58 protein-coding genes (2 of these 58 running past the window's edge) are annotated in these 56,632 nt (G+C 62.7%); 22 read left to right on the forward strand and 36 right to left on the reverse strand.

Going from position 1 to position 56,632, the window contains the following annotated elements; all coding sequences use genetic code 11:
- Together RID42_14055 and RID42_14060 are read left to right on the forward strand one after the other, a co-directional pair.
- Window positions 1-684: the 3' end of a dicarboxylate/amino acid:cation symporter gene (locus RID42_14055; protein MEQ8248795.1), read on the forward strand. It extends 687 nt beyond the left edge of the window; only the last 684 of its 1,371 coding nucleotides appear in the window; its start codon lies beyond the left edge, outside the window; its stop codon occupies window positions 682-684.
- Window positions 685-768: 84 nt separating this feature from the next.
- The gene (locus tag RID42_14060) at window positions 769-1,149 is read left to right on the forward strand and encodes a RidA family protein (GenBank protein MEQ8248796.1); all 381 of its coding nucleotides are present in this window, start codon (window positions 769-771) and stop codon (window positions 1,147-1,149) included.
- Between the two features lie 33 nt (window positions 1,150-1,182).
- Here RID42_14060 and RID42_14065 read toward each other — a convergent pair whose 3' ends face one another.
- On the reverse strand, window positions 1,183-1,503 hold the full coding sequence (locus RID42_14065) for a hypothetical protein (GenBank protein ID MEQ8248797.1): 321 nt from the start codon (window positions 1,501-1,503) through the stop codon (window positions 1,183-1,185).
- 90 nt (window positions 1,504-1,593) lie between these two features.
- Here RID42_14065 and RID42_14070 point away from each other — a divergent pair, with 90 nt between their 5' ends.
- Window positions 1,594-2,214: an RraA family protein gene (locus tag RID42_14070; protein ID MEQ8248798.1), complete on the forward strand. Its 621-nt coding sequence runs from the start codon at window positions 1,594-1,596 to the stop codon at window positions 2,212-2,214.
- 9 nt (window positions 2,215-2,223) lie between these two features.
- On the opposite strand, the gene RID42_14075 is transcribed toward RID42_14070, so the two are convergent.
- On the reverse strand, window positions 2,224-2,889 hold the full coding sequence (locus tag RID42_14075) for a thermonuclease family protein (protein ID MEQ8248799.1): 666 nt from the start codon (window positions 2,887-2,889) through the stop codon (window positions 2,224-2,226).
- Window positions 2,890-3,112: 223 nt separating this feature from the next.
- On the opposite strand from RID42_14075, the gene RID42_14080 reads away from it, so the two are divergent.
- Entirely contained in the window at window positions 3,113-3,337 is a 225-nt protein-coding gene (locus RID42_14080; GenBank protein MEQ8248800.1) for a hypothetical protein, read from the forward strand.
- A 12-nt stretch (window positions 3,338-3,349) separates the two neighbouring features.
- Here the strand turns inward: RID42_14080 and RID42_14085 are convergent, their stop codons facing one another.
- Window positions 3,350-4,192: a squalene/phytoene synthase family protein gene (locus RID42_14085; protein MEQ8248801.1), complete on the reverse strand. Its 843-nt coding sequence runs from the start codon at window positions 4,190-4,192 to the stop codon at window positions 3,350-3,352.
- A 138-nt stretch (window positions 4,193-4,330) separates the two neighbouring features.
- On the opposite strand from RID42_14085, the gene RID42_14090 reads away from it, so the two are divergent.
- Window positions 4,331-4,936 (forward strand): urate hydroxylase PuuD, encoded by a 606-nt coding sequence (locus RID42_14090; GenBank protein ID MEQ8248802.1) that lies wholly within the window; start codon window positions 4,331-4,333, stop codon window positions 4,934-4,936.
- Between the two features lie 81 nt (window positions 4,937-5,017).
- On the opposite strand, the gene RID42_14095 is transcribed toward RID42_14090, so the two are convergent.
- From RID42_14095 to yajC, 6 genes are all read right to left on the reverse strand, one after another.
- A complete protein-coding gene (locus tag RID42_14095) occupies window positions 5,018-5,437 on the reverse strand; it encodes a hypothetical protein (GenBank protein ID MEQ8248803.1) in 420 nt (139 codons plus the stop codon).
- 39 nt (window positions 5,438-5,476) lie between these two features.
- On the reverse strand, window positions 5,477-5,752 hold the full coding sequence (locus RID42_14100) for a hypothetical protein (protein MEQ8248804.1): 276 nt from the start codon (window positions 5,750-5,752) through the stop codon (window positions 5,477-5,479).
- 31 nt (window positions 5,753-5,783) lie between these two features.
- The gene (locus RID42_14105) at window positions 5,784-6,161 is read right to left on the reverse strand and encodes an Mth938-like domain-containing protein (GenBank protein MEQ8248805.1); all 378 of its coding nucleotides are present in this window, start codon (window positions 6,159-6,161) and stop codon (window positions 5,784-5,786) included.
- A 7-nt stretch (window positions 6,162-6,168) separates the two neighbouring features.
- Window positions 6,169-7,125: a protein translocase subunit SecF gene (gene secF, locus RID42_14110; GenBank protein ID MEQ8248806.1), complete on the reverse strand. Its 957-nt coding sequence runs from the start codon at window positions 7,123-7,125 to the stop codon at window positions 6,169-6,171.
- A gap of 10 nt (window positions 7,126-7,135) precedes the next feature.
- On the reverse strand, window positions 7,136-8,740 hold the full coding sequence (secD, locus tag RID42_14115; GenBank protein MEQ8248807.1) for a protein translocase subunit SecD: 1,605 nt from the start codon (window positions 8,738-8,740) through the stop codon (window positions 7,136-7,138).
- A gap of 81 nt (window positions 8,741-8,821) precedes the next feature.
- Window positions 8,822-9,163: a preprotein translocase subunit YajC gene (yajC, locus tag RID42_14120; GenBank protein MEQ8248808.1), complete on the reverse strand. Its 342-nt coding sequence runs from the start codon at window positions 9,161-9,163 to the stop codon at window positions 8,822-8,824.
- Between the two features lie 180 nt (window positions 9,164-9,343).
- On the opposite strand from yajC, the gene RID42_14125 reads away from it, so the two are divergent.
- From RID42_14125 to RID42_14135, 3 genes are read left to right on the forward strand one after another with little or no spacing between them, the layout of a single operon-like run.
- The gene (locus tag RID42_14125; GenBank protein ID MEQ8248809.1) at window positions 9,344-10,198 is read left to right on the forward strand and encodes an ATP-binding protein; all 855 of its coding nucleotides are present in this window, start codon (window positions 9,344-9,346) and stop codon (window positions 10,196-10,198) included.
- Window positions 10,199-10,202: 4 nt separating this feature from the next.
- Window positions 10,203-11,720 (forward strand): acyl--CoA ligase, encoded by a 1,518-nt coding sequence (locus RID42_14130; protein MEQ8248810.1) that lies wholly within the window; start codon window positions 10,203-10,205, stop codon window positions 11,718-11,720.
- A complete protein-coding gene (locus RID42_14135; GenBank protein ID MEQ8248811.1) occupies window positions 11,717-12,724 on the forward strand; it encodes a 2-dehydropantoate 2-reductase in 1,008 nt (335 codons plus the stop codon). Before RID42_14130 ends, RID42_14135 begins: the two co-directional genes overlap by 4 nt.
- On the opposite strand, the gene RID42_14140 is transcribed toward RID42_14135, so the two are convergent.
- The 18 genes from RID42_14140 to RID42_14225 all read right to left on the reverse strand — a co-directional run bounded on the left by RID42_14140 (window position 12,721) and on the right by RID42_14225 (window position 29,296).
- Window positions 12,721-13,608, reverse strand: a complete 888-nt coding sequence (locus RID42_14140; protein MEQ8248812.1) for a M23 family metallopeptidase — start codon at window positions 13,606-13,608, stop codon at window positions 12,721-12,723. The genes RID42_14135 and RID42_14140 overlap by 4 nt on opposite strands.
- 147 nt (window positions 13,609-13,755) lie before the next feature.
- On the reverse strand, window positions 13,756-13,896 hold the full coding sequence (locus RID42_14145) for a hypothetical protein (GenBank protein ID MEQ8248813.1): 141 nt from the start codon (window positions 13,894-13,896) through the stop codon (window positions 13,756-13,758).
- A gap of 74 nt (window positions 13,897-13,970) precedes the next feature.
- Window positions 13,971-14,633, reverse strand: a complete 663-nt coding sequence (locus RID42_14150; GenBank protein MEQ8248814.1) for a protein-L-isoaspartate(D-aspartate) O-methyltransferase — start codon at window positions 14,631-14,633, stop codon at window positions 13,971-13,973.
- Window positions 14,630-15,397 carry a 5'/3'-nucleotidase SurE gene (surE, locus tag RID42_14155; GenBank protein MEQ8248815.1) on the reverse strand — a complete coding sequence of 256 codons (768 nt, stop codon included), beginning with the start codon at window positions 15,395-15,397 and terminating at the stop codon, window positions 14,630-14,632. The genes RID42_14150 and surE overlap by 4 nt, the downstream gene beginning before the upstream one ends.
- The gene (gene serS / locus RID42_14160) at window positions 15,394-16,671 is read right to left on the reverse strand and encodes a serine--tRNA ligase (GenBank protein ID MEQ8248816.1); all 1,278 of its coding nucleotides are present in this window, start codon (window positions 16,669-16,671) and stop codon (window positions 15,394-15,396) included. The genes surE and serS overlap by 4 nt, the downstream gene beginning before the upstream one ends.
- Before the next feature lie 46 nt (window positions 16,672-16,717).
- A complete protein-coding gene (gene tatC, locus RID42_14165; GenBank protein ID MEQ8248817.1) occupies window positions 16,718-17,536 on the reverse strand; it encodes a twin-arginine translocase subunit TatC in 819 nt (272 codons plus the stop codon).
- 10 nt (window positions 17,537-17,546) lie between these two features.
- Window positions 17,547-18,071, reverse strand: coding sequence for a Sec-independent protein translocase protein TatB (gene tatB / locus RID42_14170; protein ID MEQ8248818.1), 525 nt, complete (start codon window positions 18,069-18,071; stop codon window positions 17,547-17,549).
- Between the two features lie 59 nt (window positions 18,072-18,130).
- The gene (locus tag RID42_14175; GenBank protein ID MEQ8248819.1) at window positions 18,131-18,352 is read right to left on the reverse strand and encodes a twin-arginine translocase TatA/TatE family subunit; all 222 of its coding nucleotides are present in this window, start codon (window positions 18,350-18,352) and stop codon (window positions 18,131-18,133) included.
- Window positions 18,353-18,468: 116 nt separating this feature from the next.
- Window positions 18,469-19,524, reverse strand: a complete 1,056-nt coding sequence (locus tag RID42_14180; protein MEQ8248820.1) for an ABC transporter ATP-binding protein — start codon at window positions 19,522-19,524, stop codon at window positions 18,469-18,471.
- Window positions 19,525-19,592: 68 nt separating this feature from the next.
- Window positions 19,593-21,272: an iron ABC transporter permease gene (locus RID42_14185; protein MEQ8248821.1), complete on the reverse strand. Its 1,680-nt coding sequence runs from the start codon at window positions 21,270-21,272 to the stop codon at window positions 19,593-19,595.
- 87 nt (window positions 21,273-21,359) lie between these two features.
- Entirely contained in the window at window positions 21,360-22,415 is a 1,056-nt protein-coding gene (locus RID42_14190) for a Fe(3+) ABC transporter substrate-binding protein (GenBank protein ID MEQ8248822.1), read from the reverse strand.
- A gap of 253 nt (window positions 22,416-22,668) precedes the next feature.
- A complete protein-coding gene (locus RID42_14195; GenBank protein ID MEQ8248823.1) occupies window positions 22,669-23,601 on the reverse strand; it encodes a transketolase C-terminal domain-containing protein in 933 nt (310 codons plus the stop codon).
- 2 nt (window positions 23,602-23,603) lie between these two features.
- Window positions 23,604-24,440 (reverse strand): transketolase, encoded by an 837-nt coding sequence (locus RID42_14200; GenBank protein MEQ8248824.1) that lies wholly within the window; start codon window positions 24,438-24,440, stop codon window positions 23,604-23,606.
- Window positions 24,437-25,453 (reverse strand): aminoglycoside phosphotransferase family protein, encoded by a 1,017-nt coding sequence (locus RID42_14205; GenBank protein ID MEQ8248825.1) that lies wholly within the window; start codon window positions 25,451-25,453, stop codon window positions 24,437-24,439. The genes RID42_14200 and RID42_14205 overlap by 4 nt, the downstream gene beginning before the upstream one ends.
- Window positions 25,450-26,079, reverse strand: a complete 630-nt coding sequence (locus RID42_14210; GenBank protein MEQ8248826.1) for a hypothetical protein — start codon at window positions 26,077-26,079, stop codon at window positions 25,450-25,452. The genes RID42_14205 and RID42_14210 overlap by 4 nt, the downstream gene beginning before the upstream one ends.
- Window positions 26,080-26,081: 2 nt before the next feature.
- The gene (locus RID42_14215; GenBank protein MEQ8248827.1) at window positions 26,082-27,080 is read right to left on the reverse strand and encodes an NAD-dependent epimerase/dehydratase family protein; all 999 of its coding nucleotides are present in this window, start codon (window positions 27,078-27,080) and stop codon (window positions 26,082-26,084) included.
- Complete coding sequence (locus tag RID42_14220; protein MEQ8248828.1) at window positions 27,077-27,709, reverse strand: SIS domain-containing protein; 633 nt, start codon at window positions 27,707-27,709, stop codon at window positions 27,077-27,079. Before RID42_14220 ends, RID42_14215 begins: the two co-directional genes overlap by 4 nt.
- 6 nt (window positions 27,710-27,715) lie before the next feature.
- Window positions 27,716-29,296 (reverse strand): PfkB family carbohydrate kinase, encoded by a 1,581-nt coding sequence (locus RID42_14225; protein MEQ8248829.1) that lies wholly within the window; start codon window positions 29,294-29,296, stop codon window positions 27,716-27,718.
- 271 nt (window positions 29,297-29,567) lie between these two features.
- On the opposite strand from RID42_14225, the gene RID42_14230 reads away from it, so the two are divergent.
- Window positions 29,568-32,267, forward strand: coding sequence for an SBBP repeat-containing protein (locus RID42_14230; protein ID MEQ8248830.1), 2,700 nt, complete (start codon window positions 29,568-29,570; stop codon window positions 32,265-32,267).
- Here the strand turns inward: RID42_14230 and RID42_14235 are convergent.
- Genes RID42_14235 through RID42_14255 form a run of 5 tightly spaced genes read right to left on the reverse strand, consistent with a single transcriptional unit; the run spans window position 32,251 to window position 38,105 of the window.
- Complete coding sequence (locus RID42_14235) at window positions 32,251-33,420, reverse strand: multidrug effflux MFS transporter (GenBank protein MEQ8248831.1); 1,170 nt, start codon at window positions 33,418-33,420, stop codon at window positions 32,251-32,253. The two genes, RID42_14230 and RID42_14235, sit on opposite strands and share 17 nt — an antisense overlap.
- A gap of 58 nt (window positions 33,421-33,478) precedes the next feature.
- Window positions 33,479-34,420 carry an NAD(P)-dependent oxidoreductase gene (locus RID42_14240; GenBank protein MEQ8248832.1) on the reverse strand — a complete coding sequence of 314 codons (942 nt, stop codon included), beginning with the start codon at window positions 34,418-34,420 and terminating at the stop codon, window positions 33,479-33,481.
- A 21-nt stretch (window positions 34,421-34,441) separates the two neighbouring features.
- On the reverse strand, window positions 34,442-35,647 hold the full coding sequence (locus tag RID42_14245) for a multidrug effflux MFS transporter (GenBank protein MEQ8248833.1): 1,206 nt from the start codon (window positions 35,645-35,647) through the stop codon (window positions 34,442-34,444).
- A gap of 53 nt (window positions 35,648-35,700) precedes the next feature.
- The gene (locus tag RID42_14250; protein ID MEQ8248834.1) at window positions 35,701-36,903 is read right to left on the reverse strand and encodes a multidrug effflux MFS transporter; all 1,203 of its coding nucleotides are present in this window, start codon (window positions 36,901-36,903) and stop codon (window positions 35,701-35,703) included.
- Window positions 36,900-38,105, reverse strand: a complete 1,206-nt coding sequence (locus RID42_14255) for a multidrug effflux MFS transporter (protein MEQ8248835.1) — start codon at window positions 38,103-38,105, stop codon at window positions 36,900-36,902. Before RID42_14255 ends, RID42_14250 begins: the two co-directional genes overlap by 4 nt.
- Window positions 38,106-38,251: 146 nt before the next feature.
- Between RID42_14255 and typA the strand changes: the two genes are divergently transcribed.
- Window positions 38,252-40,069 carry a translational GTPase TypA gene (gene typA / locus RID42_14260; protein ID MEQ8248836.1) on the forward strand — a complete coding sequence of 606 codons (1,818 nt, stop codon included), beginning with the start codon at window positions 38,252-38,254 and terminating at the stop codon, window positions 40,067-40,069.
- A gap of 22 nt (window positions 40,070-40,091) precedes the next feature.
- Here typA and RID42_14265 read toward each other — a convergent pair whose 3' ends face one another.
- Genes RID42_14265 through RID42_14275 form a run of 3 tightly spaced genes read right to left on the reverse strand, consistent with a single transcriptional unit; the run spans window position 40,092 to window position 43,369 of the window.
- Window positions 40,092-41,510, reverse strand: coding sequence for an amidase (locus RID42_14265; GenBank protein MEQ8248837.1), 1,419 nt, complete (start codon window positions 41,508-41,510; stop codon window positions 40,092-40,094).
- The gene (locus RID42_14270; protein ID MEQ8248838.1) at window positions 41,507-41,725 is read right to left on the reverse strand and encodes a hypothetical protein; all 219 of its coding nucleotides are present in this window, start codon (window positions 41,723-41,725) and stop codon (window positions 41,507-41,509) included. The genes RID42_14265 and RID42_14270 overlap by 4 nt, the downstream gene beginning before the upstream one ends.
- 18 nt (window positions 41,726-41,743) lie before the next feature.
- Window positions 41,744-43,369 carry a choline dehydrogenase gene (locus RID42_14275; GenBank protein MEQ8248839.1) on the reverse strand — a complete coding sequence of 542 codons (1,626 nt, stop codon included), beginning with the start codon at window positions 43,367-43,369 and terminating at the stop codon, window positions 41,744-41,746.
- A 168-nt stretch (window positions 43,370-43,537) separates the two neighbouring features.
- On the opposite strand from RID42_14275, the gene RID42_14280 reads away from it, so the two are divergent.
- The 11 genes from RID42_14280 (at window position 43,538) to RID42_14330 (ending at window position 55,852) form a co-directional block, all read left to right on the forward strand.
- On the forward strand, window positions 43,538-44,143 hold the full coding sequence (locus RID42_14280; GenBank protein ID MEQ8248840.1) for a hypothetical protein: 606 nt from the start codon (window positions 43,538-43,540) through the stop codon (window positions 44,141-44,143).
- Window positions 44,144-44,260: 117 nt separating this feature from the next.
- Window positions 44,261-44,818, forward strand: a complete 558-nt coding sequence (locus RID42_14285) for a cytochrome b (GenBank protein ID MEQ8248841.1) — start codon at window positions 44,261-44,263, stop codon at window positions 44,816-44,818.
- A 103-nt stretch (window positions 44,819-44,921) separates the two neighbouring features.
- Entirely contained in the window at window positions 44,922-46,100 is a 1,179-nt protein-coding gene (locus tag RID42_14290; protein ID MEQ8248842.1) for an acyl-CoA dehydrogenase family protein, read from the forward strand.
- Entirely contained in the window at window positions 46,100-47,224 is a 1,125-nt protein-coding gene (locus tag RID42_14295) for a CaiB/BaiF CoA-transferase family protein (protein ID MEQ8248843.1), read from the forward strand. Before RID42_14290 ends, RID42_14295 begins: the two co-directional genes overlap by 1 nt.
- Before the next feature lie 324 nt (window positions 47,225-47,548).
- A complete protein-coding gene (locus tag RID42_14300; protein MEQ8248844.1) occupies window positions 47,549-48,346 on the forward strand; it encodes an SDR family oxidoreductase in 798 nt (265 codons plus the stop codon).
- Between the two features lie 59 nt (window positions 48,347-48,405).
- Window positions 48,406-49,668 (forward strand): M24 family metallopeptidase, encoded by a 1,263-nt coding sequence (locus RID42_14305; GenBank protein ID MEQ8248845.1) that lies wholly within the window; start codon window positions 48,406-48,408, stop codon window positions 49,666-49,668.
- 106 nt (window positions 49,669-49,774) lie between these two features.
- Window positions 49,775-50,656, forward strand: a complete 882-nt coding sequence (locus tag RID42_14310) for a polysaccharide deacetylase family protein (GenBank protein MEQ8248846.1) — start codon at window positions 49,775-49,777, stop codon at window positions 50,654-50,656.
- A gap of 77 nt (window positions 50,657-50,733) precedes the next feature.
- On the forward strand, window positions 50,734-51,618 hold the full coding sequence (locus RID42_14315; protein MEQ8248847.1) for a DMT family transporter: 885 nt from the start codon (window positions 50,734-50,736) through the stop codon (window positions 51,616-51,618).
- A gap of 76 nt (window positions 51,619-51,694) precedes the next feature.
- Window positions 51,695-53,110 (forward strand): MmgE/PrpD family protein, encoded by a 1,416-nt coding sequence (locus RID42_14320; GenBank protein MEQ8248848.1) that lies wholly within the window; start codon window positions 51,695-51,697, stop codon window positions 53,108-53,110.
- A gap of 65 nt (window positions 53,111-53,175) precedes the next feature.
- Window positions 53,176-53,415 (forward strand): hypothetical protein, encoded by a 240-nt coding sequence (locus RID42_14325; protein ID MEQ8248849.1) that lies wholly within the window; start codon window positions 53,176-53,178, stop codon window positions 53,413-53,415.
- A 322-nt stretch (window positions 53,416-53,737) separates the two neighbouring features.
- The gene (locus RID42_14330) at window positions 53,738-55,852 is read left to right on the forward strand and encodes an ATP-binding protein (GenBank protein ID MEQ8248850.1); all 2,115 of its coding nucleotides are present in this window, start codon (window positions 53,738-53,740) and stop codon (window positions 55,850-55,852) included.
- On the opposite strand, the gene RID42_14335 is transcribed toward RID42_14330, so the two are convergent.
- Window positions 55,849-56,343: a PaaI family thioesterase gene (locus RID42_14335; protein ID MEQ8248851.1), complete on the reverse strand. Its 495-nt coding sequence runs from the start codon at window positions 56,341-56,343 to the stop codon at window positions 55,849-55,851. The genes RID42_14330 and RID42_14335 overlap by 4 nt on opposite strands.
- Before the next feature lie 107 nt (window positions 56,344-56,450).
- Between RID42_14335 and RID42_14340 the strand changes: the two genes are divergently transcribed.
- On the forward strand, window positions 56,451-56,632 hold the 5' end (the start) of the coding sequence (locus RID42_14340; GenBank protein ID MEQ8248852.1) for a helix-turn-helix domain-containing protein. The gene runs 352 nt beyond the window's last position; 182 of the gene's 534 nt are visible here — the first part of the coding sequence; the start codon lies at window positions 56,451-56,453; its stop codon lies beyond the right edge, outside the window.

Below are 56,632 nucleotides of genomic sequence, written 5' to 3' on the forward strand. Positions count from 1 at the left end.
CGCTTCGCCCCGGTGGCGGTGTTCGGCTTGCTCGCGCAGATCACCGCGCGGGTGGGCGTTGCCGCCCTGCTCAGCACCGCGATCTACATGGCGACCGTCATTGCCGGGTTGGCGATCTTGCTCGCGCTGTACCTCGCGGTGGCGGCGTGGACCGGGACATCGCCGCTGCGTTTCTTGCGCGCCGCCCGCGAACCCCTGCTGCTCGCGTTCTCCACGTCGAGTTCGGCGGCGGTCATGCCGGTCACCCTGACCACGGTCGTCGGCAAACTCGGCGTCCACGCAAATGTCGCGCGCTTCGTCGTCCCCCTCGGCACCACCATCAACATGGGCGGCACCGCACTCTACCAAGGCGTTGCGGCGTTGTTCCTAGCCCAGGTCTATGGCGTCGATATCGGCCTGGCCGGCATGGTGTTGATCGTCGTCATGGCGACCGGCGCGGCGATCGGGTCGCCCGGCACGCCAGGGGTCGGCATCGTCATCCTGTCGACGATCCTGACCAGTATCGGCGTGCCCCCCTCCGGCATCGCCATCATCCTGGGCGTCGATCGTCTCCTCGACATGTGCCGCACCGTCGCCAACGTCGCCGGCGACATGGTGGCGAGTCAGTTTGTCTCGCGCTACGCTTCCGGTGGCCAACTATCTTCAAAATCGGGCCCAATCGGAGGCGCATCGCCCCAGAAATAGGATGTGGGTCCGGTGTGAGGCAATGCCTTTGAGCATCGATTCGCGGTACCATGGCGACCTTGAATCACTAGGGGAGGCTCGATCATGACCAGCAACGTCATTCGCAATCCACACGGCGGCTATCGCAACCGCAGCGTCGAGATCCCGCCGGGATCGCGCGTTCTTTATATCTCCGGGCAGACCGCCACCGATGACAAGGGCGTCACCCCGCCCGACGCGGAGACCCAGGCCGATATTGTCTATGCGCGGGTGGTCGAAACCCTGCACGAGGCCGGGATGGACGTGACCGACGTCGTCAAGACCAACCTCTATATGGTCAATCCGGGCGACATCGGCGCGATCGCGAAGGCCGGGAAAAAACACTTCAAGGGACACACCCAGGCCGGCACCTTGGTTTATGTCAAAGCGTTGGCGTTGCCAGAAGTTCTGTTGGAGTTGGAAGCGGTCGCCGCGAAGAAAGACTAGGCGCTGCGGCGAGGACCAATGCGCAGACGCACTCTAGGCGGAAATTTCCGCATTGCCGACGGAGATGACAACTACGCTATCGTCTAGCGCTGTTTCGTTATCGTGCGATTCGCCCGGTGCCGTGATCGCCACGTCGCCGGGACCGAGGACGCGGTCGCCGAGCTGCCAGCGCCCGCTGACCACAGTGAGGTGTTCCCACCCCGTCGTGCGGGCGTGGGGCTTGAACGTGGTTCCACGCTCGACGCGAAACACCACTAGGTAGGTGTTGTCGCCGCGCCGCCAGAGTTCGCACTTCTTCGCGCCCGGCGTTCCCGCATCTTGCCAGTCGTAGGTATCCAGCGCGCCAAACTGCATTGCATCCCTCCGTTGTCGTGCGCATCCTATCGCGCCGACCGCGCCGTCGCCATGCGGACGGGTGGGCCCAACGCAGAAAAAGGGAGCACCATGGACACAGCAAAGATTATCGCCGCGCTACGCGGCTTCCCGGTGCCGACGCTGTCCGAAGCGGCCCCGGCCGCGTGCGACCTTCCGCCCGAGATTCATCCGCTCGTCCCCAATACTCCGATGGTCGGGACCGCGTTCACGGTGCGTTGCCCGCCCGGCGACAATACCGCCGTGACCCGCGCGGTCGGCGAGGCCGCGCCCGGCGACGTGATCGTCATCGATTGCGGTGGCGCGTCGCGCACCGCGGTCTGGGGCGATACCGCTAGTACGGCCTGTCAAATCAAAGGGGTCGTGGGTTGCGTGACCAATGGACGTGCCCGCGACATCGTCGAGATCACGGCGTTGGGCTTTCCCGTCTATGCCATCGGCCTCTCGCTGCGCGGGTCGACCAAGGGTCAGCGTGGCGAAACCGGTATCCCAATCGCGCTCGGCGACGTGCTGATCCATCCGGGCGACTTCGTGTGCGGCGGGCCGGACGGGGTGCTGGTCATTCCCCGCGACCGTGCGGAGGCCGTCATCGCCAAGGCAACCGCGGAACGCGCGGAGGAGGAAACCCGCGCGGCCCGGTTGAAGGCCGGCGTGCCGCTCGCCGAAATCCTCGCCACGTCGGGTAACAAGTAAGCGACTGGCCTATCGGCGGGCCGCCCGCCAGCCCGCGGCCTCGGCCTCGTCAACCGAACAGAACCAGCGTTCGCCGTGGCCTTCATCGATGCGCGTGGCCGCGTAGCTGCGTTCGCCTGGGCGGTGATAAATGCGGGTTCCTTCGGACGAAATGTTTCCCTTAATCGCACACCCGTCGTCGGGCGCCGCCGACAAATTTTCTACACTGCGCGTGCCTACTGCGCCTCGCGGCGGCGCCGTCGAGCGGCGGTAGTCCCAAGGGGCGTTGAACCGCGATTCGCTGGGCGCGTCGCGCGCGTAGCGCTGCGAAAAATCGGTATAGGGCATCGCCTGCCCGTCCCGCACCATGGCGCGGTTCAAGTCGACGCCGCCGACCCGGCAGGTCGCGACAATGCGGCCGTAGCGATCGACATCTTCGGGCGCGCAGATCACCTCACGGTCGCCAATCAACGCTTCCAAATGGGCCTTGGACTGCGCGCCGCAGTCCCCACCGTCCCGGCAGGGTTGGCCGCGCTCCGGTGCATCGATCCCAAACAAACGTACTCGTTCGCCGGCCACCCGTAGAGTGTCGCCGTCCACCACCTGCGCCACGCCCTGGAGCTGTTGCGCCGACACGCCCGACGCCCATAGCAACACAACGCACCAGGCCACCGCGCCCCAACAACGCACTGCCATGTCGTCCCCAACAACCGAACCGTCTTGCTTCCGCAGTCGTTCGTGCGGCGGTTCGCTTCAGTATGGCAGAACTTCACAGACGGCGCCGATGCCCCGCGCACGCCAGCGCCGGGCGCCACAGATTCGCCACAACATCTCCGCGCCGCGACCGCAATCCGGACAACGGCCCGCCACGGTCGATCAATAGAAGTCGTTCGACCCCCATTCTCACGGAGACATTCCGATGCGCGTCCTGATTCTTTCCAGCCTCCTTTTAACCGTGGCGGCCTGTGCCGAAGGGCCCAGCCGATCCTTTACTTGGCTTGACGGCCAACAGTACCGGTGGCTCAACGACCTGTCGGCCTGCACCGACGACGGTTCGGCGGTCTTTTTCCAGCGTGCCTCCGACAGCGGCACGTTCCCGGCGCCTAGGAATCTCAACGAAGAAAAGTGCGAACGCGCTCTTTGAGTTGTCCAAGTCCTAGCCGGTCACCCTGCCGGTCAGCACCCCCAAGGCCACCGACAATTGGCGGGATAAAGGTCCCGGCGGTTTGAGACCGAACGGGTTGCCGTTGGCCCGCTTAAGCGCTTGGGCATCTCTGACCGCCAAAAGAACGGTTGCGAACACCGGTCGCGCCAGCTTCGGCAGCGACGTCCGACGCGCCACCGTCAGGTGCCGCTCGGCCTCGGCGACGACATCGCTGACCGCGCGTCCAAGCTCCGGCGTGGCGCGGCCCGCGAAGGTTGCTTCGAGATCGACGTCGCGACCTTCGAGGATATCCGCCGGGATCGGTACTCGACGCATGGCTGCATGGTGCGGGAGTGCCCGCATGAGGCCGATGAGCGCCCAGCCCGCGCCGGCGGCTCGGGCTGCCTCGACAACCTCAGCGTCGTCGATTCCGAGCGCCCGCAACAGGAGCGTGTTCACCCCGCCCGCAGTGTCCGCGCCGTAGCGCGAGAGCGCTGCCAAGTCCGCAAAGGGCGTGTCGTCGAGATCGCGCGCCCGCGTATCCACCAGGGCGGCCATCGCCGCGATCGATCCATCGTCCGGCGTCGTCGCCGCGATGGCCTGCGCAACCGGATGCGCCGCGCGGGCACCGCGGCCCACCCCGGCCAAGGTGTCGCGCCAAAATTGGAGCCTGATTTCCCCCAACATCGGTTCGCTGACGGCATCGCGAATCCGCGCGAGTTCGAGGTCGAAGGCGAACAGCGCCAGGGCGACCCGGCGTCCGCCGGGTGGCAGGAGAGTGGCCACGAGGTAGCGGTCGGGCTCGCGCGCCCGAAGCTCTTGGGCGCAATGCAATAGGGCGGCATCGGCCGACATGCGGTCTCCCCTCGGGTGTAGATCCCGCCAATTGTCGCGGCGCTCTGTTGCGGGGTAAATGAGAATCGTTCTATAGTTCGCTCGATTTGGGTTTTATCACACAATATCTTGTGTGAACCTTCGAGGGAGGCGCGTCCTATGGGTTCTATTCTTCAAAATCTGCAGTCGACGATCATTGCCGGCCTAGTGCTGACGATCGTTATGATTGCAGTCGTGGTCGGTTGGCATGGCCAAGGCCTCGAATTCGACACCAATTGGTGGTCTTTCCTATTCCGCTGGCTGCACGTGATTTCCGGTGTGATGTGGATCGGCCTGCTGTGGTACTTCAACTTCGTTCAAATTCCGACCATGCCGAAGGTTCCGGACGAACTGAAACCGGCGGTTTCCAAGCACATCGCACCGTCGGCGCTGTTTTGGTTCCGCTGGGGCGCTATGGCAACGCTCATCACCGGCCTGATCCTGGCATGGATCAAAGGTTACCTCGGCGGGGCCCTCGGGCTCGGCATCGAGTCCGGTGTGGGCCAACATACCGCGATCGGGATCGGGATGTATCTCGGCGCGATCATGTGGTTCAACGTGTGGTTCGTCATTTGGCCGAACCAGAAAAAAGCGCTCGGCATTGTTGAGGCCGACGCGGCCACAAAGGCGAAGGCAGCACGCACCGCGATGCTGTTCTCGCGGACCAACACCCTGCTGTCGATCCCGATGCTTTACGCGATGGTATCGGCGCAGAACCTCTACTAAGAAAATGCTCAACCGTGCGACGAAAGGGGCCCTCCGGGGCCCCTTTTTTTTGGCGACCGTGAGGTTACCCCCGGGGGCGTCCTAGACGGCGGGCTCGGTAGGGCGGCGCGGAAACGACGCGGATTGGCCTGGGGCCAGGAAAAAACACCCTGACGCACCCGGCAGCGCAAGCGGCAATTTGCCGAAGACACCGAGCGCCCCTTCGCGCCGCAACCGTTGCGCAAAACCCGTCTCATCGCTATGGACGACCCACGTACCGGTCGCTGGGTTGGCCAGCAAACGCCCCCCCGCTGCGCGGATCGCCATAATCGCGGCGCGTTCATCGGCTGGAGAAAACACCGACACGACCGTACCGGCATCGGCGTCCGCCACCGACGACGCGTTCAGGACAACCGCCATGCCACCTCCCCAGATCGCCACGATGCCCCCGAAGATCAGGGCGGCGAGCAAATGGGGATGCCGACCGAGACCGGGCGAGATGGATCGGAAGACCGCATTCATGGGCAACATTCTGACCGGTGCCGTGCAAACGGGCAAACCCTAGGTCTTGCCCGCGGGATCGACATCCCGCTCCTTCTCCTTCAACCAACGCAACAACTGATTGCGCCAGGGCGGTATATCGAGCGACATCAGCACAATTCCAACCGGCAACATCCATAGCCCAAGGACCGGTAGAATGCTGAAGATGCCGCCGACGACAAACAAGAGACCGAGAACCGAACGCACGCCCCAGGGCACATTGTTCAGCGACCAATACCCAAATCGGCGGGTCTTATGCAGGATGTCGGCCAGTGTCGCCTTTACGCTGTCAAACATTTCAGGCGAGAAATGAGTACCTGTTCGGGCGCTACGCCAACGCAATGACAGCGGCGGCGACGCGGCGATCCTCCGCCATCAGCACGTTGTAGGTGCGGCAGGCCGCGCCTGTATCCATCAAATCGATGCCGATGCGCGCGTCCCGCAACGCGGTGCGGAGCGCCGGATCCAACGGCTTGATCCCGGGACCGCAGCCAAAGAGCAGCAGTTCGACGCGCGGCTCGGCGGTGAGAATATCGTTTAAATGCCCGAGCGCGAGGTCGTCCCATGTGGCAGGGGCAAACGGCACAACCCGTTCCGGGAACACGAGGAGCGAGCCCTCGTAGCGCTCGTTCGAAACCAGGAACCCGCCGGCGCCATAACTGTTGATGACCTGGCGTCCGCGTGGAATGAGCGGGGTGACGTCCATGACCCGCCTAGGCGGGGTTCGCGTCGCCGGCGCCCTCCTCGGTGTTTTTGTCGAACGCCTGACGGCGGACACCGAGATAGAGCAAGACGGGCGCCGCCACAAAGATCGAAGAATAGGTGCCGATCACGACGCCCCAAATCATCGCCATGACAAACCCCGCGATGACCGGTCCACCGACCACCGCCAAAGCAATCAACGCCAACAAGGTGGTGAAGGAGGTCAGCGTGGTGCGCGAGAGCGTATCGTTAATCGACAGATCGAGAAGTTCGCGGAGTTCCATTTTCTTATATTTGCGTAAGTTTTCGCGCACACGGTCGTACACAACGACGGTGTCGTTCATCGAATAACCGACGATGGTCAGAATCGCGGCAACGATCGAGAGGTTGAACTCCAAACCGGTCACCGCAAAAAACCCAAATGTGAGAATGACGTCGTGCACGAGCGCCATGACCGCGCCCACCGAAAATTGCCACTCGAAGCGAAACCAGATGTAGACCAGCATCGCTGCCAGCGCGAGGCCCAGCGCCAGCGCCCCTGCCCGCACTAACTCACCCGACACCTGCGGCCCGACGAACTCGACGCGGCGGAATTCGATGCCGCTCCCCACCGCCTTCTCAAGCGCTTCCTTGATGACCTCGACCGCGGCCTGTTGCTCGGCGGCGTCGCCGACCTGACGCTCCACACGAATAAGGACCTCGTCCGCCGAACCGAATTCCTGCAACGACAAGTCGCCAAGTCCCAAGCTGCCGACCGCGTCGCGCATGCCCGCAATGTTGGCGACCCCGGGAGTTTTCGCCTGGATCAACGTGCCGCCGCGAAAATCGATTCCGAAATTCAAACCGAGTACAAACAGAAGGACGATCGACAAAATCGCTAAACCGGCCGATAGACCGAAAGCTAGGTTGCGCACGCCCATGAAGGGAACGTGGGTGTTGTCCGGAACCAGTTTGAGTTTCCAAGCCATCGGTGCGCCCCTAGATCGGCAATTTCGTCGGGCGGCGCGCACGCATCCACGTAATCACGATCAACCGCGACAGCGTAATCGCCGTGAACATCGAACTCGCGATGCCGAAGGCTAGCGTGACGGCAAACCCTTTGACCGGCCCGGAGCCGAACTGGAACAGCAGAATCGCGGCAATCAGCGTCGTCACATTGGCGTCGACGATGGTGGAGAGCGCGCGCGAATAGCCCGCGTCGATTGCGGCGATCGGTGTCTTCCCGGTTCGCACCTCTTCGCGAATTCGTTCGAAAATGAGAACGTTCGCGTCGACCGCCATGCCGATCGTCAGCACGACGCCGGCGATACCCGGTAGAGTCAGAGTCGCTTGCAATAACGACAAGCCGCCACCTATCAAGATCATGTTCACCAACAGCGCGATATTGGCGACCATACCGAACAGCCCGTAAGCCATGACCATGAAGCCCATGACGGCAACAAAGGCGATCACACTCGCGAGCTCGCCCGCAGCCACGGAATCAGCGCCAAGACCTGGGCCAACCGAGCGCTCCTCCAAAATATTCAAAGGCGCCGGTAACGCACCGGCGCGTAACAGAAGCGCCAAATCGTTGGCCTCCTGCACCGAAAAGCCGCCGGTGATGATCCCCGAACCGCCCAGAATCGGTTGCCGAATAACCGGGGCGCTGATCACCCGGCCGTCGAGCACGATGGCGAAGGGCCGCCCGACGTTGTCGGTGGTCGCCTGACCGAACCTGCGGCCCCCGGCCGCATCGAAACGGAAACTCACCGCCGGTCCGCCGGACTGCTGATCGAAAGTCGTCGACGCTGTAATCAAGTTCTCGCCGCTCACGATAATTTCGCGACGCACGATGTACTCGGTCTGCTGGCTCGTCGATCGTCCGTCCGCGGGAAGCGCGACCGACCCCGGCGGCGCGCGGCCACCCGTTCGCGCCTCCATATCGACCATTTGAAAGGTAAGTCGAGCGGTCTGTCCGAGCAGGCGCTTGATCCGCGCGGGATCGTCGAGTCCTGGCAACTGGACCAAGATTCGGTCATCGCCTTGGCGCTGAATCGACGGCTCGCGCGTGCCGGTTTCGTCGATCCGGCGGCGAACGATCTCGATCGATTGTTCGACTGCGGCGCGGCGGCGTTCGGTGATCGCCTCCTCGGTCAAGGTAACCTTGGCAATCCCGTCGTCGTCTACGGTAACGTCGATATCTTGGGCGCCAACGCTTAAAAACGCATTGGAAACGATCGGTTGCGAGAGAGCCCGAAGCGCGCTCACGGCGCCCTCACGCTGTTCGAGTGTAACCAAACGAACGCGGACTGCATTTTGCTCGATACCGATCCCGGTATAGTTGACCCGCGCGGCGCGCAACGCTCGGCGTACTTCGCTTTCTAGCGACTCAAGACGCTCGCGGATAACCGAATCGACATCCACTTCGAGCAGAAGATGCGACCCGCCCTGGAGGTCGAGGCCAAGGTTGATCTGCTGATTGGGCAACCAGCCCGGCCATTTCTCAACGCTGGCGCGCGGGAAAAAATTAGGCAACAGAAATACAATGCCTGCCGCCACGACCAGCGCCACAAGGGTCGTCTTCCATCTCGCGAACTGCAGCATCTAACCGCGCCTGCTCAAATTTCTACGCGCCGCCGGCCTGTCGGAGACGTCCTGGGTCGCAGCAGGCCGGAAGACAGCACTCTATTTGTCGTCGCCCACCGGCTCGGCGCGTGTGACCACATCTTGAATGGTGCCGCGCGCAACCTGGACCCGGACCCCATCGGAGATTTCCACCTCGACTCGGTTTTCGTCCAAGACTTTGGTGACTTTGCCGATTATGCCGCCCCCCGTCACAACGCTGTCGCCGCGACGCAAGGCACTCACCATCTGGCGGTGCACCTTGACCTTTTTTTGCTGTGGCCGGATCAGAAGGAAGTAGAAAACGACGAAAATCAGAACCAACGGCAGCAAGCTGATAATACCGCCACCGCCGAAAGCGCCGCCGCCCTCAGCCCCCTGTGCAAAGGCCATCGAAATCAACATGGAAACTCCCGAAATTCAGCCCAAATGGCTGGCGGACTATAACCGCCCCCTGCCCGATTGCAAATCACGTCGCAGCGCCTTCTCGATCCGGTGGGATGGGCATTTCTTGGCGTGGGAACCGCCTCTTGGGACTGCCTCTTCAGACTTTGCATCGCCCGCACCGCGACGTAGGGTCTCGCCATGAGCGATCCCGATCTCAAGCCCCTCCTGGTCCGCATAGCGGACGCGTTGGAGGCTCTCCAGCCCGCCGCCGCACCGCCGGTCGATCTCTCTGCCGCCGATGCCTTCGTCTGGCACGCCCAGGGTAACCGGTTGCAAGCGATCCCCACGGTTGCCCATATCGACTTGGCGATGTTGGTCGGGATCGACCGCGTGCGCGATGTCCTCCTCGACAATACGCGCCGATTCGCGGCGGGCCACGCCGCCAACAACGCGCTGTTGTGGGGTGCGCGTGGCATGGGCAAAAGCTCGCTGGTGAAGGCGGTGCACGCCGCGATCAACCGCGACACGCCGGGCACCCTCGCCTTGGTCGAAATTCACCGGGAAGACATCCCGACGCTGCCGCAGCTCCTCGCCGTACTCGCCGCTGGACCGCGCCGGTGCGTCTTGTTTTGCGACGACCTGTCGTTCGATACCGCCGATACCAGCTATAAATCGCTCAAGGCGGTCCTTGAGGGCGGCCTCGAAGGGCGTCCCAGCAACGTCATTTTCTATGCGACCTCCAACCGCCGCCACTTGATGCCGCGAGACATGATCGAGAACGAACGCTCGACCGCGATCAACCCGTCCGAATCAGTCGAAGAAAAAGTGTCGCTGTCGGATCGGTTTGGCCTATGGCTTGGCTTCCATAGCTGTAACCAGGATGAGTACTTGGCCATGATTCAAGGATATGTGCGCGAACTCGGACTTGTGATCGAACCTGCCCAGCTCCAGGCGGAGGCGATCGAATGGTCGATGACGCGCGGCGCCCGGTCAGGCCGGGTCGCGTGGCAGTTCATCCAGGACCTTGCCGGCCGCCAAAGAAAAAGCGTGTAGTGCCATGACCGCCCTTCTCCACGACGCCCTCGCCGCCCATCCGAACGAAACCGACGCCCTCGGCGCACCGGATCGCCCGACAATGACCTACGGTCAGCTCCGAGCGCTTGTTGCGACCACGGGTGCGACGCTGAACGCGCTCGGCATCGGCCGCAACGACCGGGTTGCCATCGTTTTGCCGAACGGGCCCGAGATGGCGGCGGCGTTTGTTGCGATCGCCGGCGCCGCGACGACGGCGCCATTGAATCCGGCCTACCGCGCCGATGAATTTCGCTTCTACCTTGAGGACCTGAATGCCAAGGCATTGATCGTCCAAGCTGGCGAGGACTCGCCCGCCATCGAGGTCGCCCAGACCCTAGGTATTGCCGTCGTAACGCTGACTCCGAATATCGCTGCGCCAGCGGGTACGTTCACTCTCGACGGCCCGGTCGCAGGCGCAGCGGCTTCCGTCGGGACCGCACAGGCCGACGATGTTGCCCTCGTGCTGCACACGTCGGGAACGACCTCGCGGCCCAAAATTGTACCTCTAACCCACACCAATATTGCCGCATCGGCCCGCAATATCGCCGCAACGTTGCGCCTGGGTACGGAAGACCGATGCCTCAACATCATGCCGCTGTTTCACATCCATGGCCTCATCGCCGCTGTTTCTGCCTCGCTCGTCGCGGGTGCATCGGTGCACTGTACGCCCGGATTCAACGCGCTGCGGATCTTCGGTTGGTTCGAGGCGATCGCGCCAACTTGGTACACTGCGGTTCCAACCATGCATCAAGCGATCCTATCGCGCGCGGTGCGCAACAAGGATGTCGTCGCGCGCATGGGTCTGCGGTTTATCCGATCCTCCTCGTCGTCGCTGCCGCCGCCGGTCATGCAAGGTCTTGAGACCTTGTTCGGTGTGCCGGTTATCGAATCCTACGGGATGACCGAGGCCAGCCATCAAATGACCAGTAATCAACTCCCGCCGGGCGACCGCAAACCGGGCAGTGTCGGTGCCGCCGCAGGGCCGGAGGTCGCGATCATGGACCCGGCTGGGACGATACTTGCCGTGGGCGAAACGGGCGAGATCGTAATTCGCGGCGAGAACGTGACGTCCGGATACGAGAACAATCCCGAGGCAAACGCCGCTGCGTACACGGGCGGCTGGTTTCGCACCGGCGACCAAGGCTTTCTCGACGCCGATGGGTTCTTGACCATCAGCGGCCGATTGAAAGAAATCATCAACCGCGGCGGGGAAAAGATCGCGCCCCTGGAGGTCGACAACGTCCTGATGGAACATGCCGCCGTCGCGCAGGCCGTGACCTTCGCGGTGCCCCACGACAAACTCGGCGAGGACGTCGCGGCAGTAGTTGTGCTGCGCGAGGACGCGGTCACCGACGAGAAAACGCTACGTACGTTCGTCGGCGAACATCTGACCGACTTCAAGGTGCCGCGCCGCATCGTGATCGTGGATGAAATCCCCAAGGGGGCAACGGGCAAGGTGCAGCGGATCGGCCTCGCCAAAAGGCTCGGCCTGGCGGAATGAAGATTTGCATTTACGGCGCGGGCGCCATCGGCGGCTATCTCGGCGCCGGGTTGGCCCACGCCGGGGCGGCCGTTTCGCTGGTTGCCCGGGGCCCCCATCTCGCCGCCATCCAAGATCACGGTCTGACGTTGATCAAGGACAGCGAAACCACGACAGCGCCGATACAGGCCACCGACGATCCCGCGACACTGGGGGTGCAGGACTACGTCATCGTCTCGCTGAAGGCCCATTCGGTCATTCCCGCACTGGATCAAATCGCCACCTTGATCGGCCCCAGCACCGCCGTGGTCTGGGCCGTCAATGGAATCCCGTGGTGGTACTTCCACGAGCTTGAGGGGCCATGGCGCGATGCGCGGCTGCGCAGCTTGGACCCCAGCGATGCTCAGTGGCGCGCGTTGAGGCCCGAACGGATGATTGGGTGCGTTGTCTATCCTGCCTGCGAGGTGAGCGCGCCGGGTGTCATCACCCACGTCGAGGGCGACCGGTTTTCGTTGGGCGAGCCATCGGGTGCACGCACGGACCGCGTCGTTGCCCTGTCGAAGGCGCTGATTGCCGGCGGTTTCAAGGCGCCAGTGCGACCCCGCATTCGCGATGAAATTTGGATCAAGCTGTGGGGCAACCTGTCGTTCAATCCGGTCAGCGCCCTGACCCACGCGACCCTCGAAGAGATCGGCGGCAACCCCGACACGCGCGCGGTCGTGCGGGCAATGATGGTCGAAGCGCAAACGGTTGCCGAGAAACTCGGGATCACGTTCGCCATCGATGTCGACAAACGAATCGCCGGTGCGGTTGCGGTCGGCGCGCACCGTACGTCCATGTTGCAAGACCTTGAGCGCGGACGACCCATGGAAATCGATGCGTTGGTTGCGGTCGTTCAGGAACTCGCACGCCTGACGAAAACGCCGTCACCCACCATCGATACGGTGCTGGCTCTGGTGCAAGAACGCGCCCTCCAGGCGGGGCTGTACACACCACGCGACGCGACGGTGTCGGAGCGCCCCTAACTCGTCAGGTTCGGCAGTCGCGTAAGGGGGTCGACGGGTTCGGTACCGCGGCGCAATTGGAAATGCACTTGGCCGGCGGCGCCGCCCGTCCGTCCGGCGCGGGCGATGGGCTGGCCCTGGCGCACCACATCGCCGCGACGCACGGCAACAGAATCGGTGTGCGCATAGGCCGTGATCCAACCTTCGGCATGGCGGATGAGGAGAAGGTTGCCGAGGTTCTTGACCTCTTCGCCGACGTAAATCACCTCGCCGTCGGCCGAGGCTCGCACCGCGGCGCCGTCGTCGGCGGCAATGTTGATCCCGTCGTTGACCCGCCCGCTGCCCTGCGGCCCGAAAGGCTGCAGGATGCGGCCGCGAACCGGCCAGTCGAACTGGCTGCCCGAAGACCGATAGGGCGGATCTGACCGCGCCGGCGGCGTGGCCGGGCGCGATGCCGGGATGGGGGCACGGGCAACCTGCTGGGGCGCTGTCTCTTCGGGGATCGCGGTCTCGTCAACCACCACAGCGGGGGCCGTCGGCGCCTGCCGCGGTTCGGCGAAGGTGAGCTGGACGCGGGCGGATTCCGGCAACATCAGCGGCTGTCCGACGAAGATGCGGTTGGGATCGGCAAGTCCGTTGAGGCGAATCACGTCGGCGGCCCGCACGCCGTAGCGATCGGCAATTACGCTGAGCGTATCGCCGGCGCGCACGGTGTAGATCGGACCGTCACCCAATTCGCGCAATGCCTGTCGTTGCGAGACGCCGGCGCGCCGGGTCGCATCGTCGCGTAGCGCCCGCTCAATCACCGCCGTAATCCGGTAGTCGATGGGCGCCGGCGCCGTTCGGGCACACGCGGCCAAGACGACGCAAAAAAGAACAAGGGGTGCGATCGAACGCAGGGTCAAGGCCACCTCTTTCGCCGGTCCACGCCCGGCCCCAATGCCTTCACGGCCACACCCGCCCTCCCGGCGATGCCTGGCCTACCCTGCCCGATAGAAAATTAGCGCGAGATGGCGCGTGGGATCAACTCCGGCAACGCGCCACGCGTTTTGTCAGAGGACGTTTGCCATCATCAAGAGAACCAAGATGACGCCAGCCAAGACGAAGATGCCAAGCTCCATGTTGCCTTGGCTGCTGGCTTCTTTGGCCTCATCGCTCAACGGTGCCGCCAATTCTTCGTCTGTCCATTCCATGGGTGTTTCCTCTAGATGCTGCGCTCAGGGTCCCAATCTAGCGAATCGTTTTCGCGGCGTCGCGCGTCTTTTATCTAACGCGCCGTCACCGAGTTGTTGTCGCGAACGACACCGGCGACCAAGGGAACGAAGCGCACCGGGAGCAGCTCTTCGGACGTAAAGGCCTCGCCGTTCCGAACGATGCGCACGATTTGCTGTGCCTGTGAATCCCGCCCAACAGGTACGATCAAGATACCCCCCTTGTCCGAGAGCTGTTCCTTGAGGGCCGATGGAACCTCCGGCGCGGCGGCGGTGACGATGATGCGGTCGAAGGGCGCCAATTCTGGCCACCCCAGTGCGCCGTCCCCCAGCCGGGCAACGATGTTGTTAATCCGCGCGCGCTTGAACTTCTCTTCGGCCCGGCGCAACAGAGATCGGTAGCGTTCGACGGTAAAAACACGGCGGCACAGCTTCGCTAACACCGCCGCTTGATAGCCGGACCCGGTACCGATCTCGAGTACCCGCTGGCGCGGATGCACATCCAGCGCCTGGGTCATGAAGGCGACGACGTAGGGTTGGCTGATCGTCTGCCCCTCCTCGATCGGCAGGGCGGTGTTTTCGTAGGCTTGGTCGACGAAGGACGGCGAGACGAAGATCTCGCGGGGTACCCGTTCGATCGCGGAAAGCACTTTCGTGTCCGAGATACCCTGCTGGCGCAGTTCCATGATCAAACGGATCTTGCGCGCATCCTGGGTCACTTGAAGACGGCCTGTAGAGCCTTTCGTGTGGCGCTATGGGTGAAGTCCATTTTGAGCGGCGTGACCGAAATTTGCCCCCGCATCGTTGCGCCAAGGTCGGTTGCCGCGCCGGGTTTGCCCAGTTGCCGTCTAAAACCAAGCCAGTAGTAGTTGCCACCGCGAGGGTCTTCGCGCTCGTGAATCTGAATTTTACCGACATCGCGCCGACCTTGAATGGTAATGACGGTTCCGGTCACTGCGTGGGCCTTCACCGGCGGAAAATTGACATTGAGAAGGACCTCCGACGGCCATCCCGCCTTGCGCAGTTTTCTCACTACGCCGGCACCGTGCTGTTCGGCGGTGCCCCAGTGGATCGGTTCGGGACGTTGAAAGACCTGGCTCAACGCGATCGACGGAATGCCCAACAGGGTTCCTTCCATTGCCGCGGCTACGGTTCCGGAATAGGTCACGTCCTCGGCCATATTGGCGCCCCGATTGACGCCCGAAAGCAGCAGGTCCGGCCGCCGCCCCTCGATCACTTGATTGAGGGCCATTACGACACAGTCGGTCGGGGTGCCGCCCACCGCAAACCGCCGTTTCGAAATACGGCGCACGCGCAACGGTTCGACCAAAGTCAGTGAATGGGACGCACCGCTTTGTTCGTGTTCGGGCGCGACGACCCAGATGTCGTCCGTCAAGGCGCGGGCAATCTTTTCCAGCACCTTCAATCCAGGCGCGTTGATCCCGTCGTCGTTGGTCACCAGGATGCGGAGCGGCGCGCTCACACTCCGATCCTCTCAACACCGCCCATATAGGGCCGCAAGACGTCGGGGACGAGGATCGAGCCATCCGCCTGCTGGTAGTTCTCCAGCACCGCGACCAAGGTGCGGCCGACCGCGAGACCGGATCCGTTCAGTGTATGCACGAAGCGCGTCCCCTTTTCTCCTGTCGGACGATAGCGCGCGTTCATGCGGCGCGCCTGGAAGTCGGTGTAGTGGGAGCAGGACGAAATCTCGCGAAAGCGGTCCTGGCCGGGCAGCCACACTTCAATGTCGTGGGTCTTAGCGTTTGAAAACCCGAGGTCGCCGGTACATAGCGCGACCACGCGGTAGTGCAGCCCAAGGCTCTGAAGGACCGCCTCGGCGCAATTCGTCAGGCGGTCGTGCTCGGCGACGGCGTCTTCGGGCGCGACGATCGAGACAATCTCCACCTTGTGGAACTGATGCTGACGAATCATCCCGCGCGTGTCTTTACCGGCAGCCCCTGCTTCGGACCGAAAACACGGTGTCAGCGCCGTCACGCGCATGGGCAGCTCCACCTGATCCAAGATCTGTTCACGGACCAAATTGGTCAACGGCACTTCCGAGGTCGAGATCAGCCAAAAGTCGTTGGTCGTACGAAACAGATCTTCGGCGAACTTCGGCAGCTGTCCCACGCCGAAGGCCGCGTCGTCCCGCACCAAGAGTGGCGGCGAAACTTCGGTATAGCCGTTCTCGCCCGTTTGCAGGTCGAGCATGAACTGGCCGAGTGCCCGTTCCAACCGCGCTAACGCCCCCTTCAGGACGACGAAACGTGCGCCCGACATGCGCGCCGCCGCATCGAAATCCATCAGCCCCAACGCTTCGCCAAGATCGACGTGATCCTTCGGCGCAAAATCGAACGACGGTCGCTGGCCCCATTGCCGGACCTCGACGTTGTCGTCTTCGCTTAAGCCGTCGGGGACATCGCCCGCCGGAATATTGGGAAGACCGGCAAGCAGCGCGCTGAGCTCGTCGCCGAGGTCGCGCTCGCGGGATTCGTCCTGCTGAATCTGCGTCTTGATCGCCGCGACTTCCGCCATCAACCGTTCGGCCTCGGCGGCGTCGCCCTGGCCTTTGGCTTTGCCGATCGATTTCGATGCGTCGTTGCGCATTTTCTGGGCGTCCTGCAGCGCCGTTTGGACTGCGCGGCGCTGTTCGTCGAGGGCAAGGATCGCCGCGGCCTGCGGTTCAAGTCCGCGGCGTTTCATGCCAGCGTCGAAATCGGCAGGGTGATCGCGAATAAAGCGAATATCGTGCATGGCCCGCACTTATAGGGGCCGCGTAGAATCCCGTAAAGGCTGCGGCTTAGGCGGTCAGCTCCGCTTCTTCTTCCGCCTCGCGGGCGGCGCGCCGTTTCTCGACCCGGCGGGCCAAGAAAATCGAGACCTCGTATAGGAGCAGCATCGGCACGCCCAGACCGATCTGGCTGATGAGGTCGGGCGGGGTCAGGATCGCGGCAATCGCGAAAACAACGACGACCGCGTAGCGCCGCTTTTTAGCCAATGAGTCGGCGGAGACGATGCCGGCGCGGGACAACAACGTGAGGACCACCGGCATTTGAAAGGCAATGCCGAACGCGAAGATCAGCTTCATGATCAAAGACAGATACTCGCCGACCTTGGCCTCGAGTTCGATGGGCAGCGTGCCCTCTCCGCCCGGCGTCTCGAAACCGAGAAAGAAGCGCCACGCCAGCGGGATGATCATGTAATAGACCAACGCCGCGCCGGCGGTGAACAGGATCGGCGTAGCAATGAGGAACGGTAAAAACGCACCGCGTTCGTTTTTGTAGAGACCGGGCGCGGCGAATTTCCAAATTTGCATCGCCAGGAACGGAAACGTCACCCAAAACGCGGCGAACATCGAAACCTTGAGCAGCGTAAAGAAAGCCTCTTGCAGGGCGGTATAGATCAGGCGCTTGCCCGTCATGCCCTGGACGGCATCGGCGTAGGGCTGCACAAGGAAATTGTAGATCTCGTCGGAAAAGACGTAGGCGACGACGAACGCCACGACGAAAAAAATCACGACCTGCATCAGCCGCTTGCGCAGCTCGGTCAGATGTTCGAGCAGCGGCGCCTTGCTGGACTCGATCTCCGCCTCTTCGTCGGGTGCCCGTTCTGCGACCATGTGGCCGTTCCTAGGCGGTCGACGCGCCGGCCTTGGCCGGCGGTTGGGTCGATTGTTCGCTCAAGGCGGCGTCATCGGCTTTGTGAGCCGCTGCGGCGTCGGCCTTGTGGGACGCGGCGTCATCGGCTTTTTGCGCCGCCGCAGCGACCGCATCGCCGTCTGCCGGAATCGACGCGGGCTTATCGTCTTCCTCTAGGGCCGCCGGTTTCGCCAGCGCTTCCGCCGGTTGGGACTCCACCGAGCCCGCAACGTTGCCGTCGATCGCTTTCTTTAGCGATCCATCGGGGTCGATGTGTTTGTTCAGCGCCGTCACGCTGCTGCCGCCGCCAATGCTGTTGAGGTCGCGTCGCAAATCGTCGAGTTCTGTTTCGCGGCCGATCTCTTCGAGGCTGCTGGTGAATTCGCGGCTCATCCGGCGGGCCTTTGCCGTCCACTGGCCGACCGTGCGAATAACCTTCGGCAGGTCTTTGGGCCCGACCACGAGGATCAGGACCAGGACCACCACCATCATTTCGGTCCAGCCAATATCGAACATCGCGGTGAAGCCTCGGGAACCCGCTCAAGCGCCGCGCCGTGGCGCCGGATGGTTCCTGGTTACGCGGTTTCTTTTTTGTTGGTTTCGACCGAGGCCGGTTTTTCGGCCGTCGCGTCGATCGTCTTTTGCTGCGCCCCAACCGTATCGTCCTCGGCCATGCCGCGCTTAAAGCTCTTGATACCTTTGGCCATATCGCCCATCAGACTCGAAATCTTGCCGCGGCCAAACAGAACCACGAGCAAGAGCACGACGACGAGGATTTGCCAGAAACTGATTCCCATGTGCTTGCTCCAGCTGTGTGGCGGACCGTTTTCCGCCATTTGTCGCGATCATCGCAGAAACGCTGAGTCTGCGCAAACGCACCCACCCCGCGCAAAACCCTATTTGCGCTGGAATTTCATCTATTTAGTGACTCTTTTGCGAAAACAAACGCCTGGTTCCGATCAAAATCGACCTTGACCGCGTCGCCCACCGACGGCGGCCGAGTTCCTGGAATATGGGCCGTCAAGCGGGTATCGCCGTTTACCACTAGGTCGACCACGCTATAGGGCCCTAGAACCCGCGCATTTTCGACGGTAGCCGGGGTTCCCGTCTCGCCCAGGGCCAAACCTTCATTGCGAATGCCGACGACGACCGGTCCCTCCCCCGCCCCCCCACCGTCGATCACTTTTCCGAGGACGGTTTGGACCATTCCGCCCTGCGCGCGCCCCTCGAGCGCATTCACATGACCAAAAAACTTAGCCACGAACAGACTGACCGGTTGACCGTAGATATCTGCGGGCGGCCCAACCTGGATGAGACGCCCCTCGCGCATGACCGCGACACGGTCGGCCATCCGCATCGCCTCTCGCGGATCGTGAGTCACCAGCAAGGTCGGCGTCAGGGCCTCGGCTAGTACACGCAACGTGTCGTCGCGGATCGAATCGCGCAATTGGGTGTCCAGGCCGGAAAACGGCTCATCCATCAACATCAGCGCCGGGCGCGGCGCCAGCGCGCGCGCGAGCGCAACACGCTGTTGCTCGCCGCCGGACAATTCGTGGGGATAGGTGTGCGCATAGCGCGCCATCCCAACGTGATCGAGAATCGCTTCGGCCCGCCGCCGCTTGTCGGCTCCATCGCGGCCCCTTACGCCGAACAGAACGTTGTCGATCACCTTGAGGTGCGGGAAGAGCGCGAAGTCCTGGAACACCATGCCCGTGTTGCGCTCTTCGGGCGGCAACGCGCGTCCGGCACCCGCAACGACGCGGCCGCCGATACTGATTTGCCCGCGCTGCAGTTCCTCGAGCCCGGCAGCGAGACGCAGCGTCGTTGATTTACCGCACCCTGATGGACCTACCAGACAGACCACTTCGCCGGCGCCGACGCTCAGCGAAAATCCGTCGACCGCGGCGATCCGGCCATAGCGATGGCCGACGTCGTCGAAGATCAAGGCGGGGGTGTCGGGTTCGGTCACGGCGCGGGTCTCGTCATAGAGTGGTGCCGACTGTGTAGCACAGGTGGGGACAGTGTCGGACACCGTGGTCAGATGACCTCGCTGGGATCGCGGGCGACCGCTTGGTTCAACAGAACCACCGGCACCAGGCCGACGGCGACGATGGTGAGCGCGCCAAGCGCCGAGAGCTCAAGCTGCTCGGACGATCCGAACTGGTAGACGTAGGTCGCGAGCGTGTCGAAGTTGAACGGCCGCAACAGGAGCGTGGCTGGCAATTCCTTCATCACATCGACAAAGATCAAGAGCGCCGCGGTGAGCAAGGTACCCTTCATCAGCGGTAAATGAACCCGCCGCAACGTGCCGGTGGGTCCTTCGCCCAACGTACGGGCCGCCATTTCCATGCTCGGTTTGATACGGCCGAGGCCGGATTCTAGCGCGCCGTAGGAGAGCGCGAAGAAACGCACGACATAGGCGAACATCACCGCCGCAACGGTCCCGCTCAGAAGCAAGCCGGTTGAAACACCGAAAGTGTCGCGCATCCACCCGTCGAAGGCGTTATCGAACGCACCGAAGGGAATTAGGATGCCGAGCGCCAGCACTGCGCCGGGAATGGCGTAACCTAGGCTTGCGAACCGTGCCGCACTTGACAGAATACGGCCGCCGCGCAGGCGAACGGCGTAGGCCAGGAACGTGGCAAGTGTGACACACAGAAGCGCCGCGCCCCCCGCCAGCAACAGACTGTTAATTGCAAAATCGGGAAAGCGCGACGACCAGGACTCCGAGGCAAACAGCACCGCATTCTTGAGCAGGACCCCGCCGGGGAGAAGAAAGCCCAGGGCGACCGGTGCCAAACACGCCCCAAAAGCAGCCCACCGCGCAGCGCCGCCCAGGCCAGTGCGGCGCGCGCGGCGATGCCGCGTCGCCAACGTGTGGTAGCGACGGCGGCGGCGCTCCAGACGTTCCAAGAGGATGAGCAGGACGACAAAACCGAGCATGACCAAGGCGATCTGTGCGCCGCCTCCGACATTGCCCATGGTCAGCCAGACATTGAATACCCCTGCGGTCAGGGTTCGTACGGCGAAGTAATCGACGGTACCGAAATCGTTGAGGGTCTCCATCAGCGTCAACGTCACGCCGACGACGATCGCCGGCCGCGCCAACGGCAAAGCCACCCGCCAAAACGTGCGCCACGGTCCGGCGCCCAACGTGCGACTCACCTCCCGGGTGATCCCGGCCTGTTCCAAAAAAGCAGCGCGGGCCAAGAGATAGACATAGGGGTAGAGCGTCAGCGTCATCATCGCGACGGCCCCACCCACGGTGCGAATCTCAGGGAACCAATAGTCGCGCGCCGAGGTCCAACCGAACATGTCGCGTAGGAGGCTCTGTATAGGGCCCGCGAATTCGAGCAGATCGGTGTAGACATAGGCAACGATGTAGGTGGGTGCGGCCAACGGCAGCATCAGCGCCCACTGAAACACGCGGCGCCCGGGAAACTCGGCAGTTGTCACCAACCATGCTGTGCCGACGCCGATAACGGCGCTACCGAGCGCGACACCTACCATCAGGCGGACGGTCGTTTCGATGTAATCCCACAGCACCGTCTCGAAGAGATGGGGCCAGATGTTCTCGCTGGGAAAAACCGCCAACCACGTCACGGCCAAGATCGGAAGACCGACCGCCAGAGCAATGAGCAGCCCGCCGATCTGCCAAAGACCTTCAGTCCCGACGCGCCGGGAACCCAACGCCACCGCCGCTTTGGCGTCGCTCACCATGCCCTCACTCTACACAAACCCATAACAAACGAACCCCGACGTCGCGACCGACGTCGGGGTTCTACGCCGCAAACGCGACGGATTCTAGCTAGACGGTCCTGCGTTGAAGTTGACTTCGTTGATCATACGGATTGCTGCGGGGCGTAGTTTAGCCACCGCAGCCAACGACTGATCGGCCCGCTTGAACGTACCGAAGGACTCCAACAGGCCCGACGGATCGACACCCTCACGCAGCGGATACTCGTTGTTCTGCTCGGCGTACATCCGTTGCGCCAGGTCGCCGACCAGGAACCGCATCAGCTTGAGCGCATTATCGCGGTTGGGCGCCGACTTGGTCATCGCCATGCCGGAGATATTCATGTGGGTGCCAGCCCCCGCTTGGTCGGGGAAGATCATGTTGGCGGCCTGCGCCCACGCGAATTGCTCTTCGTTTTGCAACATCAGGGCATAGTAGTAGTGATTGCCCAGGGCTAGATCGCATTGACCCTCCAAGATCGCCTTGACCTGGGCCCGGTCGTTGCCCTGCGGCTTGCGGGCAAGATTATCGCGCAGACCGACCAACCACGCCTTGGCTTTGGCTTCGCCGTGCTTCTCGATCATCGCGGCGAACAGCGCGACGTTGTACTCATGGTCGCCGGCACGGGTGCAGATCTTGCCCCGCCACTTTGGATCGGCGAGGTCTTCGTAGTTCAGCGCGCGCGCCTCCTCAAGCGGCACCCGGTCCTTGGATGCGTAGATCACCCGGGCGCGCTGGGTCAGGCCGAACCATTGGCCTTCGGGATCGCGCATGGCCGCCGGCAGTATCTGTTCAAGGGTCGCGTCGTGTACCACTTGGGTAACCCCGCCCTCCACCGCGTCGGCAAGCCGCCCGATATCGACGGTGAAGATCAAGTCGGCGGGCGAGTTACGGCCCTCCGCTTTCAGACGTTCCACCAACCCCTTTTCGGCAAAGACGACATTCACGTTAATCCCGGTCTCGCGGGTAAACGCGTCGAACATCGGCTGAATCAGGAACGGTTGCCGGTAAGAGTAGACGTTGACTTCCTCGGCAGCCTGTACCGCCGTCGACGCCCCCACAAACCCGCCGAGTATCAAAAGGCCGGCGATACCGGACCGAAACACCCTTCGCAACATGTACATCTCTCCCACCTTGACCCGCCGATACGGCTTAGGTTCGGTTGTTAATGGCCAGTCGCCGGTATGCGTCCGATGCTGGGCTTACGGAGCCTATGCGAGGCGGGACGCCGTCGATTTGACCTAGATCAAGCGATTGCAAATCAATCGCAGTGACGGGACGTTACCGTTATTGATAATCATTCGCAACTAAAACTTCAGATAAAAAGCATTGGGAGAAATGCCCCAATCTGCCGGCCTCCCCAAAAGACCGGGCGCCCTAGGTGACGGCGGCGAATTCCCGCACGGAATTGGCGATCGCGTCAGGCTGGAGACCGTAGTAGCCCAGCAAATCGTCTTGGGTACCGTACTTGTCGGGAAAACGGTCGGGAATGCCAAGACGCAAAACCGGCGGCGCCTTCCGGCCAAGCCGGTCACCAAGTAAATCGTTCACAGCACTGCCCAAACCGCCGACCAGCGTGTGCTCCTCTAGCGTAATGATCCCGCGAACCCGCCCAGCAAGGTCGAGGAGCGCCGCATCGTCCAGCGGTTTCACCGTATGCATATGCAGCACGCCGCATTGCAGGCCCCCCGCCATCGCCAGTGCGTCGGCCGCTGCCAAGGCCCGATTGGTCATGACCCCAGTGGACACCAGCAAGAAGTCGCCCGGATCACGCATCAAGATGGCTTTGCCAATGGTGAAACCGTCTGCCTCCCGCGACACGACGGGATCGCCGCCCTTGGCGAGTCGGATATAGACCGGCCCCGGCATGTCTAACGTCTGCGGCACGAACCGCGCCATCTCTTCTTTGTCGACCGGTGCCACGACCGTCATGTTGGGGAGTGCACGCATGATCGAAAGATCCTCGACCGCTAGATGCGTCGGCCCGAGCGGTGCGTAGACAAGTCCGCCACCGTTGCCGATGAGACGGACCGGTAGGTTGTGGAGACAAAGGTCGACCGCGACCTGTTCGAAGCACCGCCGCGTAATGAATGTCGCGATGGTGTTGACGTAAGGAATAAACCCCTCCATCGCCAGACCCGCAGCCATGCCGATAATGTTTTGTTCGGTCACCCCTTCCATGAAAAACCGGTCGGGCATTTCTTCTTTAAACTCGTCGAGCGTTCCGGCGCCGAGATCGGAGCCAATGAACACCACACGCGGGTCACGCCGCGCCAGTTCGTAAACGCAATCGAGGCTGGTCTTGCGCATGGCTATGCGAGCTCCGCGTACATGGCGGCGACATCGTCGTCGCTGATTTTGGATTTGTGATGCCAGTCGGGATTGCCCTCGGCAGCAGCGATACCCCTGCCCTTCACGGTATGGCAAATGATCGCCGAGGGCTTGTCTCGCTGGAACGGCACGGCAGAAAGGACGCGGTGCAACTGCGCGACGTCGTGCCCATCGACCTCGTGTACCGCGAAACCGAATGCGCGCCACTTGTCGGCCAAAGGTTCAAGGTCCTGAACCACCGACGTACGGTCGTAGGATTGCAGCTTGTTGTAATCGACCATCGCCACCAGGTTCGAGAGCTTGTGCTTTCCGGCACTCAGTGCGGCCTCCCACACCGACCCTTCGTTGATCTCGCCGTCGCCCATGATGACGAAGACACGGGAGTCGCGTTTCTGGAGGCGCATCGCCAGCGCTTGACCTATACCGATCGACAGACCGTGACCCAACGCACCGGTCGAGGCTTCGACACCCGGTACTTTGGCGCGCTCGGGGTGGCCGCCGAGAATCCCATCGAATTGACAGAAACGGTCGAGTTCATCGGCAGGAAAGAACCCTTTGTCGGCGAGGATCGCGTAGAGCGCCAGACACCCGTGCCCTTTACTCAAGATGCAACGGTCGCGACCGGCCCAGCGCGGCGCAGCGGGGTCGTAGCGAAGAATATCGTCGTAGAGAACGCGCAGCGTTTCGATCAACGAGAACGCCGATCCGAGGTGGCCGCGTTTGCCGCCGTCCAAACCGCGGACAACCAGCCGCCGCAGCGCGAGAGAACGGTCGTCGAGGTCATCGCCCACGACCCGTATGTGCGCTTCATGAGTCACGCCGCGATCTCCTTTTGAACGCGAGAAACGAAATCCTTGGCTTTGCCGAGTTGCCGCACGAGTACCTCGTTGCGATTGCGCTCCCCATGGGCGAATGCCCGCTGGGCCCAACGCTCGGGAATAAATTCGTTCAACACGATCAACGCCCACCGCAATGCATAGAGCGGCTTTAGCAAGTTGAGACGCGCCCCAAACGTTGGGTCGTCGGCGAAAATCGCCATAGTCTTTTCTTCGAACCGCGCGGCCAAGTTGGCGTCCAACGCCATACCGGGGTGGACGACGAAGTCGGCGACCAGCTTGACCGGATCGTCCCAACCGAAATACTCGAAGTCACAAAAGACCAACGCCCCGTCGGCGGACCGAACCGCATTGTGAAATCCGAAATCCGACGGCGACAGCGTACGCAGTCGCTCGGGCAGATTAGCGCTCCGGGAAATCCCCGCCGCCGCAAAACCGCGTTGGGCTCGAGCCCAGGTGGCGTGCAAGGTGTTGTCGAAGCTGTCTTGCAAAAAGACGGCGAGGTCCGTGCGGAACGCCGCTTCACGCGATAAGCGAGCCCGCCGCGCGACAATTTGACGGTGCACCTCGTCAGGCGACAAACACGCCTCGCGGGCGAGCGGCAATTCTGCAGCCCCTTCGAGACGGGCGAGGTTGCGCAATGCCTGAACAAAGTCACCTGCCGCGTCGATGTCGGCTGGCGTCGGTACGCTGACGGGATCGCCGTCGATCCATCCGAACAGAGCGCATTGGGCGTTGCGGTCCGCGGCCATGGGTTGGGGAATGGACCGCATCCCCTCGCCCCACATGTAGGTCAGTCCGGCGAATTCGGCGCTGAGACGCTGGTTCCCGTCGGCACCCCCGGCGAAGTAGGTTTTCAGCGCGAAGCGCGACCCGTTGCCGCCGTCGACGCGGTAAACCCGGTGGTTTCCCGCCCCCTGTATCTCTTCGAGGGCGCCGACCGACCCGCCACACAGACCGCGCGCGACCTCGGCAATCTGCGACAGTTGGTTCACGCGACCGCTCGTTCGGCGTGGGCGAACAGGAGATCGCGCAGGTCAAACCAATCGGTTACCACGGCGTCGACGAGTCCTGGCGAGGCCCCTTCCTTGGGCGCGAAAAGAATGCGCATGGCTTCGGTCGGGAACGATTTCACCGCAAAGACCTCGGGCAAATCGTCGACAAAATGGGTGCAACCGAGATTCTCAATGCGCGCGACCTTTTCGCGGCGCGTCCCCTCGAAATAGATATCGTCGACACTGAAAGCGAGGCCGCCCGGTTCGAAGAAACGATTGGCTCGCATCCAAGCAAGGGCCGCGTAACGCAGGTTGGGGCCGCCGTCGATGGCGTGGGAAAATACCGACTTGTGGCTGACCACGACAAGCGGCACGCCCAAACGGCGCGCGCTGGCGACAAAAGCCGAAAACCCCGGACTGAGCTGGGCTTCGTCCATACGCGGACCGTAAGCATCGGCCTGGAGCAACTGCCAGGCCCGGTCGCCGTGGCGGGCGCGGACGATGTCGCGGATCGCCGTTTTGCCGCCGACGGGAACGTTGTCGATGTACCCCGCCTCGATCGCAAGGCGTGCAAAGAGCGCGTCGTAGGTGACAATCGTATTGTCGAAATCGAGACCAAGAAGCATGACTACACCAGGTTGATCGTTTGCATGGTTTTGATGTTGTAGTAGCGCGGGTTGACCATAGGATCGGCGACCTGCCCTGCGTCGAACGCGGCAATCAAACTATCGACCGCGTCTTCGATGGTGTGGACCGGCACGAAGCCGAGCTCGTCGCGGATCTTCTGCGAAGAGACATGGTAGGACCGCATGTCGTCCGTGGCCTGGGTAACGACTTCGACACCGTTGCCGACCGACGTGCGCACCATCTCGGCGATGTCCGCGACGCTGTGGTTCTCGAAACCGGCATTGAACGTTTTGCCGTCGATCGCGGCATCGTCGTACTGCAAGGATTTGACGTAGAGGTCGGTCATGTCCTCGATATTGATGTTGGGCCGGCGTTGCGCGCCTCCGAACACGGTGATCTTGCCGTTGTTGATCGCATGGTTGGTCAGGATATTGACCGTGAGATCAAGGCGCAGACGCGGGGCATAGCCGCACACCGTAGCGGGGCGAATGATCAGCGTGGTGAACCCCGGCACCCGTTCTTCGGCCAATACTTCCTCGCACATCGCCTTGAACTTTGAGTAGTCGGTCAAGGGTTCCAACGGCAGGTCCTCGGTAACCTCGGGATCGTCCTTGATTCCGTAGACGCTCGACGACGAGGCATAGATGAAACGGCGAACGCCCTCTGCCTTCGCGGCGCGCACCAGCGGCCGGAAAGCATCGTAATTAATCGATTTTCCAAGTTCCGGGTTCAACTCAAAACTCGGATCGTTTGAAATGCACGCGAGATGGATCACCGCATCGCAGCCGCGCATCGCATCGGCGACGGCAGCCGGATTGCGTAGATCGCCCTTGACCTCGCGCAGGTTCGGATCGCTCTTCAACGATGCAAAGACATCGCCGTAGATGTAGAGATCCAGAACCGTCACGCGGTGGCCGGCCGCGAGGAGTTTCGGCACCAGGGCGCTACCGACGTAGCCGGCGCCGCCGGTGACCAGGACGTTCCAGGTTTTGTGTGTCATGCGGAAACCACTTTGAGGGGACGATGTTCGGTCTCGGTCGCGCCTTTCCACCCCATCGCGATGTCGAGCATGGCGTGACAAACCGCGAGATGGGTGATTTCGACGAAGCCGTATTCACTAGAGGGAACATAGACGTTGATGTCGCCGAGATTGCGCAACAGGTTGTCAGGCGTGAAGCCGGAAAGAGTCATCACCCAGCAACCGCGCTTTTGCGCCGCGAAAACGCCGTTGAGAATGTTTTGAGAATTACCGGAACTGGAAATCGCCACCAGAATGTCGCCGGGCTGGGCGAACATCTCGATCTGCTTGGCGAACACTTGGTCGAACCCAAGATCGTTGCCCAGGCAGGTAAGAAACGCCGGGTCGTTGAATGCCAGGGTGCGAATACCGCCGGCCTTGGTGTAGTCCTCGGCCATGTGGCTAGCGACGGTCGACGACCCGCCGTTGCCGATGAACATCAACTTGTTGCCGGCATCGTGCGCAGCTTGAGCCCGCTCCATCGCGGTGCCCATGACCTTGGCGAGGTCCATTCGACCGCCCATTGCGTCGGTCGCCACCATGCGGCGGTCCATCGCGCCGAGCGTCGAGAAATAGGCCGAAAGGTTTTGTTTCGAAAAGTCGACTGTCATGGCGCCCTACTTCAGCAAGGTTGTGATGTATTTCTGCACGGGGATCTTCTCGACCGATTGCCGGTGCCCGACGATCCCTACCTTCAACGCGCCGACCGCGTTGCCGATGAATCCCGCCACTTCCATATCGACCCCGGTCGCGACAACCGGCGAGGTCACCGCGAGAAACGCATCGCCCGCCCCGACCGTGTCGACGACCTGCCGGGTGAACGCCGGCACGCGCCGCACATCGCCCGCGCGGTCGTAGGCGACGCAACCGTTTTGACCGTGGGTGACGACAAAGCGGTCGCAATCGATCGCGTGGGCCAACCCGTCGGTGATGACGTCCTCGATGTCCGAAAAGCGGTCGCCGGTCGCGAGCTGCGCCTCGGGCCCGTCGATACATACATAGTCGGCGCGGTTGTAGCGGGTGACCATGTTGTAGCCGAGGTTCGCACTGTTGCTTTGCGCGTTTACCGCTAGGAACGGCGCCGTGTCGGTAACCGTGCGAATCGCCCGCGGTGTCATCATCCCGTGACCGAAGTCGGTGACGATCACCGCGTCGAAGTCGCGCGCGCGGTCGCCGATCATGTCGCACAACTGCTTTTCGATCGTGCCGTTCAACGGCGTGTCGTCGAAGTGGTAGACCTCGAATAGTTTTCGCATATGGCCGGGGTCGACGTAGCGGCTCTTGCGGATGGTCGGCAGGCCCGGGCGGTAGAGGCTGTGAATCGTGACGTTGTCACGGATCGTGTCGCGGATCAGGCTTTGGTAGGAATCGCGCTCGCCCAAGATGGTTACGACCTCGACATCCTTGACGAAGTCCGCGACATGGTTGGCAGCGGCGATCACGCCGCCGGCAAACACTTCGCGACCCGAATAGCGCGAGGCGATGATGTTTTCCTTGGCCGACTTTCCCATCGGTTTGGCGTAGAGGTATTCGTCAACGATCGCTTCGCCGACCAAGAGGACGCGCATGTCCTTGATACTCTCTAGAGCGCCCAGAGCGCTCTCGAGATGTGCGGCCTTGTCGAGCCCGTTGAGATACTCCATCACATCCGGGTCGAAGACGTTGAGGTGACGGTTGATCAGAGACGACGAGGAAAAGGTGATGTCGTCGGTGTAAACGACGCGACCGCCATGGCGTTCGACGGCCTCGCGCTCCATCCGGATCTTTCCGGTCAGGTCTTCGCCTTCGTTGGAGTAATCCGAGCCCTTGACGTAGACGTTCGGCCGGATGAGATCGAGCAACTGCTCGGCACTGGGCCACTCGTTGACGCCGATCCAGTCGGTACAGCCCAGGGCCGCCAACATTTCGGCGCGCAGGCCGCCGGTGAACACCGGCCTGCCCGGCCCCTTATTGACGAATTCGTCGGGGGTCACAGTGACGATCAAGATGTCGCCTTCGGCAGCGGCGGCTTCCAGGTGGCGCACGTGCCCCATGTGGACCAGATCGAAAACCCCGTGGGCGAGCACGACTTTCTTGCCCCGCGCTTTCAGCGCCGTCGAGATCGCCGCCAGTTCATGCACCGATTTGATCTTGTCCCGGGCGCGCCGGGGGGTTCGGGCAATATCGAGAGGAATCGCTGCGGGTTCGCCTGGGGCCATTTATGCCTCCCTACCCGGCAATTTTTGCCGAGCCCTGGGCACATTTCGCCCGCCGACAACGTCGCAATCGAAGGGGCGCGTGCGTTCGTGTTCCATATCGCAGGCATTCTCCGCGCGGTTTGGTTAACGTCCGGTAAATTCGGCCTGCGCCAAACCGCCATTAACCTTGATCACCAAGACATACCGGTGCATCAGCCGTGCCAGCACGCCGGCAGGTGGCGCATTCCTTGCAGCGGATCGAACGGATCCGCCGCAAAGGCCCCCCTCGCGTATGTCTTTCGTCAGCTTCGATTTCAACGTTCTCGGCAACTACTTCGCTTCCGGCGTCTCGCTGTCGTCGTCGGTGCGCACCGCCATTTTGCGTAACGGCGAGATCGGCGAACTGATCGCCGCCCGCGAACGGGTGGTACCCCCTTGGCAGCAGCGCCAGCCGATTCCAGACAAATCCCTCGAACAAAGGGTTTTTTCCCAGGCGGCCTTGATCGACCCCCGGGATCCCCTGTTCGACCGCAACGACTTGGACGACGATTCGAAATCGCTTTTCGCGGCCTACAAGGCGGTCAACCAACTCCTCGACATTGCGCGCTACGCCCAGACCACTCAGGGGAAAGCGCTTTCGAACCTCGTCGATAGCAAGTTTCAGACCCGCATCGCCGAACTCGAAAAATTCGTCAATAACGCGAACTACAACACACTCTCGTTGGTGACGGGTATTCTCGAAGCCGATCTCGACTCCTCGATCATCCTGCCGCAAAAGGAGATCGCTCCACGTTTCAACGGCGCGGTCATCCTCGACAATCGAACCACCCCAATCCCCGGACTGACTGCAACCGATCAATTCACCGTCCAGACCGACGACGGCACCACGGTGCGTACGGTGACGATCACGATGAGTGACGTGAGCGCCGATCCCAACGATTACACGCTCGACGCGATTTCGGCGCATGTGAATGCCGAACTGGTCAATGCCGGCATTTCGACCCAGATCTATACCGAGCGCTACAGCGAAACGGAGTACGGGTTTCGCATCGATGTCGGCTTCGGCGAAACGGCGACACTGAGCGCCAACGCCAGTACCGAGTCGAGCGCCGTCTATCTCGCCGGTTTGCGCGGACAAGGACCTTCGGGCGGCGGGTTTGTCTCGAAGATCGACGACCTCGGCGCGGCCGACCCAACGGAGGCCTTCTACCACCAGATCGATACGACCGGCCAGGCAGACGCCGCCAACGGTGTCGCGGTCGACGGCACTGGCGCGGTCTATGTCGTTGGCAAAACCGCAGGCGATCTCGGCAGTCAGCAGATCGACCCCGCTAACAACGATGCCTTCCTAAACAAGTACGACGCTGCTGGGAATCTAGTCTTTACACGGCGCCTCGGTGCCACCGAAGACGGCGCAGGATTCGCCGTTGCGGTCGACAGCAGCGACAACGTCATCGTCACCGGCCAGGTACGCGGTGCGCTCACCGCAAACGCCTTCGGTGGCAATCTCGATACCTTCGTGACGAAATTCGATAGCACCGGCCAAGAACTTTGGACCCGGCAGGCAGGCCCCTATCTCGACGATGTCGGCCTTTCTCTCACGGTCAACAGCAGCAACGAGATTTTCGTCGCGGGATTGACCCGCTCCGAAATCGCGCCGGGCGAAGGTTTTAACGGCGGCGACGATGCCTTCGTTACAAAACTCGATAGCAGCGGAACGCAGGTTTATAGTCGGCAATTCGGCGATGCGGGCGACGAGCAACACACCGCAATCGCCGTCGATGGGTCGGGCAACGTTTTCCTCGCCGGCACCGACGACGGCGTGGGTTTCGTGCGCCGCTACGGCGACGGCGACGCTACCGCCCAGGACTGGGAATTTTCAGGCACCCTCGGTACGGATGGCAGCGTGACCGGCCTCACCGTCGACTCCGACGGAGATGTTTACGTTACCGGCTACACATCGAATACCGGTTTCTTCGGCGCGACTACTCCGGTCACCGCCCACGCCGGCGACACCGACGGGTTTGTCGCGAAGCTTGCGGGCACCGACGGGTCGGTCACAGCGGGTACGTTCCTTGGAACCACGGCAACTGATCGGGCCTTTTCGGTCGCCGTCGACCCAACGAGCGAGGAAGTTTACGTGACCGGCGAAACGGCTGGCACCTTGGCAGGTGAAACCTCCACTGGGATCACGGACGGTTTTGCGATCAAGTTCGATACGGCGCTGAACGAATCCTGGCGCCATCAGTTCGGCGGCGGTTACGACCAACGGGGATCGTCGATCGCCTTTGATGCTAACGGCACCAACATTCTGTCGCGGATGGGTCTTCCAACCGGCGAGGTTCCGTCTGACGCCGCCGACTCGATCACCAGCGTCAGCACGGCGCGCCCCGGTCAGTATTTCTATGTCTCGGTCGACAACGGCCCGCTCAAACAGGTCACCATAGACGACGACGATTCGTTCGGGTTCCTCGCGTTCAAGATCCGCAGCGCCATCGGATCCGGCGGCCAGGGAACCGCACAGTTCGTCGACGACGACATTTCCGGCCGCTTCCTGCGCATCAGCGCACTCAACGGCCACAAGATCGAACTGCTTCCCGGACCCAAGGGGCTGGACGCACTCAGCGGGATCGGTCTGCGTCCCGAAGTTCTGTTCGGCGAGGTCGCCGACGACGGCAGCGAAGGCTTCGTGGAGACCAACTTCGGCCTCGGCCTGACCAACGACATCAATCTCCTGTCGGACACTGCGCGCGAGGATGCCATTACCTTGCTCGAATTCGCCAGCTCGACGATTCAAAAAGCCTTCCGCCTCAAGACCCAGGGACCCGATCCAGACTTCGAACTTCCCCAGCAACCGCCCCAGCGCGTTCTCGACCAGATTGCGTCCATGCAAGCCGCTCTTCAGCGACTGCAAGCGATTTCGTTCAATGCCAGCGCCAACGCCCAGGCATCCGCGAACGGCCAGGGCAACCTGTTCAACTTTCTGATCTAGCCCCGCGCCGGGTGAGCGCGGTCCCGATCGAAAATAAAACAACGGCGGTGCCGGTCATGACCGACATGGCAATGCCCAGCGGCAGTTGGCTTTGGTGAGACAAAAAGCCCGCGACGATCGTCCCGAGCGCTCCAAGCGCGAACGCATTAAACCCATAAAGCGCCGAGGCGGTTCCCGCGATCTGCGGGCGAACGCTCACGGCGATCACACTGGACGGCGGCAGGACAAAACCGTTGCCGATGCCAAACAGCAGCATCGGTAGGGCAATGGCGGTTTCACTGTGGGCGCCAAAAGCAGCGAACACCGTCAGAATCGCCACCCCCGAAAAACACATCGCGCTCCCCGCCAGGACCAAGTGTTCGAGCGCAAAGCGGGCCCCGATTCGCGACACCACGAGGTTCCCGACAAAGAACCCGCCAGTGATGTAAAGCAACACGATCCCGAGCCGCTCGGGCGACGAGCCGACGGCATTGATTAGGATGAACGGCACGGTCGCCAGGAAAGCAAAGAAGGTCGCGTTCATCAGGGCCGCCCCGACCGAGAACATCATATATTCGGGCATGCGCAGCAGGGAGAGATAGTCCCGCACCATGCCACCGATACCGCCAGTCGCGACGTTCTCGCGCCGCAGCGTCTCGCGCACCGTCAACGCCAACACCAACATCGGCGCCAGGGTAAAGACGCTCATGAAAACGAAACTACTGCGCCAGTCCCCAGTCCACCCTTGCAACGCCCCGCCGAGCAGCGGTGCGATCGACGACGACACGCCCGACCCCATACCTAGATACGCCATGATCCGCGCGCTTTCGCCGCGGTCGTAGCTGTCGCGCACCATCGCGCGGGTGATGACAAGACCGGCGCACGCACCGATGGCTTGGAGAACACGGGCGAACAACAGCCACTCGATGGACTGAGCCGTTGCCGCCAACACATTGGCGAACAGAAAGATCGCTAGCCCAGCCAGCATGACCCGCTTGCGCCCGTAACGGTCGGCTAGCGGCCCGTAGACCAGTTGGAAGACCGCGAAAACGACGAGGAAAACCGTCAGCGTGAGCTGCACGACCTGTTCGCTCGCCGCGAAGTCGATCGCGATCGCGGGCAACGACGGGACATACATGTTCGTCGCAAAAATCCCCGCGGCCGTCACAGTCATCAAAAAAATGACCGGTGGCTTGGGGATCGTCTTCGCAGGCGCGGGTTTAGAGATGATGCTATCCGACCTCGGGCAGTCCATTTTCCTGGCGGACCCGGTTAATGCGTTCGCGCAACTGCATCTCCATGGTCCATTTCGGCGTATAGCCGATTTCCTTCGCAGTGACCGACCCGTCGAACCGGCTGAAACCCATCTTGCCGGGCTTCACCGTGATGTCTGCCTCGGGCAACAACGATTTCACGTAGGCGACGGCCTTCGCCATCGGGGCGTGATTGCCGTGGATGTTGAAAGCGCGGGATTTTGTCGGTGCGGCCGCCAGCGCAAGGGCGGTCGCTTCGCCGGCGTCCCCACCCCATAGCCAATCCGGGGCGTCGTCGCCCCATGGCACCACGGCGGGCTGGCCAAGCGCGGTCTTCTCGCATAGCTCTCGGATCATCTGGCCGCCTTGGTGATCGGGCATGCCGTGGCCATTGACGAAGGTATAGCGCAGACCGATGACGTCGAGCCCATAGGTGTCGTGGTACTGCGCTGCCAAGGTTTCGCCGAGGATTTTCAACCCCGCGTACACATTGCGCGGCTTGAACGGCGCGTCGTTGGGCACCGGTTCGCTGCCCCAATTACCGCCGAAAACGCCCGCCGAGCTCGCCCACACCATCCGTTCGATATCCATCGCCCGGCAGACCTCAAGCATGTTGGCGAAGCCTACGCCGTTGACGTGGACCGCGTACGCCGGATTGGCGTTGCACAGGTTCAACCCCGCCGCCGCGATGTGGGCAATGTGGGTGATCTTGTGGGCCCGCACCGTCTCCAAAATGCGGTGCATCTGGGTGAAGTCGCCTTGGACAATGGTAACCTCGTCGGCGCGCGAGCCGACGACTTGGTCCAGAGCGTGCCGTCCAGGCACGACATCGAAGGCCACCACCTTGTGGCCGCGCTCCAACAGAGATTTGACCACCCACGAACCGATGAAACCGGTGCCGCCTGTCACGAGATACGCCATATCTTCTCCCTATCTGAAACGCTAAGCCGCCGCCGGACGCCGGCGCGCCGCAACGATGAATCCGCACGACAAGACCGCCGCCGCGGCCATGACCGCCATCAGCGCCGCCATCGGAGTCGAAGTGCCGTCGTGCATCACCCCAAACAACAAACTCGCGATCGCACCCATGCCCATTTGGGCGGTGCCGAGGCTGGCCGACGCCGTCCCCGCCAACTTGGGGAACAGATTGATCGCGGCGGCGGTCGCGTTGGGAATGACCTGGCCATTGCCCCACCCCAGCAACGCGCTGGCGACCAAGAGCGCTCCGACGCCGAGATTTCCCGACAGAGCGACCACCAACAAACCGATCGATCCCAGCGCCGTCGTCGCCGTCCCCAAGGCGATAATTCGCGTCGCCCCGTAGCGCGCCGCCAGCCGAACGCTGAGATAGGCGCTCGGTAAAAAGAATAGCACGACCGGAACGGTCAGGAGTCCGAACTGCGACGGCGAGAGACCGAGAATCTCAATGGCGACAAACGCACCCCCGGCGAAAAACGCGTAGAACGCACCGTTGACGAAGGCCGTCGCCAAGAGATAGCCCATAAATCGCCGCGAACGCCCCAATGCCGCGTATCCCCGGGCCAGACCGGCAATGCCGACCGACTGACGCAACGCGCGAGGGTGGCTTTCAGCCAGAAGGAATCCACAGGCGAGCAGAATGGCGATACCAAGGACACCGTTCAGCCCCATGCCCCAGCGCCAGCCCGCGGTCTCATGGACCAGTCCACCCAGGTACGGTGCCAACAATGCGGCCAGCCCCGCGCTGATGCTGATCCAGCCGATCGCCGGCGGCGCGCCGTCGTGCCCGTACACATCGCGGGCCACGGCCGGCGGCAGGACGAAGCCCGCCGCCGCCCCGACCGATTGCAGCACCCGTGCGACGATCAACACCTCGATGCTCTGGGCGAAGGCGCCGAGGAACGACCCAACGACGAAAACCGCGGTGGCCCACATCAACACACCCTTGCGGCCGAACCTGTCGGAAAGCGGCCCGTAGGCGATCTGAAACACCGCATAGCCGAGCATGAACATGGTCAGCGTGAGCTGCACCATCGCCGGCGTCGTTGCGAACGCACCGACCAGATCGGGCATCGCCGGCACGATGAACTGCATCGCCACGATCGAAATGGCGTTCAGCAGCAAAAGAAGAATCAAGGTATGGCGGTGTTCGGGCGGGGCGTTCAGCATCGCGCGACCTTAGGCGTTGGGCCCGCTGGGCAGAACACCTTTCGCGCCCACGATCACTCCCCGGTCGCCGTGACCGGACCGCGCCGCGCCACCAACACGACCGCGCACAAAGCGCTCGCTGCGAGGACGGACATCAACAGTGCGACCGGCACCGTCGTCCCGTCGTGGATGAACCCATAGACCTGGCTCGCCATGGCGGCGACGACCATTTGGCTGACCCCCATCCAGGCCGACGCCGTCCCGGCCAACCTCGGGTCGAAGCTCACCGCTTCGGAGATACACGCGGGCAACACTTGGCCGTTGCCAAGACCCATGAAGGCGCTTGCGATGAGAAGCGCGGCGATGCTTTGGTGCCCGGCCAACGAAACGACAAGTAGTCCGACGGCGCCCGTCGTCGTGCACAGCGTGCCGATCAAGATGACGCGAGTCGTACCGATCCGCCGCGCCATCTTGTCGCTGAGAAACGACGCGGTCATGAACATGGCCACCGCCGGGATCATCAGAAGGCCGAATCCCGAGGGCGATACACCGAGGTTCTCGATGGCAACAAACGCGGTCCCGGCCAGGAACGCGTAGAAAACGCCGTTCACCGAGGCGACAGCGAGCACGTAGCCGAGAAATCCCCGACTCTTCGCCAGAGCGATGTAGCCACGCACCAGCGCGCCTAGCGCGATCCGTTGCCGCGTGACGGCGACGCTCTCGCGCAGGTAGACGGCTGTGAAGATCAACATCATTACGCCCAGCGTGCCGGTGGCGATCAACCCGTAGCGCCACCCGGCATACTGATGAATGAGCCCGCCGATCAGCGGTCCCGCCGCCGAAATAAACCCGTTGGTCATGCTGATGTAGCCCATCGCGCGCGGCGCGCCGCTTCGGCCATAGACATCCCGCGCAATCGCTGGAACGAGGACGAACCCCGCTGCGGCGCCGATGGCCTGGAGAACCCGCGCGGCAATGACCATTTCGATGCTGAGCGCCGCCGCGCCAAGGAACGAGCCTGCGATGTACAGCACGATGGCGGCCAGCAGGACCGGCTTCCGGCCATAGCGGTCGGAGAGCGGCCCGTAGACTGCCTGGAAAATGCCGTAAGCGGCCATGAACAGGGTCAACGTCAGTTGGACCATGGCCGGCGTTGTCTCGAACACACCCACCAGCGCCGGCATCGCCGGGACAAAAAACTGCAACGAAAACGCAGAGGTTCCGGTCAACGCCAGCAGAAGCGCCAGCACATAGCGTCGAGATTCGGCCTCGGTCACGCTGCCGCCTGCCCGGACTGGCGCCCGCCGCGCCGCACGAGGAGTAGTGCCGCCGCACCAATCGCCGCAAGGACGAACATGATCGCCGCAGTGGGGACGATGTCGGTGTGGAGGAAGAAACTCGCGGCCATCGTGGCGAGGGCGCTACTGCCCATTTGGAACACGCCCAATACACCCGAGGCCGTCCCGGCAATCCGAGGATGTGCGCTGACGCCCAGCGCCATCGCCGGCGGGAAGACGAAGCCGCTAGCAACGCCTTGGATGAACATCGGTACCATGATCGTCGCCACCGTCTGAACCCCCGCTATTGAGACGACCAACAGTCCTGCTGTCGACACCAGAACGGTAATCGCCCCAATGGTAATCAGCCGGTCCGGGGCAACCCGGCCAGCGAGGCGAACCACGATCAAGCTGCCCACCAGGAATCCACCCGTCGACATCAGCAGCAAAATGCCAAACGCCTCGGCCGGCACGTTCATGGTTTCGATGAAGACAAACGGCGCGCCGGCGACGAACGCGAAGAACTGCGCGTTCACCGAGCCGATCAGAATGCCGTAGCCGAGGAATGTCGCCGAACCGAGTAGCGTTGCGTAATCCGAAATCACCGACCCCGCGCGCCCTCCGCGGCGGCGTTCCGGCGGGTGGGTCTCGGGAAGCCATTTGTAGGCCAGGATCATCGGAATTGCCGCAGCGACGGCGAGGAACCAAAAGTTTGCACGCCACCCGAAGATGACCAACGCGCTGCCGATCGACGGAGCGATCGCCGCCGTGAGGCCCGCCCCGATCGCGAGATAGCTCATGATTCGCACGGCATCGTCGCGCTCGTAGAGATCGCGGACGATGGCGCGCATCAGTACGCTGCCGCAGCAGGCCCCGAGGCCCTGAAATACCCGCGCGACGATCAGCCAGTCGATGGTACTCGCAACCGCGCACGCCGCATTGGCGACCAGAAATATAAACATGCCGCCGAACAGGATCGGTCGGCGGCCCAACCGGTCGGAAATCGGCCCGTAGAAAAGCTGCCCAACCGAGAACCCGATCAAGAAGACCGTGATTGTCCATTGCACTGCCGCCTGGCTGGTTTCCAGCGACCGGGCGATGTCGGGCATCGACGGCGCGAACACATTGATCCCGACAATGCCCCCCAATTGGATGGACAACAGCAGGAGTACCGAGGGCTTCTTGGTGTGTTCTGGGGTCATGGATTTGCGAAAAGAGCGCCAACATAGCTGCCCTATGCCCCACCTGTCTCGCGGTCCCTCGCCGTTTTCGGCGATTCCGACCGGTGCCGCTTGTGCACCGCACCAAAGCCGCCATATATTCCGCGCCCTCAACCCGGGACAGGATCATGGACCTTCGCAACGTTGCGGTGATCGCACACGTCGATCACGGCAAGACGACCCTTATCGATGCGCTGTTGCGCCAGAGCGGAACTTTTCGCGCCAATCAGCACGTCGCTGAGCGGGCGATGGATTCCAACGATCTGGAGCGCGAGCGTGGCATCACGATCCTGGCGAAGTGCACGTCGGTGGCCTGGCGCGACACGCGCGTCAATCTCGTCGATACCCCCGGCCACGCCGACTTCGGCGGCGAGGTCGAACGTATCCTTGGTATGGTCGACGGTGCCCTGTTGCTGGTGGACGCCGCGGAAGGCGTCATGCCGCAGACCAAATTCGTGCTCGGAAAGGCTCTCAAGCTGGGCCTGAAGCCGATTGTCGTCCTCAACAAGACCGACCGGCCCGATGCACGGCCCGATGTCGTCCACGAAGAGGTCTTCGACCTACTGGCCTCGCTTGACGCGACCGAAGAACAGCTCGACTTCCCCGTGATTTACGCGTCGGCGAAGCAAGGATGGGCGTCGCTGACGGTGGATGGGCCGCGCGAGGAGATCGCGCCCCTTCTCGATCTCATTCTGGAACGGGTCGAGCCGGCCCGCGGCGATCCCGACGCGCCGTTCGCGATGTTGGCGACGATCTTGGAATACGATGCGTTCCTGGGCCGGATCGTCACCGGGCGGATTCATTCCGGGCGCCTGCGCGCGAACATGACCGCCAAGGTTCTGACCATTGACGGCAAAGAAATCGAACAGACGCGTCTGACCAAACTCCTCGCGTTTCGCGGCCTGGAACGCGTGCCGCTGGAGGTCGCCGAGGCTGGTGACATCGTCGCCATCGCCGGACTTGGCAAGGCCACCGTGGCCCATACTATTTGCGACCCCACGGTCAAGACGCCGATCGCCACCCAACCGGTCGACCCGCCTACGCTCGCGGTCACTTTCTCGATCAACGACTCGCCCTTGGCGGGCCGTGACGGCGACAAAGTCACCTCGCGCCTCCTGCGCACACGATTGCTGCGCGAAGCCGAGGGCAATGTTGCGATCCGGGTCAGCGAGGCCGAGCGCAAGGATTCCTTCGAAGTCGCCGGGCGCGGCGAGCTGCAAATCGGCGTCCTCATCGAAACGATGCGCCGCGAAGGGTTCGAACTGGCAATCAGCCGACCGCGGGTTCTGTTCAAAGACGACCCCGAGACCGGCAAGCCGCTCGAGCCGATCGAAGAAGTCGTCATCGACGTCGATTCCGATTTTGCCGGGATTGTCGTCGAGAAGATGAGCCAGCGGAAAGCCGAACTGGTCGAAATGAAACCGACCGCGGGCGGGAAGCACCGCCTCGGGTTCCTCGCGCCCTCGCGTGGGCTGATCGGCTATCACGGCGAGTTCCTCACCGATACCCGCGGGACCGGGGTGATGAACCGGGTCTTCCACAGCTACGCGCCGCACAAGGGGCCGATCGACTCCTATCGCAACGGCGTCTTGATATCGATGGACGACGGCAAGGCCGTCCCCTTCGCGCTGTGGAACCTCGAGGAGCGCGGCACGCTGTTCATCGACCCGGGCGTCGACGTCTACCGCGGCATGATCATCGGCGAACACACCCGCGGCAACGACCTCGACGTGAACCCGCTAAAAGCAAAGCAGCTCACCAACATCCGCGCCGCCGGTAAGGACGAAGCCGTGCGGCTCACCGCGCCGCGCCGCATGAGCCTAGAGGAAGCCGTCGCCTATATCGGCGACGACGAACTGGTCGAAGTCACCCCTAAGGCGATCCGCCTACGCAAAAAGCTGCGCGAAATCCACGAACGCAAGAAAGCGATGCGCGCGGCGAGTTAACGCCGCGCACCCCTCAGGCGCCCTACGCCGGCAACGTCGGCGCCATGGTGTGCCAGTCGGTCTCGCGCTGGTAGGCGTGGCCGACTTCGAACAACAGATCCTCCGAGAACGGCGGGCCGATCAATTGCTGGCCGACCGGCATCCCGTTGGCCGAGAACCCGCACGGTACCGACAGGCCCGGCAAACCGAGGTAGTTGAGCCCACGCGTGGACCACGCCAGTTTTTCGTTGATCGCGAGCGCGTTCTCGCCCACCGCCGCATCGGTGTCGGCGAGGGTCGGCACTTCGATCGGCAGGCCGGGGGTGTGCAGCACGTCGCATTTGGCGAAGACCTGATCGCAAAACGCTTTGACGTGTTCGCCGCGCAACCGCTGCGCCTGGAGGTACCGCACGCCCGGAATGTAGAGTCCGGCTTCCATGCGTGCGCGCACCTCGGTGGAATACTCGTTGGTCCGGGTCCTTAGCCATTCGGCGTGGATATTGGCCACCTCGACCTTGAGCACGACATTACACAGATCGCGCAGGACCTCCTGATCGGGCACGTCGACATCGACGATCGTCGCCCCGAGCGACCGGTAAACGTCGAGGGCCGCCGCTAGGGCGCTGCGCACCGACGGCGCGGCATCGTCGTAGAAGTAGCTGGTCGGAACGCCGATCCGCAGGCCCTTGACGCTTGCGCCATCGAGGGCCGCTTCGTAGTCCGGGACTGGCTCGTTCGCCGCCGAGGGATCGTCGGGGTCGGCACCCGCAACGATTCCGTACATACGCGCGCAATCCTTCACCGTCCGCGTCATCGGCCCGGCATTGTCGAGCGAGTAGGACAACGGCATGACGCCGCGACGACTAACGCGGCCAAACGTCCCCTTGATACCGACGACACCGCACATCGACGACGGAATGCGGATCGAGCCGCCGGTATCAGTTCCGAGCGCCCCAAATGCCATATGGGCGGCAACCGAAGCGCCCGAACCCGACGAGGAACCGCCGGTGATGTGTTCGGGATTCCACGGGTTGCGGCAATGGCCGAAGTGTTCGTTGCGCCCACCCGCACCCACTGCCAGTTCAGACATGTTCAACCCGCCAAGGTGCAAAGCCCCGGCCGCGGCCAAGCGCTGCAATACGGTGGCGTCGTAATCCGCCACAAGGTTGCCCAGGATTTTCGAAGCGCAAGTAATGCGCCTACCCTTGCGATAGAACAGATCCTTGTGAGCCAACGGCACACCGTGCAGCGACCCGCGCACGTTGCCCGCCGCCAGATCGGCGTCGGCCTGCTTCGCTTGTTCCAGCGCACCGTCGGGGTCGAAGGTGACATAGGCGTTGATCTTGGGTTGCCATTTTTCGGCTTGGGCAATGCAGGCTTGCGTCGCCTCGACGGCCGATACTTTCTTAGACCGGATCGCGTCGGCGACCTCGGTCAGGGACATTTGGACGATGTCGTTCATGCCTGGCGCCGCGGACGTTTGAGCTTCTGGAGAACACCGGCAAAACCAAACGCATCAACGTCGTAGGCCAGCATGCGGCTTCCGCTACGCGCCGTCGCATTGAGTTGGCTGAGCTCCGCCGCCAGGGCCACGGCCCGGCTCTCGGCGATCGGCATCTCGTGCAAGCTCTCGGCCAATCGGCCGATGTCCTGCGGTTCCACTTTTTTCTCGGTCATCGGTTCCCTGTTCTCTTGTTAAGCGGCGACGAAGGGGTCTTCTTGCGGCAGCGGTGCACGGCCGCGAATCATATCGGCGGCTTTTTCTGCTATCATCACGGTCGGGGCTTGGGTATTGCCTGAATCGATGGTCGGCATAATCGACGCATCGACAACCCGCAGTCCTCGAATGCCATGCACCCGCAATTGGGGATCGACCACGGCCAGCGGATCGACGCCCATCTTGCAGCTCGACGTTGGGTGAAACACAGTTTCGCCGCCGCCGCGAATCCAGTCCTCGATGTCGGCATCCGACGTCACGCCCTCGGCCGGCGAAATCGGTTTCCCCAAATATGGCTTGAAGGCGTCCTGCGTGAGCAGGGTGCGCACGATCTTCACGCCCTCGCGGGTGACTTCCATATCCTTGGGCGAGGACAGATAGTTGGGTTTCATCAAGGGCTTGTCGAACGGGTTCGCCGACTTCAACTCGATGCTGCCACGGCTTTCCGGGCGCAGTTGGTAGACGTGAATCAGGAAACCGTGCCGCCCCTGCCCCTTCATCGTCGTCTCCAGGTTCAGACCCGGCACCAAAGAAATCTGCAGATCGGGCGTTTCCAAGTCGGGCGAGGTCTTGGCAAACAAACCGGCTTCCAGGGGCAACGCCGCGCCAACCCCGGTGCCGAACAACATTACTTGCGCCATCATCGCGGCGGCACGGTCCGGGCGGAACCAGCGATACATCGTGATCGGCTGTAAGCATTCGTGCTGGACGTAAACACCCATATGGTCTTGTAGGTTTTGGCCAACGCCCGGCAGATCGTGCACGACGGGAATGCCCAGGTCGCGGAGCGCCTGCCCATCTCCGATTCCGGAAAGCTGCAGCAGTGCCGGCGAATTGATCGCGCCGCCGCTTAGGATGACTTCGCGTCCGGCGTGCGCTTGCTTACGCGTACCGTGCCAATCGTATTCGACGCCCACAGCCCGTTTGCCCTCGAACAGGACGCGCGTCGCGTGGGCATGGGTCTCGACTTGGAGGTTGCCGCGCTTCATCGCCGGGCGCAAAAATGCGACGGCCGTACTCTGACGGCGCCCACGCACGACGTTGAAGTCGTGCCACTGGTAACCCTCTTGCTGGCGACCGTTGAAGTCGTCGGTCTCCCGGTGACCCGCGGCGCGGCAAGCATCGAAGAATGCGTGATAGAGCGGGTTGTCGGAATAGGCCCGCTTGATCTTCCACGGGCCCTCGGCGCCATGGAAGGGCGAGTCTTTCTTTTCGACATGCCCTTCGGCGCGCTTGAAGTACGGCAACACGCTGGCGTAGTCCCAGCCTTCGTTGCCCATCTGGCGCCAGGTTTCGTAATCCTGTGGCTGGCCGCGCACGTACATCATGCCGTTGATCGAGGACGACCCGCCTATCACCTTGCCTCGCGGCCAGTGCAGTTCGCGGTTTTTGAGATGCGGTTCGGGCTCGGTGTCGTATCCCCAATTGATCGACTTGGCGAAATAGGCAACGCCGGCCAGCAGGGGAATATGAATGATCGGGTTCCAGTCTCGCCCCCCTGCTTCCAGCAACAGAACCCGGCAATTCGGGTCCTCGGAGAGACGGTTTGCCAGCACACAACCGGCGGAGCCCGCACCAACGATGATGTAGTCGTAGTCCGCCATAGATCGTCCCTCCCCGAAAGGCCGAGCAAACTAACACAGCCCGCCATGCGTTCGAAGTACTCCCGCGCAATTGACGTATATCAGTGCGCGGTGTTGAAGTACGCCGTAACGAGCGTATGATCCGGCGAAATTTGAGGGGCGCTGACGCCTGCATTAGGGAGGAACGATATGGCCAAAGCAGCGAAGAAGAAGTCCAAGGGTGCGGCGAAGAGCCCCGCCAAGAAATCCGTGAAGAAGGCGGCCAAGAAGGCCGCGAGGAAACCGGCGAAGAAAGCGGCGGCCAAAAAGGTCGCGCGTAAGCCGGCAAAGAAAGCGGCACGGCCTGCCAAGGCAGCCAAGAAAGCGACCGCCCGCAAGTCCACCCGCCGCGCCGGGGCAACGTCGAAGGCATCCTCGACCAAGTGGATCCCGGGTCATCCGTATCCCGAACCCAAGGTCAAGCGCATCCGCACAGCGAAGGGTCGCCGTCCGTACTTCTTCGACGATCCCAACATCGACAAATTGCTGGCGATGATCATGGCGTTGACCGGCGAAGTCTCCGTGATCCGCGAGCGGCTCGACACCCATGAGCGGCTGGCCCAATCAAAGAAGTGGGCATCGCATCAGGCGATCGAGGATTACAAACCGGACGATGTCACCGAGGCCTTCCGTGCCCAGTGGCGCGCCGACTATATCGCCCGCATCCTACGGATCGTCCAGGTCGAGCTCGACCAGATCACGCGCGGCGAGACCGAAAAAGACTACGACAAGATCGTCGAAGAGGTCTCCAAGTAAGGACCCTTCGAAACGGACAGAAGAGGCGGCTTCGGCCGCCTCTTTTTTTTGGGCCGCATCGGACGCGACGGAAGCGCCCGTCAAACCCGTGTAACGTTCGACCGATAGGACTTCACCATGGCAAATTCCGCAAATGAAGAAACGGGCTTCGGCCTCGTATCCCGCCTCAACCACTGGATCGTGGGTGCGGGCGTACTCGCGCTCTTCGGCCTAGGCTTGGTGTTCCACGACATGCCGCGTGGGCCCGACCGCGCCGCGCTCCAGGCGCTGCACGTGTCGATCGGAACACTTTTCGTGTTGCCAATTCTGTTTCGCGTTTTCTGGCGCGTGCGCGAGGGCTTTCCCCCGTCGTTGCCCGGTCCGCGGTGGCAACACGTCGCGGCCAAGATCGTTCATTGGGGACTGCTCGCGGCCCTGGTCGGCCTGGCGATCACCGGACCGCTAACCGAATGGACGGGCCGTGCCGGCGCGCTCGACTTCTTCGGCCTGTTCTCGATCCCGAGTCCTTTCGGGGCGTCACGCGGGCTCCATGAAGCAGCCGAAACCGTCCATGCCATTCTCGCACAGCCGATACTCTTCGTCCTTCTGGGAGTTCATATCCTCGCCGCGCTCAAGCATGTCGCCATCGACCGGGACCGCACCCTGGCCCGCATGGTGACCGGCGCCCGAGACTAATCGGGGCCGTTCTTTCGCTGCGCCGCCGTTGCTGGTAGTAAATGCCCGCAACATCGCCCGCTAAAGCGGGCGCAGGCCCACGACAAACCCCAGGGATCACGGCATGAGCGCAGCAGCCGACAACGCCAGCGAATCGGAAGACCTCGACCAAATCCGCGAGGCGGTCCGCGCCCTGTGCGCCGACTTCCCCGGCGAATACTGGCGCGAGAAGGACCGGCACAAAGCTTATCCGCAGGAGTTCGTGACCGCGCTAACCCAGTCCGGCTTCCTCGCCTGCCTCATTCCCGAGGAATACGGCGGCAGCGGCCTCGACATCACCCATGCCGGCGCGATCCTCGAAGAAATTCAACGCGCAGGCTGCAACGGCGGTGCCTGCCACGCCCAGATGTACACGATGGGCACCATCCTGCGGCACGGCAATCCCGAGCAAAAGGCGCGGTGGCTCCCCAAGATCGCCAGCGGCGAGCTGCGCCTGCAGGCCTTCGGCGTGACCGAGCCCACCAGCGGCACCGATACGCTTTCGCTGCGCACAACCGCCGTGAAGAAAGGCGACAAATACATCGTCAATGGCCAGAAGGTATGGACCAGCCGCGCCGAATACTCCGACTTGATGCTCCTGCTCGCGCGCACGACCCCCAAAGACCAAGTCGAGAAACGGACCGACGGGTTGTCGGTCATGGTCGTCGACATGCAGGCCGCCAAGAATAACGGCCTTACCATCCGACCGCTTGAAACGATGATGAACCATTCGTCATGCGAAGTGTTCTTCGACGACATGGAAGTGCCCGCCGAAAACCTGATTGGCCTCGAAGGCAAAGGGTTCCGCTACATCATCGACGGGATGAACGCCGAACGCATCCTGATCGCCCACGAATGCATCGGCGACGGGCGTTGGTTCATCGACAAAGGCACCGCCTACGCCAAAGACCGTAACGTGTTCGGACGCCCCATCGGCCAGAACCAGGGCATCCAGTTCCCCATCGCCCGCGCCTATGCACACATCGAATCCGCCAACCTCATGGTCAAGGAAGCGGCGCGCAAATTCGACGCAGGCGAACCCTGCGGCCCCGAGGCCAACATGGCCAAGATGCTCGCCTCGGAAGCGGCCTGGGAGGCTGCCGAAATGTGCGTGCAAACCCACGGCGGATTCGGTTTCGCCGCCGAGTACGACGTCGAACGCAAGTTCCGCGAAACGCGTCTCTATCAAGTCGCGCCGATCTCGACCAACCTGATCCTGGGCTATATCGGCGAGCATGTCCTCGGACTGCCGCGCAGCTACTGATGACCTTCGCGCCCTTGGACGGCGTCCTCGTCGTCTCCCTTGAACAGGCCGTCGCCGCACCGTTTTGCTCCTCGCGTCTAGCCGACGCCGGGGCTCGGGTCATCAAGATCGAGCGCGCCGAAGGCGACTTTGCACGCGCCTACGACAGCGCGGTCAAGGGACTGAGCGCCTATTTCGTGTGGCTCAACCGCGGCAAGGAGTCGGTCGTCGTCGACATCAAGGACGACGCCGACAATGCCATGCTGCACCGGATGCTCGCCAAGGCTGACGTGTTCATCCAGAACCTCGCCCCCGGCGCCGCCGCCCGCGCCGGCCTGGACTCAAACGAACTGCGCGCGCGGCACCCGCGCCTCATCACCTGCGACATCTCAGGTTACGGTGAGGACGGCCCCTACCGCGACATGAAGGCCTACGACTTTCTCATCCAATGCGAAACCGGTCTTGCGTCCATCACCGGCGGGCCCGACGAACCCTCGCGGGTCGGTGTCAGCCTTTGCGACATCGCTGCCGGCATGTACGCCGTTCAGGGCATTACCCAGGCCCTCCTGCAGCGCGAGAAGACGGGCAAGGGAACGGGGCTGCAAGTGTCGCTGTTCGATGCGTTGTCGGACTGGATGACCGTCCCGTTGCTGTTGCAAGAACACACCGGGAAACCGCCGGCCCGCGTCGGGCTCAACCATCCCGGCATCGCGCCCTACGGCGCCTACAACACTAAGGACAACCGCCCGGTCGTCATCTCGATACAAAACCAACGCGAATGGTATAACCTGTGCGCCGACGTACTAGGCGACGCCGCCCTTGCCACTCGTCCCGAATTCGCCACTAACGTCGACCGGGTCAAAAACCGTCCGCAGCTAGACGACGTGGTAAACGCGGTCTTCGGCCAATTCACCCGCAAGGAAATTTCCGAAAAACTCAAGACCGCGCAGATCGCCTATGGCGCGCTCAACACGGTCGAGGATTTCGCGCACCATCCGCAACTCCGCCGCCTGAACGTGGGCTCGGCTGCGGGCGAGATCGATCTCGTCGCCTCGCCCATTCGTCTTTCCGACAACCCCGCCCCGGTCAAACCGATCCCGACCGTCGGACAGCACACCGACGCTCTGCGCAAAGAGTTCGCCTAAAACCGCCCGCGCCTTCAAGGATCGCCGGAAGCCCGCTACCGGTTCTCGCGGAACCACTTGGCGATGCCGGGCATTTCGGCCTCGGCGGTGATTCCGAAGAATGCCGTGTCGGTGCCAGGTAAAGCACCGCCGTCAGTGTGCGAAAGGCCACCGCCAGGCCCAGCGTGCCGCCATAGAAACCTTCGCTTTCGGTTAGGCCGTCCTTGGCGCAGGAGAACGACAAGCCGTTCACAAATCCCATGACCGTCTCCCTCGGAGCCGCGCGTTGACTCGCGCCCGGCGTTGCATCAAGAGTGCATCGACTAGCGCTTACAGGGGGCGGGCATGCCGATCGATCTAAAACTCAGCAACAAAGTGGCCATCGTGACCGGCGGGAGCCTTGGGCTCGGCGCCGAAACCGCTCGGCAAATGGCCGCCGAAGGCACCAAGCTCGTCCTGGTTTCGCGCAAGGAAGATCCACTCGAACCGATCTGCGACGAACTCACCAAGGCCCACCGCGCCGATATCCTCCCCATCGTTGCCGACCTCACCGATCCGGCGGCACCCGACGCCATCGCGAAACAGGCGCTGGAGCGCTTCGGTCGCATCGACGTCCTGGCGAACTGTGCCGGCGCAGCCCAGGGCGGAATTTTTTGGGAGATTCCCGACGCGGTATGGGAGCAAGCCTTCGCGCTCAAATTCTTCGGCACCGTGCGCATGATGCGCGCCGTGATCCCGGCGATGCGGCAGCAGAAATACGGCCGCATCGTCACCATTGTCGGGGACACAGGGAAGCAGCCCAACCCCCGCCTGTTGCCGGGCTCGTCGTCCAATGCCGCGTTGCTCGCCGTGACCAAGGGCCTTGCCGACGAAGTCGGGGCCGGCGGCATTTCGGTCAACGCCGTCAATCCCGGTCCGACCAAGACCGGGCGCATCACCACGTTGTTCGACAACCTGTCGCGCGACACCGGCAAATCGCTAGCCGAGATCGAAGCCGACTTCACCAAGGACAGTCCGTTCAAGACTATGGGCGATCCAGTCGAGGTCGCCCGCGTCGTCGTCTTCCTATGCTCGGACGCCGCCGCCAACATCACCGGCACGTCGATCCTCACCGACGGCGGGCGCAGCCGCGCGTTGGCTTAACCCAAACACCTCGTCCCACGGCGCGGCGATCGCCGCGTCCCGAAGTACAGGAGGCTTCCATGCTGCTCAACAAAGAACGCGCCTACGCCGTGATGGATAAATATGGCCTCGACGGCCTCGTGGCGAAGGAAGCCATCAACGTCTACTACCTCACCGACTATTGGGATCTGTTCTCGTCGGGCGGATGGACCTTCAACAGCTATGCAGTTCTGCCGCGCGACGAAAACGCGCCCGCGGGTCTCGTCATCAACGCCGCGATCAACGCCGAAAGGTTGTCCGAGGTCACCCCGACCTGGGTGCCCAATGTCGTGATGTTCTCGGATTACTCAGGCCGCAACACCGCGGACTCCGGCGTTGATCCCAACACCGGCGAACCCGAACCCGCGGCCTGGAACGGCTGGCCGGTTCGCACTGGCGCGCCCCTCACCCCGCTCGAACAAACCTGGGCTGATCGCGCGAAACACCATGCGCCGCGCATGGCTGCCACACCGGCCTGGGGCCTGCGCCGCATCCTGAAGGACGCCGGCCTAGAAAACGCCAAGGTCGGTACCGACGATCCGCGCATCATCGGCTGGATGAGCAACATGGGGATGCCGGGCATCTCGGCGGTCGAAGCCACCAATATTTTTCGCGAAATTCGCATGGTGAAGACCGAAGCCGAACTCGCCCTCATGCGCAAGGCTGCCGTCATCAACGAAGCCGGGGTCGACGCCGCTCTCGCCGCCGTCCATGCCGGCGCTCACTGGGACGACATCGAGCGCGCCTATTTCACCGAGGTTTCCAAGCGCGACGGCAAGGGCCGCTACATCGTCACCACGCTTGGCGGCTTGCCCCACGGCAAGGTCGTGCCCGGCGAATCGCTCTTCCTCGATTCGCTCGCTGAATACGACCACTACCTCGGCGACATCGGCCGCACCGTTATCGTCGGCGACCCCTCGGCGGAACTGGCGCGTCGCGCCAAGGCGATGGAAACCGGCTGGGAAGCCGCCTGCGCCATGATCCGCCCGGGAATTACCCGCAGCACCCTGATGGAAAAAACCGTCGAGGTGATTCAGAAAAGCGGGTTCCCCGAATACTTCTACGTCTCGCCACACAGTCTCGGCCTCGAACACACCGACAATCCGTTGCCGCTCGGCGACGATATCTACGCCGGCGGCGAGTTCGACTTCGCCCTGCAAGAAAACATGGTGATCAACATCGACATGCCCTACTTCGAACTCGGTTGGGGCACGCTGCATCTCGAAGACACCATCCGCGTCACCAAAACCGGCTTCGAAGCCCTCACCTCTAACGAATCCCGCCTGCGCATCATCGACGCCTGAGCGGTCGCCTTCCCCCGCTCCCAGGCGGAGACGCAACGCCCGTGACGAAGCGCCCCATCAATGCTCAAATGCCGCTAGCCAACCCGTCAGCCAGCGAGCCCGCCCCATGACCAACCCCCGCGTTCCCTTCGTCCTTGCCGACCAGCGCCCCAAGCTTGCCCCGCCTGAGGGCAAGCCGCTGATCGTGCATTTCGTGGTCAACATTGAGAGCTGGCCGTTCGATTCGCCGCCGCCGCGAAAAATCCTCACTGGGCCGCACGGGGTCGAAACCCTACCCGATGTGCCCAACTTCTCCTGGGCCGAATACGGCCTGCGCGCCGGCATGCCGCGCCTGTTCAAGATCGCGCGGGATCGTAGTCTGCCCACCAGCGCGTTCCTTAACGCGGGCGCCATCGACGACTACCCCGCCGTGGCGCAAACCGTCAAAGACATGGGCTGGGAGGTCGTCGGCCACGGGCTCAAGCAAAAGTCGATCCAGGGCGACGAGAACGAAGCCACCTTGCTCAAGGCGTGTCTCGACAAGATCGAGGCGTTTTACGGTAAACGCCCGCGCGGCTGGCTCGGCCCGGGCCTGCGCGAAACCAACGACACCCCCGACATTCTCGCCTCCGAAGGCGTCGACTACATTTGCGACTGGGTGCTCGACGATCTGCCCCATTGGATGACCACCAAGCACGGCCCCGTCATCTGCATGCCCTACACGCTCGAGCTCAACGACAGCCCGATGTACGCCATTCAGTGGCAGAACTCATCCGACTATTACCAACGCTACAAGGACACCGTCGCGACGTTCGAAAAAGAGTTCGACAACAACCCGCGCATCCTCACCATCGCCACCCACCCCCACCTGATCGGGGTGCCGCACCGCATTGGCTATCTCGAAAAACTCATCGACGAATTGCTCGCGCGCGACGACACCATCTTCATGACCGGCAGCCAAATCGCCGACTGGTTCATCGAAGCGGACAAGGCGGCGCAAACGCGCTAACCCGCGAATTTGACACCCCTGCATCCGCAGGCCTATCACCGCGGTCCCGTCCTCCATCGTCGGCACCCTGCCCCAACATGCCCGATCGCAAAACCCAACTAGTCGGCATGGCCGCGATTTCGACCGTGGTCATCGTCTGGTCGACCTTCTTGGTGATCAGCCGCGCTGGCGTCCAATCGGGCCTGACCATCTTTGACATCGCCGCCTTGCGGTACGGCATCGCCGGGGCGATCTGCGTGCCGATCGTGCTGTACTACAAGCCCTGGCGCAGCACGACTGTCACCCGGCTGGCCATGCTCGCGATCTTCGGCGGCGTGCCCTATGGGCTGTTATCCTACGTTGGGTTCATCTTCGCACCGGCCGCCCATGGCGGGGTATTCCTCAACGGCATGGTCCCCGCCCTTGCCCTGATCATCGGCTATGTCTGGTTGCGCGAAAAACCGCTCGCCATTCAGGTGATTGGCTGCCTGTTGATCATCGTTGGTGCCGGGATGGCCGCGATCGGTGCCAGCAGCGGGTCCAACCCGCGCGCCTGGATCGGCGATCTCGCCTTTTTCAGCTCCGGCGCCTTCTTCGCGGTTTTCCTGATATTGCAACGCCAATGGCGCTCCAACATTCCCCAAGTCTTGCTCGCCGCCGCTATCGTCGGCGCCATCACCTACCTACCGATTTGGGCGCTGTTTCTGCCGACAACCCTAGCCCAAGCCGAGCCAAACCAAATCGCCCTCCAAGCCGTCTTCCAGGGCCTTTTCCCCAACTTGATCGGGCTGATCCTGTTGTCGCACGCCGTGCGCCGGGTCGGCTCGACGGTCGTCGCGGCCTTCCTGTCGGCAGTGCCCGGCGTCGGCTCGGTGTTCGGGCTGATCTTTCTGGGCGAAAACCCCGCCCTGCTAGGTTGGCTCGGCTTGCCAATTCTGACCACCGGCATCCTACTGGCCACCGTCTGGCAACGGCGCGCCTGACCGCCCCCTTGCCGCCGGCGAACAAATCGCTAGGCTCCGGGCCAAATCCAACGACCATCGCTTGGGAGCTCTACGCATGACCACCCCCACGACCGCCTCGCTGACAAAAGACGCCGTCGATTTCGCCGTCGGCCTGACCTACGACGCCATCCCCGAGGACGCGCTGAACATCGCCCGGCGCTGCATTTTGGACGGGCTTGCAGTCATGGTCGGAGGTTCCGAGCAACCGGCGCTTGAGGTCATGGCCCGCTATATCGACAGGGTCGGCGGCGCCCCCGATGCGCGTCTGCTGGGCAACGCCAACAAGAAAGTCCCGGCGCACCTCGCCGCCCTGTGGTACGGCCTCGCTGGGCACGCCATGGACTGGGACGATACCCAGCTTTCCGAAGGTCCCGGCCGGATGTACGGGCTGCTGACCCACCCGACCGTGCCACCGCTGTCGGCCTGTCTCGCCATCGGTGAAATGCTAGGCGGCGTGGACGGGAAAACCTTCCTTACGGCCTTCAACGCCGGCTTTGAGGTCGAGTGTAAAATCGCCGAAGCCATCAACCCCGATCACTACGCCCGCGGCTTTCACACCTCGGGCACCATCGGCACGTTCGGCTCGGCGGTGGCGGCCGCCAAAATGCTAAACTTCAACCACAGCCAAATGGCTCAAACCATTGGTATTGCAGCATCTTTAGCCGCCGGAATCCGCGCCAATTTCGGCACCATGACCAAGCCGTTGCATGTCGGTCGCTCCTCCGAGAACGGCGTCACCGCCGCACTGCTGGTGCGCGAGGGCTTCACCTCCAACACCGAGGCGCTGGACGGCAAGTGGGGCTACCTCACCATTGCCGGTCCGGGCGGTGATCCCGATCTCGTCCTAGGCCGCTTCGGCAACCCACTGACCATCACCTCGCCCGGCGTCAGCATCAAACCCTACCCTTGCGGGGTCCTCACCCACCCCTCGATGGACGCGCTCAAATTCCTCATGCGCGACGAAAAGGTCAAAGCCGACGACATCGAGAAAATCAAACTCTATGCCGCGCAAAATATCCTCGGGCCGATCCGTTACGACTTTGCAACCACCGAGCTCGAAGGCAAGTTCTGCATGCACTTCCTGTTGGCCGCCATCGCAATCGCCGGCAAAGCGGGCAAACGCGAATTCACCGACGAGTTCGTCAGCCGCGCCGATGTCGGCGCTATGCAGCGCCGGGTCGAGACCATCGACGACAAGAAGATCGAGGCGATGGGTTACGACCGCATCCGCAGCCGCGTCGAAGTCCTCACCAAGGACGGGCGCACACTCGAACTGTGGGCCGACGAAAACTATCGCGGCTCGCCGCACAACCCGCTGACCGACGACGAGGTCGAAGGGAAGTTCCGCGACTGTGCGGAGGGCTTGCTCGGCGAAAATCAGATCAAAGCGGTGTTCGATCGCATATGGAAGTTGGACAGCGCAACCAGCGCGACCGATGTCCTGACCGATCTTCATTGGCAGAAAGGCTGAACGGCGACGCTAAAAGAACGTCCCTTCCCCGGCCCAAGGGCGATAAGCAGAGATAAGGAGGGAGCATGTCCGACACACCCAAATCCGAGATCGCCCCTGACGTAGCCCATGACCTCGCGCAGGCCGTTCAACTTCTGCGCGCCGCGCACGACATGTACCAAGAAATCCTGCGCGCCTCGCTCGACCATGCCGGCCGCGACGCGCTCGATATTCCAGCATTTCTGAAGCGCTTGAACGGGGCGCTCGTTGGTTTCAAAACCTACGATCAGCGGATCTCTGGGCTCATTGACCGTTACCAGAACTAGCGCCGCATCGGTCCTGGGAAAACTAGAACTAGTTCGAATTAGGTTTGCGCGACGACGACGGATGGAGTCGCGATGCGTGGTAGGCAATACGCATGACTCCAAGATGCCCTCGCATGCATTGATTCGGTCTACCGCCAAGGTGTTAGATAGTCCGCGTGTGCGGCGTTCAACGAATAAGCAATCACAATCCGGTGCATCGGCGGACCGTTCGGCGACAACGCGCGGAAGAAAACGAATCTGCGTGGAGTTCTTCTATCTTGACCTATCGGGCTAGTGGCGCGTGCCGTAACGGCATCGCCGCCCCCCGCCTGTCCGGTGCGACGTGCTAGACGGCGGCGCGGCATCCTCCGCCGCGCCCGCGTCGGATGGCCTTGACGCAAAGATCAGGGACATTCGCAGCCGGTTCGTAAACGGCACGCTTGTTGTCCTCTCGATGGCCGCCGTGCCGGCGCTGGTCGCAAGTTTGATGCGCATTCCCGACATCGGCTTTTTGCCCGCGATGGGCGCCCATGTCGCGCTGGCGGCGGCGCTCTTTGCGCTGACGCTCCGCCGGCACCGCCTGCCCTATTTTGTTCGCGCCGGTTACGTCGTCCTCCTGTTTTTCATGATTGCGGCAGTCGGACTGGCCAACATCGGGATGATCGGCGGCCCATATATCCACTTCGCGGCGGCGGTCATCTTCGCCTTCGTATTGTTCGGGATGTGGACCGGCGCCGCGATGATTGTCCTCAGCATCGCAGCGATGCTCGGTTTCTACGAGTTGTCCGCGGCCGGGATCCTGGCACCGGCGACCGACCCCGTCGCCTACATCGCCAGCCGGAGCACATGGATTACGGCGGCCGCAGGACTCCTTTTGCTAACCGCCGGCGTGGGCGCGGCCATTACCCTGTACCAGCGCCAACTCGCCAACACGCTGCGCGGCGAGGCTGACGAACGGCGGCGGCTCGACCACCTGATTGCCTACGCCCCGGACGGCATCCTAATCGCCAACGCCGCGGGGACGATCGTTCGCGCCAACATTGCTGCCGCATCGGCGTTCGGCTATGCGGAAGAAGATTTGGTCGGCATGCCGCTGGAAACCTTGCTGCCAGCGGTGAAGAGCGTGTGGCCTAGCGCCGACGGAGACCGCGCCCCCGCCCGCAGCGACATACCGTCGATGGCCGGTCGCCGGCGCGATGACACCGACTTCCCGGTGGCCGTGACGCTCGGACGCCTCGCCGATGCGCACGGCGACTCCGTCGTCGCGATGGTCCACGACTTGACCGATTTCGAGACGCTGCAGGAACGTTTGGTCCAAACCGCCAAGCTCGAAGCCATGGGTAACCTCACCGGGGGCATGGCGCACGACTTCAACAATTTCCTCACGATCATTATCGGCAGCCTCGACTTCCTCCAGGGCGACGTCGAGGGCGTGACGGACTCCCAACGGCACATTGAGCGGGCACGACGCGCCGCCGACCGGGCCGCCAATTTGACTAAAAGCCTTCTCGCCTTTGCCAGGCAGCAACCGTTGGTTCCCCAAGCCATCGACATCGCCGCTCACGTCGACGACACCCTCAGCCTCCTGCGCCCGGGAATCTCGCCCAACATTCAGATCGCAGTGGACTTCCCAAGCGACCTGTGGCGTGTGCAAGTCGATGCAAGCCAATTCGACTCGGCGATCGTCAACATCGCGACCAACGCGCTCGACGCCATGCCGAACGGCGGCACGTTCCGCGTTGTCGGGCGCAACACCGTCGAGGAGGGACAACCGGACGACCCCGGCGCCCTGAACGGCGATTTCGTTGCAATCGACCTGATCGACTCAGGCATCGGCATGAGCGCCGACGTGGCGGCGAGCGCCTTCCAACCGTTCTTTTCGACCAAGGACGCCGGGCACGGCACAGGCCTGGGCCTCAGCATGGTCCACGGCTTCATTAGCCAGTCCGAGGGACGTGCCGAAATCGACAGCACACCGGGCGCCGGGACGACGGTCCGGCTCTACCTCCCGCGCGCGGTGGACGACGCCGATTCCGACGGGCAGGACGCCGCGGCGGTCGAATCCGCGCCACCCACCCCCGGCGCGCGCGCCCTTGTCGTCGAAGACGACGAAAACGTGCGCGAAGTTGCCGCGGCCCACCTCTGGGCGCTTGGCTATGACGTCATCGAATCGGCGAGCGGAGATCTTGCCTGGCCGTTGATCGCCGATCCCGATGTCGCAATCGACGTGCTCTTCACGGACATCGTGATGGACGGCGAGCTCGACGGTATTGCGCTGGCCGAACGCGCCCGCCTGCGCCGTCCCGCCCTCCCGATCGTGCTTACCTCCGGTTACGCCGGCGGGAGCCGGTCGGAGCAATCCGATATCCTGCGTGGCACGCCGCTCCTGCAAAAGCCCTATCGACGGGTCGAGCTCGCCGCCGCCATCGCCGAGGCGACGAGCCGCGCAGGCGGCTAGGGCCGCAGCGGATAAACCATGCAGGTCGTCGTCCCGTGGGCGTAAAGCAGGTCGCGGTCGTCGATCAACTTCCCCTCGGCGGTACCAAGACGCCTGCCGCTGTGGATCGCGGTGGCGGTGGCGCGCAGCCGTCCAACATCCACTGGGACCGGCCTCACGAAATTGACTTTGAACTCGACCGTCGTGACGCCGAAACCGGCGCCAACCGTGGTCTGCACCGCGCACGTCATCGCCGAATCCATCAAGGTCGCAACATAACCTCCATGGACAGTGCCATAGGGGTTTAGAAAGCGACCGCCCGGCGTACCGGCAAACAGGGCGCTGCCTGGCGCCACGTCGAGCAGTTCAAATTCCATCGCCACGCTGATCGGTGGCCGCGGCAACCGGCCCGCGATCATCCGCTGCATGATTTCGAGCCCCGTTAGGTCGGCGACGGCGGCGGGATCCAGGACGCCCACCGCTGACCCCAGGGGGCGATCTTCTATTTTCATGGTCCAATCCCAATATTGAGTTCTATGACAGAACCAAATCACGGTAAGTTTTTTGATACAACTACTAATAAGTTGCTTTTTAGAACCAAAAATCGTTTAGTTTCATAATGAAACGAATCAGTTTTTCAGACCAACGATGCTCACTCGCCCAATCCCTCGAAATGATCGGCGAGTGGTGGACCCTTCTCATCGTCCGCGAGGCCTATTTTGGGACACGCCGGTTCAGCGATTTCCAAAGCCGGTTGGGCATCGCCCGAAACGTCCTGAGCGAACGCCTCGACCGCCTCGT

This window comes from Alphaproteobacteria bacterium, from assembly GCA_040216735.1.
Taxonomy (GTDB): Bacteria; Pseudomonadota; Alphaproteobacteria; order SHVP01; family SHVP01; genus CALJDF01.

Bases quoted from the DNA above. Each gene is read 5' to 3' on its own strand.
- RID42_14060 (MEQ8248796.1), top strand. From the start codon at position 769: ATGACCAGCAACGTCATTCGCAATCCACACGGCGGCTATCGCAACCGC.
- RID42_14065 (MEQ8248797.1), bottom strand. From the start codon at position 1,503: ATGCAGTTTGGCGCGCTGGATACCTACGACTGGCAAGATGCGGGAACG.
- RID42_14070 (MEQ8248798.1), top strand. From the start codon at position 1,594: ATGGACACAGCAAAGATTATCGCCGCGCTACGCGGCTTCCCGGTGCCG.
- RID42_14075 (MEQ8248799.1), bottom strand. From the start codon at position 2,889: ATGGCAGTGCGTTGTTGGGGCGCGGTGGCCTGGTGCGTTGTGTTGCTA.
- RID42_14080 (MEQ8248800.1), top strand. From the start codon at position 3,113: ATGCGCGTCCTGATTCTTTCCAGCCTCCTTTTAACCGTGGCGGCCTGT.
- RID42_14085 (MEQ8248801.1), bottom strand. From the start codon at position 4,192: ATGTCGGCCGATGCCGCCCTATTGCATTGCGCCCAAGAGCTTCGGGCG.
- RID42_14090 (MEQ8248802.1), top strand. From the start codon at position 4,331: ATGGGTTCTATTCTTCAAAATCTGCAGTCGACGATCATTGCCGGCCTA.
- RID42_14095 (MEQ8248803.1), bottom strand. From the start codon at position 5,437: ATGAATGCGGTCTTCCGATCCATCTCGCCCGGTCTCGGTCGGCATCCC.
- RID42_14100 (MEQ8248804.1), bottom strand. From the start codon at position 5,752: ATGTTTGACAGCGTAAAGGCGACACTGGCCGACATCCTGCATAAGACC.
- RID42_14105 (MEQ8248805.1), bottom strand. From the start codon at position 6,161: ATGGACGTCACCCCGCTCATTCCACGCGGACGCCAGGTCATCAACAGT.
- secF (MEQ8248806.1), bottom strand. From the start codon at position 7,125: ATGGCTTGGAAACTCAAACTGGTTCCGGACAACACCCACGTTCCCTTC.
- secD (MEQ8248807.1), bottom strand. From the start codon at position 8,740: ATGCTGCAGTTCGCGAGATGGAAGACGACCCTTGTGGCGCTGGTCGTG.
- yajC (MEQ8248808.1), bottom strand. From the start codon at position 9,163: ATGTTGATTTCGATGGCCTTTGCACAGGGGGCTGAGGGCGGCGGCGCT.
- RID42_14125 (MEQ8248809.1), top strand. From the start codon at position 9,344: ATGAGCGATCCCGATCTCAAGCCCCTCCTGGTCCGCATAGCGGACGCG.
- RID42_14130 (MEQ8248810.1), top strand. From the start codon at position 10,203: ATGACCGCCCTTCTCCACGACGCCCTCGCCGCCCATCCGAACGAAACC.
- RID42_14135 (MEQ8248811.1), top strand. From the start codon at position 11,717: ATGAAGATTTGCATTTACGGCGCGGGCGCCATCGGCGGCTATCTCGGC.
- RID42_14145 (MEQ8248813.1), bottom strand. From the start codon at position 13,896: ATGGAATGGACAGACGAAGAATTGGCGGCACCGTTGAGCGATGAGGCC.
- serS (MEQ8248816.1), bottom strand. From the start codon at position 16,671: ATGCACGATATTCGCTTTATTCGCGATCACCCTGCCGATTTCGACGCT.
- tatC (MEQ8248817.1), bottom strand. From the start codon at position 17,536: ATGGTCGCAGAACGGGCACCCGACGAAGAGGCGGAGATCGAGTCCAGC.
- tatB (MEQ8248818.1), bottom strand. From the start codon at position 18,071: ATGTTCGATATTGGCTGGACCGAAATGATGGTGGTGGTCCTGGTCCTG.
- RID42_14175 (MEQ8248819.1), bottom strand. From the start codon at position 18,352: ATGGGAATCAGTTTCTGGCAAATCCTCGTCGTCGTGCTCTTGCTCGTG.
- RID42_14190 (MEQ8248822.1), bottom strand. From the start codon at position 22,415: ATGTACATGTTGCGAAGGGTGTTTCGGTCCGGTATCGCCGGCCTTTTG.
- RID42_14195 (MEQ8248823.1), bottom strand. From the start codon at position 23,601: ATGCGCAAGACCAGCCTCGATTGCGTTTACGAACTGGCGCGGCGTGAC.
- RID42_14210 (MEQ8248826.1), bottom strand. From the start codon at position 26,079: ATGCTTCTTGGTCTCGATTTCGACAATACGATTGTCACCTACGACGCG.
- RID42_14215 (MEQ8248827.1), bottom strand. From the start codon at position 27,080: ATGACACACAAAACCTGGAACGTCCTGGTCACCGGCGGCGCCGGCTAC.
- RID42_14220 (MEQ8248828.1), bottom strand. From the start codon at position 27,709: ATGACAGTCGACTTTTCGAAACAAAACCTTTCGGCCTATTTCTCGACG.
- RID42_14225 (MEQ8248829.1), bottom strand. From the start codon at position 29,296: ATGGCCCCAGGCGAACCCGCAGCGATTCCTCTCGATATTGCCCGAACC.
- RID42_14230 (MEQ8248830.1), top strand. From the start codon at position 29,568: ATGTCTTTCGTCAGCTTCGATTTCAACGTTCTCGGCAACTACTTCGCT.
- RID42_14235 (MEQ8248831.1), bottom strand. From the start codon at position 33,420: ATGACTGTGACGGCCGCGGGGATTTTTGCGACGAACATGTATGTCCCG.
- RID42_14240 (MEQ8248832.1), bottom strand. From the start codon at position 34,420: ATGGCGTATCTCGTGACAGGCGGCACCGGTTTCATCGGTTCGTGGGTG.
- RID42_14245 (MEQ8248833.1), bottom strand. From the start codon at position 35,647: ATGCTGAACGCCCCGCCCGAACACCGCCATACCTTGATTCTTCTTTTG.
- RID42_14255 (MEQ8248835.1), bottom strand. From the start codon at position 38,105: ATGACCCCAGAACACACCAAGAAGCCCTCGGTACTCCTGCTGTTGTCC.
- typA (MEQ8248836.1), top strand. From the start codon at position 38,252: ATGGACCTTCGCAACGTTGCGGTGATCGCACACGTCGATCACGGCAAG.
- RID42_14265 (MEQ8248837.1), bottom strand. From the start codon at position 41,510: ATGAACGACATCGTCCAAATGTCCCTGACCGAGGTCGCCGACGCGATC.
- RID42_14270 (MEQ8248838.1), bottom strand. From the start codon at position 41,725: ATGACCGAGAAAAAAGTGGAACCGCAGGACATCGGCCGATTGGCCGAG.
- RID42_14275 (MEQ8248839.1), bottom strand. From the start codon at position 43,369: ATGGCGGACTACGACTACATCATCGTTGGTGCGGGCTCCGCCGGTTGT.
- RID42_14280 (MEQ8248840.1), top strand. From the start codon at position 43,538: ATGGCCAAAGCAGCGAAGAAGAAGTCCAAGGGTGCGGCGAAGAGCCCC.
- RID42_14285 (MEQ8248841.1), top strand. From the start codon at position 44,261: ATGGCAAATTCCGCAAATGAAGAAACGGGCTTCGGCCTCGTATCCCGC.
- RID42_14290 (MEQ8248842.1), top strand. From the start codon at position 44,922: ATGAGCGCAGCAGCCGACAACGCCAGCGAATCGGAAGACCTCGACCAA.
- RID42_14295 (MEQ8248843.1), top strand. From the start codon at position 46,100: ATGACCTTCGCGCCCTTGGACGGCGTCCTCGTCGTCTCCCTTGAACAG.
- RID42_14300 (MEQ8248844.1), top strand. From the start codon at position 47,549: ATGCCGATCGATCTAAAACTCAGCAACAAAGTGGCCATCGTGACCGGC.
- RID42_14305 (MEQ8248845.1), top strand. From the start codon at position 48,406: ATGCTGCTCAACAAAGAACGCGCCTACGCCGTGATGGATAAATATGGC.
- RID42_14310 (MEQ8248846.1), top strand. From the start codon at position 49,775: ATGACCAACCCCCGCGTTCCCTTCGTCCTTGCCGACCAGCGCCCCAAG.
- RID42_14315 (MEQ8248847.1), top strand. From the start codon at position 50,734: ATGCCCGATCGCAAAACCCAACTAGTCGGCATGGCCGCGATTTCGACC.
- RID42_14320 (MEQ8248848.1), top strand. From the start codon at position 51,695: ATGACCACCCCCACGACCGCCTCGCTGACAAAAGACGCCGTCGATTTC.
- RID42_14325 (MEQ8248849.1), top strand. From the start codon at position 53,176: ATGTCCGACACACCCAAATCCGAGATCGCCCCTGACGTAGCCCATGAC.
- RID42_14335 (MEQ8248851.1), bottom strand. From the start codon at position 56,343: ATGAAAATAGAAGATCGCCCCCTGGGGTCAGCGGTGGGCGTCCTGGAT.